The following is a 57,671-nucleotide window of genomic DNA, read 5'->3' on the forward strand; positions in this document are numbered from 1 at the left end:
ATGTAGAATTTGGCTCAGAAGACAAATGTGCCTTTAGCATTGATAATACTGGTGTGATTCCGCTACCAGCAGCAAAGAACAAGTAATTTTTAGATGATTCTGGCATTACCTCAACACCAAAATTTCCACTTGGTGCCATAACCTCTATATTATCACCCGAGTTTAACTCTTCATTGATATAGGTTGAAAATTTACCACCAGAAATTTGTTTAACAGCTACTTGCCATTGACCATCTGAAGGTCCAGAACATAATGAATAGGAACGCCTAACATCTTCATCATTAATATCAGCTTTTAAGGTTAAATGTTGACCTTGTCTAAACTTAAACTGTTCTTGCAAATTAGAAGGCACATCAAAAGTTACCACTGAAGTATCTTCGGTTTCTTTATAAATATCTGCAACTTTTAAGTTGTGAAATTCCGCCATATCGTTGTAAATATATTTCAACTAACAACTGTTAGTTTGTTTTACAAAGTTATTAAGTTTAATTCTAATTACAAAATAAAAACTAACAATTGTTAGTTTTTATTTTGTGTAGATTCCTTTTATTAAGATTTGATTCAATGTATTAGATAAATTTTCAAGCTCTAAATCTTCCTTTTTTGGTATCCAAATGTAAAGTGAGCGCAAAGTGGTTAAAATAGAAAACATCATTACATCAGGTTTAACATTTGTTATTTTTCCTGCTGCAATACCCTGTTTAAGGATAGCAATAAAATCGTTTTCATAATCGATACGCAGTTTTTGATAATAATCTAATTTTTCTAGAAGATGCATCCAGTCATTATTTAATGAAGCCATACCATATATGTTTTGGCTAGAAATTCTAACATGCAATTCTATAATTTGTTTAAGTTTACCAATACAATCTTCTTCTGATGATTGAATTAGTTTCATACCAGCAGTAAATTCTTCTGCCAAAGAAATTATAATCGTATTGAGAATAGCTTGCTTAGAATTTATATGATTATAAAGACTTGCCGCCTTAATTCCCATTTCTGCAGCTAAATCTCGCATAGTGACAGCACTATAGCCTTTTTCTTTAAAAAGCTTTGCCGCTACCCTAATAATTTCTTCTTTTCGAGTTTCTTGTTTCAAACAATCATACTGTTTATTATTTGTAAATTTAAGCAAAAAAGAAGCTATGGGATTTTTAGATTTTATTTTTGGAGCCGAGAAGCGACAAGTTGAACATTATATCAACAATGGAGCTGTTATTTTAGATGTGAGATCGCAACGTGAATGGGATGCTGGACATATTGAAGATTCTGTACATATTCCATTAAGTGAGTTAAATAATCGTATTGCCGAGGTGAAAAAACTTTATAAACCAGTCATTGCTTGTTGCGCTAGTGGAATACGATCTGCGAAAGCAGCAAAATTTTTAAACCTCAATAATATTGAAGCTACTAATGGTGGTGGTTGGGTAAACCTAAAAAAGAAGCTATAATTTTAAAGATTGTAAAACTTCTAAGGATTCAACTGGCTTTTGATTGTATTCCAATGTCCAACCTAGAGAATTTGTTAGAATAAATAATTTTGAAAGTTCACTGATTAGTCGATTTTGAGCGTTGGACTTTAAATCTGAAGCTTCAATCTTTTTCATTAGAGACGCATTAACGGTTTCTTTTATTTCGTTGTAATCTTTTGCTTCAAACTGATTTAAAAAATCTGCTTGAATATCGTAATATTCAAAATCGGGACTAATTTTTATTTCTTCTTCTGGAATACTTTTTATGCGAAGTGTTTTTGTTAACTCATCGACTTCATATTCAATTTTACTTAAATCGTACCCAATAGTTACATCTGCATTAACAATAACAACAGCTTTCTTTTCTGCTTCTAATAAATCCCCATAAACAGCTTTGGAATTTTTATATGTAAACACTTCACTAAAATGACCTTCAGTGACAACTAACTTACCCACGTTATTAACTTGTTCTTGGATTAAAGCAGAGTTTTCTTGAAGCGTAATTTTTTCTTCATGTTTATCTCCACAATATTTAAATGTGAATAGAACAATTAAGGTAATAATGACACCGAACAGTATTTTTCGCATAGACGAATTTAATAAAAATACGACGTATTACTTAAGAAACAAGTGTATATAAATCCTGTTTTTTTGCCTTACATCGTTATCCATAGTCTATTATCCAAGAAAAATGCAACATATCCTAAATATTTAAAAATCAAAAAACTAGCCTATAACTTAGCTATAGTTAAGAATGTATTGAATTATAAACATTGCATTTTTAATCGCCTCAAACCTAAAACTGTATATATTATGATTAAGAAAATATACACCCTACTCATCCTATGTTCTACCGTATTCGGTTATGGTCAACATATTACATTATTGAAAAATTATAATCCAAAAGCTCAAGAATTAAAACATTCTTTAAACCACTCTAGAGATAGTTTGTTAATGGAATGTGAAAGCACTATTCTTAAGATAGAGATTTTTAACGAAGACTATGAGAAAACAACCATAGTAGATGCTCCTGAAATTAAAATATCGCTCATCGATCTTCCAGCTGGAAAATTTGTTATTGAAGCTAAATTAGTGGACAAAAGCATCATTATGGATTTAATAAAGTATGATTTTGAATATAAAAAATCTACTCAAAGTAAAGAAGTCGCTGAAGGAAAAGGTATGATGTTAGACGAAAATCTAAAATTGATAAAGAGTACACCTAAACGAAGTATAGAATCACTTCTAACAAGAGGAAAAAGAAAAAAAATCACAGATAGGAAGCAAAAATATTATTGGGTTATTAATGAAGTTAACAATGACCTAGGTGCTCGTAAAACTATGAAGTTAGTAAATCAGGAATCTGCAGATAAAATGATAAAAAGAAATAGACTAGAAAATAATAGTGTGGTTGGTAAATTAAACGAACTTACAGTTTGGGAAGTTTACAACACACAGCAATTTATGAAACGTCAAATCTCTAACCCTGATTTTGTTTACTCATCTTCATCAGATTTTTTCAATGTTGACCCATATTATTCTAAAGAAACCAGTATCCAAAATCCATAATAGAACTAATTAGTAGAATACAAAAAACATGTATTTCCTAACATTTAAAGGCCCATCAAATGTTTTACTTAATTCATAACATCATAAAGCTAACTGTTTAAACCCAGTATTTTATTATCAAAAAATTACTGAAGCTTTATTTTATATCGAATATTTTGGAGCATGAACTCAAGGAATAAATAGATTCATTTCATGGTGTCTTTTGCACTTTACATCGTTTACAAGTGCAAATCATCTAAAAAAAAGCCAAACATCTTTGATATAAAATTTAAACAACACTAGTTGATACATTTACTATTGTAAACACAGTTTTTAGTGAATACATTGTTTCCCAAAAACAAAAACCTACTTATAATGAAGATTATATTTTCAATAGCAATATTGCTATCTACAGCTTTGACTTATGGTCAAAAATCTACTTTAATACAAAATATTAATGTTAGAGCCAAAGAATTAAAACATAGTATAAATTCAACTGGTGACAGCTTAATTCTTGAAGGGAAAAATTCTATTGATAAAGTTGCAATCTTTAACAGTGACTTTGAAAAAACGTTCATAGTCAATAAAAACAAAGCGAAAATCCCATTACTTAATATTCCAATTGGTCGTTTTGTCACAGAAGTTAAGCTCAATAATAAACTTATTGTTATTACACTACTTGGACACGAAAACCTGAAACCATTAGAGCAATTTTCTAAACATAAAGGGATAAAACAAACAGACACTGAAGCTATTTTTATTTCACAAAATATAGCAAAACATAAAGACTTAGTCTCAGCACCAAAAATATTACAAAAACCCACTAAAGCTGTTAGGTTTTATTAGATTGTAAACAAAATTTATAAGGGTTATAGTTCTAGAAAAATAATGAAAATTGGTGATCGTGAAACAGTCTCTAAAATAATCAAACAAAATAAAATTGATCATAAAACTAAATCAGGAAAGTATAATGAACTTACTATTTGGGAAGTTTATGACACTACAAAATTCATGAGGTTTAAAAGACAAAATCCAGATTATGCTAACGCTGAAAATGCGGATTGTTTTAATGTAATTCCATTTTTTCAAGCTCTCGTTACAATAAGTAACGAATAATTTATTTCTTTTTTAAGTCTAATTTTTCTGCAAAATAATCGCAAAAATCCTTCATGGTTGCTGTCATTTTTTCATCTTGTGTGGCACGTAAAAACGTATCACTCATTGTAACCAATGTTTGATGAAAAAACAGCTTCATTTCGTCTACAGGCATATCTTTTGTCCACAGATCAATCTTCAAAGTTTCTTGTGATTTGCTATCCCAAACTGACAGCATTACTGCTTTAGCCTCTTCATTATTTACTCCACCATCTTGTGCAGACCAATTGAGTTTCTCTGGTACTCGATTCTCATCAAGTTCAACATTTAGTACTATTTTAGATTTAATAATCTTAGACATTACTTTTTGGGTTTAAATTTAGATTTTCTAAAAATTTCTTCAGGTTCAGTTTCTAATATTCTCATAACATTTTCACCTGTACTATCTGCATAAGCCTTTACAATTTGCCAACCTATATATTGACCTAATCGTCCTGGTGATTCATTGTCAAACTCCATATAAAATTTAGAAAAAGGAGCATCAGCAATAAAACGATTTGGTAATTTATTATCTGTACTATATAATAATTCTTTCTCAATAAAATAACTCCAAATTGGACTTTCATTAGCTTTAGCCCATTTTATCTGTTCTTCAGTATAACCGATTTTCTCAGCATTAGTTTTAAACGGAATCATTATATCCTTGAAGTAAAGTAACTTTCCGGAATAAATCATTTCGTCTAGTAATGTTTTTCTATTTGTTTGATAAGCATACTTCTGAGCAAAACCATTGGCAACATCTACTACAATTTGTTCCTTTTTAAAGTTTTTTGCTAAATATGCAGGAATATTACCATTAACATAAAACTTATGGTGTTCTCCTAAATAATTATCTAATGATAGAAGTAAGATACTGTCGTTAACAATCACTTTATCTCTATATTGAACATAGTTTGTTAAAGTCACTACTCTAGGTATTGAAAAGACTTTATCATAATATTTAATGTGCTGAAACATACTCCTCAATTCTTCTTTTATAGCCTTAAAATCTTCGAAAGTGGCATTCACCTCATTCAGAATTTCATTCTGTAAGGTATCATTTAGTCTATTCACCCATATTGAATCTGGTGTATGTTTTGAAAAGAAAAATGGAAAGGCTCGTTTTAACTTTGGCAAGTCATTTGGTGTTGCATTCAATTCTGCTTTATCAAACCGTTCAACTACAAATTTAGCTTCTATCTTAGCAATGTCAGATTCGAGTTTAGAATCTTTATTACAAGACACTAAAAACAATACTAATATTAAAATTATGTAAATTCTTAACTGCATTGGGTAAAACATTTTTAATCCTAGCACGATTGCTTTATTTTTGTTATGCAAAGGTACACTTCTTTGCATTAAATTTTAAACATTATGCAAACAGAAAAAGTTATTGATTATATCGTAGATTGGTTAAAAGATTATGCGACAAATGCCAGAGTAAAGGGGTTTGTTATAGGTATTTCGGGAGGAATAGATTCTGCAGTAACCTCAACGCTTTGTGCAAAAACAGGTTTAGAGCTTTTATGTATTGAAATGCCTATTCACCAAGCTGCTAGCCATGTCAGCAGAGCACAAGAACACATTGCTCAATTAAAAAAGCGTTTTCCTAATGTTAGCGACACAAGAACAGATTTAACTCCTGTTTTTGAAGAATTTAAAACAGAAGTAAGTCTTGAAGGAAAACAGGTAACAGTAGATATGGCCTTAGCCAATACCAGAGCAAGATTAAGAATGACCACTTTATATTATCATGCAGGTTTACTTGGACTTTTAGTTGCAGGTACTGGCAATAAGGTTGAAGATTTTGGTGTAGGTTTTTATACTAAATATGGTGATGGTGGAGTAGACTTAAGTCCCATTGCCGATTTATTAAAGTCTGAAGTCTATAAAATTGGAAATTATTTAAATGTACCAGAATCAATTATGAAAGCTGCGCCTAGCGATGGCTTATTTGGAGATGCTAGAAGTGATGAAGATCAGATTGGTGCCACTTATCCAGAATTAGAATGGGCTATGCAAATGCTAGACGAAGGAAAAACTGTAAACGACTTTGAAGGTAGACAACGTGATGCTTTTGAAATTTTTATGTGTTACAATACATCAAACAAACATAAGATGATTCCTATTCCAATTTGCGAAATTCCTAAAAATTTGAAATAATTCTTGCAGTTTATCGAATAAATTAGGCAATCTGTTTAATTTTTAACTATTTTTGTTTAACGAATCTCCGCTATTTACTTGACTGAGCTTTTGCTATTGTTATTATAACCCTAACCAAAACCAAAATCAATTTGTTATGATACAAATTCTGATTGTTGACAGCCATCCTATTGTAAGAACTGGTCTAGAATTGTTCTTAAATAGTAAACCCGATTTTAAAGTTATAGGAAGTTTAAGTAGTGGAATTGAAATATTCGAATTCGTTAGACGTCATGATGTTGACGTTATTATATCCGAAGTTGATCTACCAGAACTTAATGGTATTACTGCGCTTAGAGCCATTAAAAAAGAAAACAAATCTGTTAATGTTTTGATGTTTAGTCATCAACCTGAAGAGATCTATGCCATTAGTACATTAAAAGCTGGAGCCTCTGGATACCTCAATAAAACTGCTAGTACTGAGGAAGTTGAAACAGCTGTAAGAAAAATTCATTCTGGTGAAGTTTCTCTTAGTGAAAAAATGGATAAACATTTGCGCTATGAAGATACTCGTAAAAGCAGAAGTCGTTTATTCAAAAAACTATCAACTAGAGAGGTTGAAGTATTAAAGTTACTTTCTATTGGTAGAAAGAATAAAGAGATTGCTGAAGAATTAGATATTAACGAGAAAACTGTTAGTACTTATAAGGCAAGGCTTTTTAAGAAGCTAAATGTAACAAATATTGTAGATTTAATTCACCAAGCAAAACACCACAATCTGGCTTAACCAATTACTTTACCAAGTTTACGGGATAATAACATTTTAAGACCTACGTAGTCTTTCACATCTTCTATGATGGATCGTGAATCTGAATCTTCTTTTAAAGTCTCATTTTTATACTCTGCTACTTTTTGGTCTATTAAATAGCAGCGTAAACTTAATATGGTTTGACTCACTAATTGTGGTACTGAATGTTCCTTTTCTTTTGGTATTATTTGATTACGTTCCCAATCGTGTAAATTATATTTTTCATCTTCCATTAAGATACTGGTTATTGTACCTGCTGATTCTTGATCTAATTGATTAACAAAATTTCTTGTAGAGAAATCTTCATCTTGATTAAGCTTATCAATAATAGAATAATACAACACTTTAAATTGCTCATTTGAAAACATCATCTCATCCTCCTGTAGATCTAAATATATTTTTTCAAACACACGTGCTTCTTGCATTGTAGGTTCTAAAACCAATTCACCCGTTACTTCGTCTTCCTTTAATATCAAATCTTCAAACTGCTCTGTTCGGTCTCCATAGAGCATTAAAATTTCGATGATTTTTCGCTCTAACTCATATTGAACATTTATCTTTTGTTTGGGTTGTTCAACATTTTTAACCACTTCAAAAGCTTTCTGCTCTTGCTTATATTTTTTATTAGCTTCATGAAAGTCTTTTTTGCTAATTTGTGCTAACGTACTGAATAAGACATTCTCGCTAATATCCATAATGCGTGCACATTCTTGTATATAAACTTCACGCTTTATAGAATCTGGTATTTTAGAAATGCTATTTACAATATCTCTTATGGTTTCTGCCTTTTTAATCGGATCATTATTAGCTTCTTTTACCAATAAAGATGCCTTAAACTGAATGAAATCTTTAGCATTTTCGTTAAGATAAGCCGTTAACTCTTCTAAAGTATTTGATTTTGCAAAACTATCTGGATCTTCACCATCCGGAAATGTACAGACCTTAACGTTCATTCCTTGTTCTAGGATTAAATCAATACCGCGAATTGAAGCTCTAATACCAGCAGCATCACCATCAAAAAGTACAGTTATATTATTGGTCAATCTATTAATTAAACGAATCTGATCTGGTGTGAGTGCTGTACCAGAAGACGACACTACATTCTTAACTCCTGTTTGGTAGAACTGAATTACATCTGTATATCCTTCGACCAAAAAACAATTATCTTCTTTAGCAATGGTTTGCTTTGCGTAATACAAACCATAAAGCACTTTACTTTTATGATAGATTTCGCTTTCCGGAGAATTGAGGTACTTTGCCGCTTTTTTATCGTTAGTTAGAATACGTCCACCAAAACCTAAAATACGACCGCTCATACTGTGGATAGGAAACATAACTCTACCTTTAAACCTATCGAATCGTTTCTCATCCTTTACAATGGTAAGACCTGTACCAGATAGAAAATCTATATTATAACCTTTACCCAAAGCATCATCTGTAAAGGCTTGCCATTCATCTAAAGAATAGCCTAATTGAAATTTTTTAATAGTCTCTTCTGAAAAGCCTCGTTCCTTAAAATAGCTTAAACCTATGGCTTTGCCTTGATCCGTTTGGTGTAGTATTTTTTGAAAATATGTGTTTGCATATTCACTGACTAAATACAGACTTTCTCTTGTATCTGCTTGTGCCTTTTCTTCATCTGTACGTTCAGTTTCTTCAATTTCTATATTATACTTCTTGGCTAAATATTTAATGGCCTCAGGATATGTAAAATGTTCGTGCTCCATTAAAAAGCTTACGGCATTACCACCTTTACCTGTTGAGAAATCTTTCCAAATTTGTTTTACAGGAGATACCATAAAACTTGGTGTACGTTCTTCACTAAAAGGACTTAAGCCTTTAAAACTACTTCCCGATTTTTTTAGTTGAACAAAATCACCAATGACCTCCTCAACGCGAGCGGTTTCAAATACTTGTGCTATGGTGTTTTGTGAAATCAAAAATTAGGGGTTTAGCAAGTTTGTAAATTTAAGATAAACAATTTGTTTTAAAAATTTAAAATCTATATTAACTAGACTTTCTTGGATGTGGTTAATAAAAAAAGCCTTCATCTGAAATAAAAGAAGACTTTAACACTTAAAAAATTATTGATTTAGTCTAAGTCCCATCGAAGACCAAGAGAAATATTATTTTGCTCAAACGCCTGATCTTTAAATAAGGGACTTAAGTCGTATTTAGCATATATAGATAAATCACCAAAGCCAATATAACCACTCAATCCATAAACAAAGTTAGATGTATTGAAATTTCGTTTTTCTTTATTCTTAACTCGGTTACCGTCCTCATCTTCGTATAATAGTTTCTGCTGTGTACCTAATCTTACTCCACCAAAACCACCAAGTCCTATTTTAAAATGGTTATCAGTTGTATATCTTAATCTATCTTTAAAATCCCTTTTTTTAGATGGACCAAACTCAAAATGTACTGGCAGAACTAAATTGGTTACTCTCAACTTTGCTTTTTTAAGATCTAATGGAAACTCTTGTAATGTTGTTTCATCACCGTCTTGCACAAAGTATTGATTATTCTTTATATTTAATTTATTCCATTGAAACGAAAATCCATAGTTTAATCTAGCAAAATTAGAGTCTTTAAACAATCTTGTTTCCCATACCCAACCTAATTCTACAAAACCTGAACCACCTTTTTTGTAAGGTGAGTCATCTAAGCTTTGTCCATCTCCTATGGTATTGTTAAATCCTATAGCAAATAATAATTTATTTGATGTACGTATATCGTATTTAGGTTTTTGTTTTTTATTTGGTCCTAAATTTATATAAACTCCATTACTTCCAACACTCAAAGAAATTTGTTCATCTTCAGACGAGGTAGAATCATATCCATTGCGCTTTATTAATTCAATTTTACTATTAATAATTGCTGTTCTATCTTCTATATTTAAAGCTGCTTTTTGGGCTGCTGCTTTCTTTAATTCTTCAGCATTAGCAGCTGTAATTTCATCATTATCGAGTTGCTTATTAATTGCTTCAATTCTTAATTTTAAAGCTGCTTTTTCTGATTCTCTTATCTTTTCTTTCTGCTGCGTTAAAATTTTAATTCTGTATTCAGTTGTTTGTCTTTGAATTGAATCATTTTCCTTGTTTTGACTTTGTACAGTAGCAAAAGTTAATGAGATAACTAAGTAAACTACTAATCGTGTAATTGTATTCATAACTGTTCGTTTTTTGATTTATTGATGTTAATTTGATTCTTGTTTTAATTATTGCGCTCTGCAACTTTTGTTTTCACTGTTTCATAACTTTCTTTAAGTGCTTCAAACACTTTAGTTCTAAAGGATTGCCCCATATCTTCTTGTACACTTAGTAATAAAGCGTCAGCATCAACTGTCTTAGAAGATTCCTTTTGTAGTTTGTTTTTAAAAAGTTCTTTACTTGCTACTTTTAATAGTGAATCTATTTCTCTATCCGTTACAGAATTATCATCTGATTTCAACTGTTTAATCGCAGTTGCCACAGCATCTTCTATGATTAATTTACCCGAATTAACTGACAAATCTTCTTTCAACAAATCTTCCTTATTTGGTATAGCTGTTTTAATTGTTGATTTATTATTTTCTGCAATCTGTATCATAGACTTAGGTCTCTTTTCTGTTACTTTTTTATACTCAATAATCCGTGGTTTATTGATAATTGGCGCGTCGTCCTTTAAATGCTCATTACTTTCATCTTCTATTGCTAATTCAGTAGTTTCTTTAATATTGATATTTTGAGTTTCCTTTTCTTTTTGAAATTCTCTTTGTACTTCTTCAACAACTTGTTGAATAATTTCTTCACTACCTTCATTATTAAAAAACTGAACAGAAACCGCAATCATAATAATTAAACCGGCAGCAATACTTAGCCACCAATAAATCAGGTTTCTAGACTTCTTTTGATCTGCATCTAAACGTTCAGACAACTTAGACCAACCTTCTGCTGATGGAGATAACGAGCGTTTCTCGAGCTTATCTTTTAAATGTTCTTCAAATTTAATTGGTGCCATAACTGTTGTTATTTAATTCTTTAATTTTTTTCTGAAGCATTTGCCTTGCTTTAAACAATTGCGACTTTGATGTGCCTTGAGATATATTCAATAATTCTGCAATCTCACTATGCTTATAACCTTCTATTGCATACATCACAAATACCATTTTATATCCTTCTGGCAAACTATCTATGAGTTGTTGTATCTCTGCAACTTCAATATTTGTTTTTATGTTGTTAGAATAATCGTGTTCTAAATAATCATCTTCTGTAGCAAACTCAATATTTTTTTTCTGTCTTAAATATGATATCGCTTCCCTTACCATAATGCGTCTCATCCAACCCTCAAAACTACCTTCTCCTTTAAATGTTTTTAAGTACTTAAATACTTTAAAAAAACCATTAAGCATTACTTCTTCTGCCTGATGAACATCTTTAATGTAATACCTACAGATACTTAACATCTTTGGCGCAAGCAATTCATACAATACATTTTGGGCTTCACGATTCTGCTTCGTTGCTCTTTGTATGAGTTTAGTTTCGTTTTTATGAAGTTGAATAACTTTCATTCTGTTTTTACGATTGCGCTTCTATTTACAAAGACGCAATTTTGTTGCCAAGGGTTGTCTGGAAAGTGAAAAATAGTTTAATTAATCAACAACTTACTGGTTGTCAGTGCTTTATTTTTATTTTTTTCTGTCAATAACGTAATCAACCATGAGCTTTAAAGACGCTCTATATTCTGATTGAGGATAAGTATGTAATAAAACCAACGCTTCTTTTTGAAATTCCTTCATTCTTGTAATGGCGTATTCTAATCCCCCTTTAATTTTTACAAAAGCAATGACTTCCTTAACACGTTTTTTGTCTTTATTATGACTTTTTACTGAATTAATAAGCCAAGACTTTTCCTTTTTAGAGCAGTTGTTAAGCACATATATTAGAGGTAAGGTCATCTTTTGTTCCTTAATATCTATGCCTGTTGGTTTACCAATAGCTTCTTCACCATAATCAAATAAATCATCTTTTATTTGAAATGCCATACCTATGAGTTCACCAAACTTTCGCATAGTTTCTACATCTGGCGAATTAGGTTTTACAGAAGCTGCACCAAGACTACAACAAGCCGCTATTAAAGTAGCCGTTTTTTGCCTGATAATATCATAATAAACTTCTTCAGTTATATCAAGTTGCCTTGCCTTTTCTATTTGAAGTAACTCTCCTTCACTCATCTCCCGTACAGCAACTGAAATGATTTTAAGTAAATCAAAATCATTATTATCGATAGAGAGTAATAATCCTTTTGATAATAAATAATCACCTATGAGAACTGCAATTTTATTTTTCCATAGTGCATTAATCGAGAAAAAACCACGTCTACGGTTGCTATCATCTACAACATCATCATGAACTAAAGTCGCAGTATGTATTAACTCAATAACCGAAGCTCCTCTATAGGTACGCTCTCTCACTTCGCCATTATTCATCATTTTAGCTACCAAAAACACAAACATAGGTCGCATTTGCTTGCCTTTTCTATTAACAATATAGTGGGTAATTCGATTTAACAACGCCACCTTACTAGCCATAGAAAGTTGAAACTTTTGCTCGAAAAGTTCCATCTCATAGGCGATTGGTTGTTTTATTTGTTCGGTTATTTTCATTAATAGCTTAAATCATTGTAAAATTACGAATTCTGAGCCCTTTTTATTCTTAAAATCGAAATTATGAATAATTAACATGACGCTGTAACATTTATTTGTAACTTCCTTCCTATTAATCCAAAAACTAAACTTTATGAAAAAAATTACTTTATTAATTTTAATACTAAGCATTTGTTTTACAAGCTACGCTCAGTTGCCTGAAACTTTTGACAGTGAAATCCCTGCAACATGGGCAATATTTCCAGGAGAAAATGGATTGGGAGCAGCTCAAACTTGGGGACATAATGCAGGTGGATTTCCATTAATTATATGGGAAGACGTAGCTGGTGGTTTAGCTGAAGATTGGCTAGTAACTCCGCAGGTTAGTATTACTGCCGCTACAAATTTACTTAACGTTGATCTTACAGATTTAAATGCTGGTAATTTTAATTCTAACATAAGCATTAGAGTTTCAGATGGGTTAAGTCAAACTACCATTGCAGATTTTTCGGCACCTCTATTAACTGTAGCTGAAACAGACATAGCAACAGCTCAAACCTTTCAGACATTCACGGTAGATTTAAGTGCTTATATTGGTTCTAGTGTTTATATTGCTTTTATAATGACCAATGATGATGGAGATGGTTGGATATTAGACAATGTTGATTTAACTGGCGGTTGTGCAAACCCTACTGTTACATTTGACGATTTCACTCAAACGACAGCTGATATATCTATGGCGACATCAGGGAATTATGATGTAGAATGGGGGATTTTCCCATATACGCAAGGTTCTGGAGGTAGTACTGCAACCGTTACAGGTGGAGATACATATCAATTAACAGGTTTAACTTCTGGAATTTCCTATAATGTTTTTGTAAGACAAGACTGTGGTGGTGGTGAATTCTCAAACTATACAGAAACAATTGTTGGAACAAGCCCATCTAATTTGAACACTTTGCCATATACTGAGGATGTTGAACCAGATGCAAACCAGGCCTTATTATTAAATTTTGGTTTTAGTTTCGCAGGAACAGGTAGTTGGAACTTTAATCTTGATGATAATACTGATGGTGATACTACCAATGATTTCTCCAATGATGGTCTTGCTTCGTTATTTGCAAACAATACTACGACGACAACTGATGCTGATGCTTGGCTTTATATTGGGCCTTTCAATTTAACAACAGATAATGAATATACTTTTTCATTTTTTCAGAGAAACCTAGCAGTTGCATCTGCAACTAGACCTAATAAGGATATTGAAATTGCTGTTTCTACCACTAATGATGGCACAGGAGATACAATATTACTAACATTGGATGACTTAGACAATATCGGTTATCTTGAAAGAATGGTTACCTACACGCCTACAGTATCTGGTGATTTTTATTTCGGTATTCATGATAAATCTAGTTTTCTAGCTTCGGCTACGGCTGGAAATTCAGTTTTTGTAGATACATTTAGTGTAACAAGTCAACCACTAAGTATAGATGAATTTGATCAAAACACATTTACACATAGTTATAGCAAAACTCAGAAAATGCTTAATTTAGAATCGTCTAATATGGCTATGACTGGTTTAAATATTTATTCCATTTTAGGTCAAAAAGTTGCTTCTAGAACTTTAGCTGGTAATAATGCATCTATTGATGTATCATCTTTAACGGATGGTATTTACTTAGCTAAAGTGAATATTGGCGGGAATTCTAAAACGATTAAATTTGTTAAAAATTAACAGATAGTTATATGATTTAAAAAAGCGGCAATTGCCGCTTTTTTTATGTCTTAACTTTTATTAGCCAACTGTCCACAAGCAGCATCAATATCCTTTCCTCTGCTTCGTCTTACAGTTACTGTAATATTATTGGCTTCAAGAATTTTAACATACATATCTATAGCTTTTGAATTAGCTTGCTGAAACTCACCATCATCTATTGGATTGTATTCTATAATATTAACTTTACTTGGTGCAAATTTGCAAAATTCAACCAATGCATCTACGTCTTTTCGCTGGTCATTTATTCCATTCCAAACCACATATTCATAGGTAATTCTATTCTTAGTTTTCGCATACCAATATTGAAGAGCCTCTCTTAAATCATTTAAAGGAAATGTAGCATTAAAAGGCATAATAGACGTTCTTACTTCGTCTATTGCAGAATGTAAAGAAACAGCAAGTTTAAACTTAACATCATCGTCTGCCATTTTCTTAATCATCTTTGGGACACCTGAAGTAGACACTACAATTCTTTTAGGAGACATTCCTAAACCTTCTGGTGATGTTATTTTATCTATAGCCTTCAGTACATTATTATAGTTCATGAGTGGTTCACCCATTCCCATAAATACGATATTACTCAAAGGTCTGTTATGATATAATCTACTTTCGTTATCTATAGCAACTACTTGATCGTATATTTCATCTGGATTAAGGTTACGCATACGCTTTAATCTTGCTGTAGCACAAAATTTACAATCTAAACTACATCCAACTTGTGAGGATACACAAGCAGTTGTTCTTGAAGCTGTAGGAATTAAAACAGATTCTACTATTAAGTCATCATGAAGTCGAACAGCATTCTTTATTGTTCCGTCAGAACTGCGTTGCATTTGATCTACTTTGATGTGATTAATCACAAAGTTATCTTTAAGTATCTGACGTGTTTCTAAAGAAATATTTGTCATATCCTCAAAACTATGTACTGACTTTTGCCATAACCATTCATAGACCTGATTTCCTCTAAAGGCTTTGTCACCATTGCTCACAAAGAACTCTCGGAGTTGTTCTTTAGTTAAGGCACGTATGTCTTTCTTTTTTATTTCCATTTGATGCAAAAGTAATTAAATGAAATGGGTTTTTGCTAAAACAAAAAAGCCTCAATTAAGAGGCTTTCTAATTCATATCTATTTATAATATTAGATGATGAGCATGGCATCACCATAAGAATAAAATTTATATTTTTCTTTCACGGCTTCTTCATAAGCTTTCTTCATAAAATCATGACCTGCAAAAGCAGATGTCATCATTAATAATGTTGACTTTGGTGTATGAAAGTTAGTAATCATACAATTAGCTATACTAAAATCATAAGGTGGAAAAATAAATTTATTAGTCCATCCTTCATAATCATTTAATCTTCCGTTAGATGATACTGAACTTTCGATAGTACGCATTGATGTTGTACCTACAGCACAAACACGTCTTTTGTTGTTAATCCCTTTATTAATTTTATCGGCAGCTTGCTCAGTAATAACAATCTCTTCACTATCCATTTTGTGCTTAGACAAATCTTCTACTTCAACTGGATTAAAGGTTCCTAAACCTACATGTAAAGTTACTTCTGCCATTTCAACACCTTTTATTTCTAAACGTTTTAATAAATGTTTAGAAAAGTGCAAACCTGCAGTTGGTGCAGCAACAGCTCCTTCATTCTTTGCGAAAATTGTTTGGTAACGCTCTTCATCTTCTGGTTCAACGTCTCTATTAATGTATTTAGGTAAAGGCGTTTCTCCAAGTTGAGTTAATTTCCTTCTAAAATCTGTATAAGATCCATCATAAAGAAAACGCAATGTTCTTCCTCTTGACGTTGTATTGTCTATAACCTCAGCGACTAAAGTTTCGTCATCACCAAAGTATAATTTATTACCGATTCTAATTTTACGTGCAGGATCTACTAAAACATCCCAAAGACGTTGATCCTGGTTTAATTCGCGTAATAAAAATACTTCGATACGGGCTCCTGTTTTTTCTTTATTACCATAAAGTCTAGCCGGAAATACTTTTGTGTTATTCAAAATCATCACATCACCTTCATCAAAGTAATCGATAACATCTTTGAACATTTTATGCTCAATAGTTTGTTTTTCTCTGTTAAGGACCATTAACCTAGATTCATCTCTGTGTTCTGCAGGATGTTCTGCTAATAATTCTTCTGGAAGGTCAAAACTAAAGTGTGATAATTTCATGTATACGTTTTATTTTTTAAACAAGATGCAAATATACAATCTCAACATAGGCCTTGTCAAGTAAATGCGTGATTATTTTAAATTGAAACCAATCCCCTTAAAATCTTCCCAAAATTGAGGATAAGATTTGCTAACAACATCTGCTTTTTCAATTATAATTGAAGTTTTTAACCCGAGTGGTGCAAATGCCATTGCCATACGATGATCTTTGTATGTTACTATTGAAACATTTGGATTAATTGTATTTGAAGATTTTAAACTTAGAGATTCGTCAGTAATACTAACGTCAGCTCCCAACTTTTCTAATTCAGTTTTAAGTGCTACTAATCTATCTGTTTCTTTGATTTTAAGGGTATGTAAACCTGTCATCTCACAAGCTTTACCTAAACCATAAGCTGTAACTGCAATCGTCTGTGCAATATCTGGCGCATCACTTAAATGAAAATTTAAATCTTTTGCTAATGTGTCATTTACTTTAACTAAACGAACAGAATTTTCGTTATAATGAGTTTCTACATCAAAACTTTGATAGATTTCTGCTAAAACTGAATCCCCTTGTAAACTTTGTATCTTGTATGATGAAATAGTGATTTCTGAGCCAACATCGCTCAATGCAATAAGGCTATAAAAATAAGAAGCTGAAGACCAATCTGATTCTACAGTTAACACCTTAGGTTTTAAATTTGAAGCGTTTGATTTTACTTTAATCGTATTTTCTATAAAACTAGTTTCTATACCAACCTCATTTAAAAGACTTAGCGTCATTTTAATGTATGGTACTGAAGTGATTTTCCCTTCTAAATTTAATTCAAGTCCATTTTCTAATCTAGAAGCAATTAACAATAATGCAGAAATATATTGACTACTTACATTTGCTTTTAAAGCTACTCTGCTCTTTGTGAGTTTTTTTCCTGTAATCTTTATTGGTGGATAACCATCATTTTCTAAATACTGAATATCTGCTCCTAACGCCCTCAATGCATCGACTAATATTTTTATAGGTCGTTCTTTCATACGAGAAGAACCTGTTAAAATTACTTCTCTATCGTTTTGAATAGAAAAATATGCTGTAAGAAATCGCATAGCAGTACCAGCATGATGGATATCTACAATTTCGTTATTTGTTGTCAATGCTTTTTGCATTAACACAGAATCATCTGAATTAGATAAATTCTCTATTGAAATTTCAGGGTAAAGTGCTTGTAGTAATAGTAACCGATTAGATTCACTTTTGGATCCAGTGATTTTAATATTCTGATGATTAAGAAGCTTAGATTTTTGGATTCTGATGTCCATAAGGAAACTCTAAATAAATTGAAGCTACAAATCTACTTTAATTTCTCATTATTATGATGTCTATCGTGATCTCGTTTTGTTTTTTTATCCATTTTTTTATCAAACGCATCTTGTAAATCAATTCCTGTTTGGTTTGCTAAACATAAAACCACAAACATAACATCCGCTAATTCTTCTCCTAAGTCTTTATCCTTATCACTTTCTTTTTCACTTTGCTCACCATAACGTCTAGCAATTATGCGTGCTACTTCTCCAACTTCCTCTGTGAGTTGGGCCATATTAGTAAGCTCATTAAAGTAACGTACTCCATGTTCTTTAATCCAATCGTCGACTTCTTTTTGTGAATTTTTAATATTCATAACTAGGCTTTAGTTAAAACTATTTGTTCTGCTTGTTTTTCTACAACTTTGCTAAAAAAAGACTTAAAATCCTGATAATCTAATGATTGTACTATAGGATTATTAATTTCTAATTTCATACTTAATTGTAAATACTTACCGCTTTCTTTAAATATATACTCAAATTTTACAGCACCATCTTTAAATGCTAGAGCTTCACTTTTTGGTAAAGACTCAACCTTATAACCTTCTGGCATGAGGATATTAACTAAAAATTTATCTTGGTATGGCAAGACAAAATCAATAGGATATATGCGCTCTTCTAATTTAAAAGGATTCTCTTTGGTTGCCAAAAATAATAATGGTGAAAAATAAAGTTTATCTCCCACTTCGTCTATACCATCAGACAATTCATAATCATAAGTTATTTTAACAGGTTTACTTATATCCTTATCGTTTTCAAAACTTAATTCGCTAATTTCTATATCTCCTTTATTGGCTTCTATAGATTTAATATGGTCATCTTTACTTAGGTTAGTATATCTATTTCTATATGACATTGCCAAATACGACGTGTAGCTTTTCCTCACTTTACCATTTGCTGAGAAATCATCATTAACAGTCACATTCAACATTGTAGATTCGGTAGATTTTTTATTCGGTTTTATATTTATCCATCTCGACCTGCCTCCTTCTAAAATAACACGTCCTTGCCAATTTAAAACACGCTCTGGCAATACATTATTACCACTAAATCTTTCTGTAGCATCAATTAATAAATAACTATTACCGCTTTGAACTACACAAATCACATAATTAAAACCTTCTCTCGTTGGGAATAATGGAACACCATTGTTTCTAGTACTTATTAATACAGGATTTGCATTTACACCCAAAGATCTCAGCATTGAAGTCACCAATAGATTTAGGTCCGCAACATTACCTTCACCATCTTTATAAGCAGATCGAATTCCTTTTTGAGCATATTTTCCATAATTACCATTCCATTTAACTTTTGACTTCACTAAACTTTCAACTAAAAATGCTTTCTGAAAATCATTATCAATGCCTTGAGTTATGGTACTTAGATCATCTTTATAAAAACTAAATTTTTCAATTTGACCTCCAAAGCTATTACTCTCATATATGTTTTTAGCAACTCTATCCCAACTTGAAGCAAATGATTTTTCTACAACACCATCCAAATTTAATCTCGCCTCTAATTCTAAACTTAATTTTGCTTTGTAGTTATTAATATTTCCTGAGTAAGATTCTGCCTTTAATGAAGGAATGTTTTCTTCTGAAAGCATCACTACATTATCGAAATATCTTGTTTCACTACTCTTACGAGAAACGCCTGAACCTACATAACTACCATTTTCAACTTTTCTGCTGGTACTTAAAATTTTATCTTTTCTGGTTGTTGTATAATTTACATTATAGAAAGCCTTCGGATTCAAGCGAACATTGTATCTATAGAATTGAGGAGTAGCTACACTAACATCTATTTTTTTGACAGGAATAGCATACTGTACATTAATATCATCTAACTGAACAAAGGGAGATGATATTGTATATTTATATTCTATTACAGATCCAACCTTTACGTTTCGCAGTGTAAATGAAGTTGCCTCGTAAATCTCAGATGCTTCTTCCTTAAAAATTCCGTCACTTTTTAATTTTTCCTTCTTAATCTTACCACCTTCTAAATTATATGTCGTTCCTTTTAATCCTTTTATATTTTCATTATTTCCTCCACTCCCTTTGTAGAGATATACCTTTTTATTGGCCCAATCAAAACCTTCCTTATTATATATTTTTATACGCATTTCAACCTCTTTTTGCTGCGTAAACCCGTTATTTTGATTAAAAGTGAATATAATATTTTCGCTTCTATATAGAATTGCAGCGCTTGCACTAGAATCTGTTGGGTAATATTTTTCTTGCAATTCGCTTTTTGAGACTTTACCAAAATCATAGTTTTGACCATTGATTTGATTTAGAGAAAAAACGAATGTATAAATGAGTAATAAATTTTTCATGTGATAAGATGGTATTAATAGCTAATTTAATGTTGAGTAATGATTTTAAGCTTTAATTAAAACGACTTTAGTTTTGTCGTTTTTAACGATTTGTTTTCTAAAATCTCTGAAGGCTTTATAATCTTCTTTTTCGTAATTACCTTTATTTAAAATATAGGTTCTAGCATATTTAATTTTGTTACCCTCTAAAGCTTCTAGTTTAAAGTTATAGGTACCAAATTTTGTATTCAATTCTTTGCCTTCAGTCATGGCTTCAATTTTTAACCCCTCCGGAATTTGTATCACAAATTCGTCTACATCTTTAAAGGCACGATCAATTTTAAACTCAAGTCTTCGCTCAGAATATCGTGGAGGAATATTTGTTACCTTATTAAACATATTAGGCTGAAATATGAGTCTCACACCACTTTTTGAGGCATAATTTGTTGAAGATAATTTTATATCCTCTTTATAAATTATATTCTTCTTGTCATTCTCAATTACTATATCATTAATAGTTAAACCATTGATATTATCCCAATAATCTTTATAATGTAATTGTTGATCTCTTTCTGTTTCTGTTTCAATACCTTCATGAATATTATACTGAAATCCTGTAGTAGTTATATTAACTTCTGCAGTAAAACTACCTGTATCATCTAAATTAATTCTTGCTACTGTTTTTTGAATACTATCATCAGCTTCATACACTTTAGTATGCACAATTTCACCTCCTTCAGGCTTAACCAATAAAACATCTCTATCATCAGTAAAACCTGCTGTAAAACCAAAAGGATTGGTTTGGCTCGTACATTCTAAAAATATATTTTCATCTTCATTGGGCACACAGAGAATCACATGATTACCTTCTATTTGAGAAAACTCATCATCAATATTTCTAATACTATTACCACCATAAACAACGGTGTAATATGATGGTACATCCACAGCTTCTAATAGAGCTTTAGTATAATTAGTTAAGCCTTTACAGTCTGCATAACCTAACTTATCTACATCATTAGCTAACATAGGTTTCCATCCACCTATACCAACTTGTATACTTATATAGCGTGTTTTGTCTTGCATGTATTTATATATCATTTTTGCACGCTCTATTTTATCGGTAACTCCAGCGGTTAGGTTTTGAACTTCAGTAATTCGTTGTTCCGGAATTTGATCTGTGCCAGTTAATAAACGGTCGTACATCCATTTACCAAAGTCATTCCAATCATTATTTACACCTTCTACACCAATCATACTAAATGATTTCAAAGCCACTTTGTAATTAGGAAGTATACTTTTTAAGTTGGGAGTATAAGCTTCATATTTTACCCCTTTTATATTATTTGCTTTAAAATGGTGCTCAGCAACCTCTTCTATATTATAATTATTAAAATTCTCCTTTTTTACTTTTAAATCAACACCAGCTGTATTGACAATTTTGTATTCAGCATGTTGTACACTCAGATAAAAATCATCTATAGGTTGCCAATTTGGAAAAAACGCAGTGCTTTTATATTTAACTTCTGAAGTATACTCTACAGTATAAGGATATTTAACAGGAATATATTTTAGGTATTTAACACGGTCATCTTCATAGATTGATATTTGACTCACAGCACTCGCATCCACAAAATCCCGTTCTTTTATCTTTTTAATTTCTTCACCAGAGGCATCGTAAATACGAGCTTCTATGTCTTTTATTTCCCTATGAGAATCATACCCTTCACCTGCATTAATATGTCTATTACCATATTTATTAAACACAGTAGTAATGCGCTTTTTAGTCACCTTTATCTCTTCTACACTAATAATCTCAACTATTTTTTGCTCATACCTAACGACAGCATTTACTTTAGTTTTCAATTCATCTGGTACCAATAAAGCACTGTAGGCATCTTCTGTTTGTGAAAAGCTGTAAAATGAAATAAATAATAAAAAGAGGGATAGAATAGATTTTATTCTAGGCATAGATTGATGTAATTGAGTTAGGTTATACAATATAAAAAGTAAATCCTTTACAACAAACGATTTATATCATATATTTCCTACGTTTATCAATTATTCGTTAATCTGCTCTTTTTTTAGATTTCTGATAATAATTGCGTGATTCTCTCGCTATAAACATAACAGCCAAAACTATAAAACATGGTATACCAATATATTTTAGCTCGCTCAATAGAACGTTAACTCCCCATTCTGAAAAAAAACGCTCAACACCAATAGGAGATACTTTTATTTCTCTAAACGGAAAAAAATATCTCGAATTTTCAAACGGTATAAAAAAACCAACTCCTTTTCCTCCAGATGTCATTGCGTCTAAAGCGCCATGAGATAATGTAGAGAGAAACAAAACAATTGAAAATATAAGTTTTCTAGATTTTCCAAATAAAAATTAGAGTAAAACACTCTATAGCAACGCAAATAATAAAGAATGTGTAAAGCCTCTGTGACCAAAAGGATGTGAATATGAAATTCCGAAATTAAAAGTTAAAACATCTAAATCTGGTAAAATTGAAGAACAAATGGCTAAAAACAAAAGCAATTTACTCGATTTAGAATCTATAAGTTTTGATGTGGTAAAAGCGACTAATCCATGACCAAAGAGTGATGCCATTAGATTTTGTCTTTAGAGTCTATGATTATTGTCACTGGTCCGTCATTCACTAAATGGACTTTCATGTCTGCCCCAAATTCTCCTGTTTGAATAGGTTTCCCTGATTCAGTTTTAAGTGTTTTTACAAAAGCTTCATAAAGCGGAATTGCAACATCTGGTTTAGCGGCTTTAATATAACTTGGACGATTCCCTTTTTTTGTACTTGCATGAAGTGTAAACTGACTTACTACAATTATATTTCCTTCAGCATCTAACAATGAGGTATTCATCACATTATTTGTATCTGGGAAGATACGTAGATTCAAAATCTTGTTACAAAGCCAATTGATATCATCTTGACTATCTTCACTAACAATTCCTAGAAGAATTAATAGCCCCTTTTTAATTGATGCAACTTCAGAGTTATTAATTATAACTGAAGCTTCTGAAACTCTTTGTATCACTACTTTCATTCGTTATCCCAATTATCAGTTCTATAATGTTCATTTTCTCCTTCTAGTATCTGAAGATAACTTCTGTATCTAGAATATGAAACCTCATCATTATCTAGCGCAGCTTTTACAGCACATTTAGGCTCTTTTAAATGCAAGCAATTATTGAATTTACAATCTTGTTTTAAAGCAAAAAATTCAGGAAAATAATCACCAACTTCTTCGCGTTCCATATCCACAACTCCAAAGCCTTTTATACCTGGAGTATCTATAATTTTAGCATCAAAACTTAAATCGAACATCTCTGCAAAAGTTGTTGTATGCTGACCTTGCATATGTTGCTCAGAAATAGCCTTAGTTTTTAAATCTAATAAAGGTTCAATAGCATTTACTAAAGTAGATTTACCAACACCTGAATGACCTGCAAACATACTGACTTTATCAATCATCAAATCTTTTACCTTTTCAATGTTTTCAGATGTTTTAGCAGAAATTTCTATACACTCATATCCAATTTGCCTATAAACACTTGCCAAATATTTCACCTCAAGCAAGGTCTCTTCTTCATAAGTATCAATCTTATTGAATAATAAAACAGTTTTTACAGAATAGGCTTCTGCTGTTACTAAAAAACGATCAATAAAACTGGTAAATGTCGTTGGATTATCAATAGTTACTAATAGAAATACTTGATCTATATTAGAAGCAATAATGTGTGTTTGCTTAGAGAGATTAACAGACTTTCTTACGATATAGTTTTTACGTTCTTCAATACGATTAATAACTCCTGTTTGGGTATTGTTTTTTGTTTCAAGCTCAAACTCTACTATATCTCCTACCGCAATAGGATTAGTGCTTTTAATACCCTCTAACCTAAAACGCCCTTTAATTCTACATTCATAGAATTTACCGTTTATAGTTTTTACAGTGTACCAACTACCTGTAGATTTATATACTGTTCCTGTCATTCATATTAATTAGACAATAGCAAAGGAAACAATTTTATAATAAAAATCATTATTTTAGAGTCCTAATACTAAAACACTTATCATGAAAAAAAATTCCTTATTTATCGCAGCGATTGCTGTTGGCCTTGTTTCTTTTTCTTTTATCAATAAAGAAAATACTAATGAAGAAAAATCAATGGCTCAGGTTGAGTACAAAGTTGTAACTGTAATTGAATCTGTTGTACCTAATGGACTTGGTAGATCTCGTATGATTTCTGCAAATGAAGTTAAAGATTACCAAGAGTATACAACGACAAGATCTGGTGATAAGGATAAAGATGAAAAAAACAAATCTAAAAGAGGAGACATCCGTATTAAAGATTATGAAGAAACTAAATTATTAAACTTCTATAATTTAGGTGGTATTCGTTTCCAAAATATTGCGGCAAATGATGCTATAATGACGTCAAAGATTAATGCAATGATTGCTGAAGGTTGGGAAATCGCTTTTATAAATACTGGTGTTGAAAGTGTAGGAGGAAAAGGAGATAACAAAGGTATTTTTATTACTAGATATACTTTTAAAAGAAGTTTATAACTTGTTAATTCTAACTAAGGAAAAGGTTTGCAAATTAGCAAGCCTTTTCCTTATTCTTATCTTTCTTCAATACTATAACGCACCAAATCTAAAAACTTTAATTCATCTACACGATATAAAAACAGATCTTATTGTTTAAGTTATTTATTAAAAAACGAATTAAAAAACGAATTAAATAACTTAAAACATTAAACAAAATTGAAATAGCACTTAAATTATTGGTTCATAAACAAATATGAACTACTTTTATTATTTATACCAACTTAAACACCTAACCAATGCGTCATTTCCCCAGTATTTTTATTGCTTTATGCATTACTGCGTTTTCTTTTGGCCAAACAAAAACATACAAAATAGGTTATCTACTGGATAAAAATTCTACTGAAATAGAAGGGCTTTTAAAAGAATTGTCTAATGAAATATCTGCTGTTGTAGGTGAAGATGCAATTATAGAATTTCCTCAAAATAATATGTTGGTTAACAACTTTGATACAACTATAGCATTAAACAACTACAATACTCTTGTACAAAACGACACCAATATCATTATTGCATTTGGAATAGTTAATAATGCCGTTATTTCTAAGATTGGCACTTATGAAAAACCAACTATCGTTTTTGGCGCATTGAGCGAAGAGTTACTGAAAGATCAGACCTTAGTTTCAAATATAAAAAACTACACATCGATTGTAACATCTCAATCTTATACTGAAGATATAAAGCTCTTGCAAAAGTTGTCTAATCCTAAAAAAATTGGAGTGATAGTAGAAAAAGCTTTCACTGACAATTTACCAATCGCTAAAACATTTGATGATATTGGCAGAGCATTAGATCTTGAAATGCGACTTATTACTTTTGAGAATTATTCTGATATAATAGCAAGCTTAGAGGATATTGATGCAGTATATCTAGCAGGTGGCTTTTACTTATCTGATAGTGAAATGCAGCAATTGGCAAATGTATTGATAGAAAAAAAATTACCATCATTTACGTCTAATCCCGTTAAAGACGTAATGAATGGTATTCTTGCAACCAATCATGACCAATCTGAATTAAACCAATTTTTTAGAAGAATAGCTTTAACAGTAGAGTCTGTTGTAAATGGTGATGATTTATCAACATTAAGCACAAAGTTAGAATCAAAAAGCACCTTAACAGTTAACTATAATACTGCTGAAAAAATTGGTTTACCCCTCAAGTACAGTTTAATTGCATCAACCAGCTTTGTAGGTAACCCCAAAGAAATTGTAGCTGATAAGACTTATACATTAGTAAGCGTAATGCAAGAAGTAATTGCCAAAAACTTGGAGTTGCAGACCATTGAAAAAGACATTAGTCTTACACAAAAAGATTTACAACTCGCTAAGAGTGACTACTTACCAGATATTTCTGCCGGTGCGACCGGAACATATGTAGATCCAGAGTTAGCAGAAGTTAGTAATGGTCAGAATCCTGAAGTTTCAACTTCTGGCAATGTAACATTACAGCAAACCATATTCTCTGAAGCTGCAAATGCTAACATAAGTATACAGAAGTCATTGAGAGATGCACAGCAAGAAAAGTATAATAGTGAAGTTCTAAACACTGTTTTTAATACAGCTACAGCTTATTTTACGGCTTTAATCCTAAAAGCAAATTTATCTATTCAGAATCAAAATTTAGAATTAACAAAGTATAACTTAAAAATTGCTACAGAAAATTACGAAGCTGGGCAGGCTGGGAAATCTGATGTTTTAAGATTTAAATCTGAAATGGCGCAGAATACGCAACAAATGGTTGAGGCGATTAATCAATTGGAGCAAGGTTATTATACATTAAATCAATTATTAAATAATCCAATAGATACAAAAATTGATGTTGAGGAAGCTGAATTGCAAAAAGGAATATTCAGTAATTATAATTACGAACAATTAGGACAATTTTTAGACGACCCAACGCTTAGAATCCCTTTTGTAAAGTTCTTAGTACAAGAAGCTATTGCTAATGCTCCAGAGTTAAAGGCTTTAGATTATAATCTAAAAGCTACTGAGCGAAGCGAACGGTTGTTTGGAGCTGGACGTTTTTTACCAACATTGGCATTACAAGGTCAGTATAATTACGAATTTTCACGATCTGGAGCTGGAGCTAATTTCCCACAAACGTTTCCTGCATTACCAGATGGCTATTACACCGTTGGTCTAAATGTATCTATACCTATTTTTAATCAGAATAAGCAAAATATAAACAAACAGATAGCTTCAATTCAAAAGGAACAAATTGAAATTTCCAAGGATAATGTTACTCTTAATATCGAAAAGAATATCAATGATGCTGTCCTAGAATTAATTAATCAAGTTTCAAATATTCAGTTATCAAAAGTATTTGAAGAAACAGCAAAAGAAGCCTTAGATTTAACGCAAACATCTTATGCCAATGGCGCTGTAAATATTGTTCAGTTATTAGATGCTCAAAATAATTATTTACAAGCTCAGCTTGCAAGTGCAAATGCAACATACAATTATTTACAAGGATCCATGCAACTAGAACGCTCTTTAGGTTTGTTTTTCTTATTACAAGATGAAAGTGAACGCCAAGCCTTTATTCAACGCTTTTTAGAATTTACTCAAAATAACGATTAACACAAAACACAATATGATAATGCTATCTAATCGAATCTTTAAAATAAGTAGTTTACTTATAGTACTCCTTTTAATGAGTTGTGGAGAAAAAGAAGTTAAAGAAGAAGTTATTTTACGACCTGTAAAATATGGTGAAGTCACCTATTTGGGTGGAGAAAAAGCTCGTCAATTTAGTGGTACTGCCAAGACAGAAAAAATTGTTAATCTCAGTTTTAGAAGTAATGGGATTATTACTAAACTAGACATGAAGTTAGGTCAAAAAGTTAAAAAAGGTCAGCTATTAGGAACACTCGATAACGTTAGTGCTAGATTAAATTATGAGTCTTCTATTTCATCCAAAAACAGCTCGGAATCTCAAATGAATACTGCCAAACTATCATTAAACCGAGTGCGAACTTTATACGAAAAAGGTAGTGCTTCGTTAAGTGACTATGAAGCTGCAAAAAACTCATACAGAACAGCAGTCGCGAGTTTTGAATCTTCAAAACGTAGTGTTGCGATTCAACAAGATCAGATTCGATTTGGTTATTTATATGCTCCTGAAGATGGAGTTATTGCTTCTGTCGCTGCTGAAGTAGATGAAAACGTTACGCCAGGTCAAGTGGTTGGTGTTTTGAATGCGGGAACAGCAATTGAAATTGGTTTAGGCTTGCCAGAATCTGTTATTAATACCGTAAAGAAAGACATGAAAGTAAAAGTGACCTTTACTGCTATTGAAGGTGAAACATTCAGTGCTATAATTACTGAGGTTGCTCCAGCTCTAGATACTAACACATCTACATACCCAATTACAGTTATGGTAACGGATTCTGACGAACGCATTAAAAGTGGCATGGCTGCTAATGTGCTTTTTGAATTTGTTGATGAAGACCTAGGAAAAGATATGCTCGTTGTTCCAGCCAGTGCTGTAGGTGAAGATGGAGATGGACGATTTGTCTTCTTAATAGAAGGTGAAAAAGATAAAGCAACTGTAAAGCGGCAAACAGTTACAATAGGTGAGCTTACTCCTGAAGGTTTTGAGATTAAAACAGGCCTAAATGCTGGTCAAAAAATTGCAACAGCTGGCTTACAGACATTATTAGATGGACAAGACGTAAAACTAAACTAAGCTTAGATGAACTTAACAGCATTTTCCATCAATAGAAACCGAATTACATTTACAGTTCTTACCACAATTTTAATTATGGGTATGGTATTCTATCAATCGTTATCTCGAGATAGTATGCCTCCTTATACGGTTAGAGTTGCTACGGTAGTTTCGTCCTTCCCTGGTTCAAGTCCTGAGCGTGTAGAACAATTAGTAACTGATAAAGTTGAAAAAATAGTACAAGAATTACCTGAATTAAAAAAGGTAACAAGTACATCTAGGTCAGGTCTTTCAGTAGTAACAGTAGAATTAAAAGACCAGGTAAAACCTGAAGATTTACAATCAGTTTGGGACAGACTAAGACGTAAGCTCTCTCAATTACAAGGTTTACCCTCTGGAGTTAATCCAAATCTTAATGATGATGGTTTAGGTGAAGTTTTTGGCATTGCTGTAGGTTTAGTAATTGATGGCTATTCCTATGCTGAGGCTAAAGACTATGTGGATGATATAAAAGATGATCTTATAAAATTAGACTTAGCAGCAAAAGTTGAAGTTGGTGGAGTACAAGATGAACGCATATTTATAGAATTTGACAATACAAGATTAAAAGAATATGGCTTATCTGCTTCTAAATTACAAAGTATTATAGGATCAACTAATATTCTAAGTTCTGGTGGACAAGTTAATTTAGGTAACGAACGTATTATACTAGAACCCACTGGTAATTTTAATTCAATTGAAGATATTAAGCAAACGTTGATTCCTGTGGGAGATGGTACTCAATTAGTATATTTAGGTGACATTACCACTGTAAAACAAGATTATATAGATCCTCCTAAACAATTAGTCACTGTAAATGGTCAAGAAGCTATTTCAATGCATGTCAGTCTCAAAGAAGGGGCAAATGTAATTCAACTTGGATCTGATCTCGACCTTGTAATAAAGGAATGGAAAAATAAGCTTCCTGTTGGCCTTGAGCTAAAACGTTTGTCCTCTTTGGATACTTATATTGATAATAAGATTAGTGATTTTATTGTCAACTTAATTCAGTCTATATCTATTGTATTAATTGTAATGTTAGTTTTCTTAGGTGTAAGAACTGGAGGTATCATTGCAAGTTTAATACCAATGGTAACTATAATGACCTTAATGCTTATGGGAATTATAGATATGGGATTAAATCAGGTAACTCTTGCGGCTCTTATTATGGCATTAGGTATGATGGTAGATAATGCCATTGTTGTTGCGGAAACTATTTTGGTAAAGATGGAGAATGGTGTAGAAGCTAAAAAAGCTGCTATTGATGCTTGTAGAGAACTATTTACACCACTGCTCATTTCTACCTTAACAACATCTGCTGCATTCTTGGCTTTTTATATGGCAGAATCTACAATGGGAGATATTGTAGGCCCAATATTCGTAGTAATTTCATTAGCATTATTATCATCTTGGATTTTGGCATTAACCGTAATCACCTTATTATGTTTTATGTTCCTTAAAGTGACACCAAAAGCTGAGAAAAAGGAATCTTTTATTGATAAAATCATCAATAAACTTAAACTCTATTATAAAAATTTAATACTCATAGCTCTCTCATATAAGCGCTTTGTACTGTTTGGAATTATTGCTGCATTCTTTTTGTCACTTTTAGGTTTTGGAAAAATCCCATTTGTATTCTTTCCAGATAGTGATCGTAACATGGTAACTATAGACATTAATTTACCCCAAGGTTCACGCATTGAAGCAACACAAGAAGTCATAAAAGATATTGAAGCGTTCATTGTATCTGATTTATTAGTAAATGATACTAGAGCTAATGGTATTTCAGATTGGTCTGCTTACATTGGCGAAGGCCCTTCTTCTTATGATCTAGGTTATTCTACTGATGAGCCAGATGCAAGTTATGCTCATATCTTAATTAATACCTCAGACTTTATTTACAATAATGAAATTGTAGAAAAATTAGACAGCTATTGTTTTAATAATTTTCCTAATGCTGACATTAAAGTCGGACTCTTAGCTTCTGGTGGTGGTGGTACACCGATCGAGATTAAAATTTCAGGAGATAATCCAGATATTTTAGCAAAACTTTCAGAACAGACTAAACAAAAACTAAAAACGGTTTCTGGTACTAAAAATATTAAAGATGATTGGGGACCAAAAACAAAAAAGTTTGCTGTTAATATTGATCAGAACAAAGCACAAATGGCTGGTGTTACTAGTGCTGATATAGCTACATCACTTCAAACTGTTTTAGATGGTTTTCAAACTGGTGAATATCGTGAAAACGACAAGTCAATTCCTATCTTAATGCGCAGTAATGAAAGTCAACAACAAACCTTAGCATCTATAGAAACATTGAATATTTACGCACAGAATTCTGGCAAAAGTGTTCCCTTACTCCAAGTGGCCAGTATTGAGCCAAAGTGGCAATATGCTAAAATAAAGCGACTAGATATTGATAGAACAATTAATGTAGGTTCAGAATTAAATGCCAATGGAAATGCTTCTGCAATAATGAAAATAATTACTCCTTATATGGAAGAAGTTTCTAAAGACTGGCCTGAGGGTTATACCTATAAGTTTGGTGGTGATGCTGAAAATACAGCAGAGAATATGGGTGCAGTTATAAGTTATTTACCACTTTCTGGTTTTATAATACTTCTCCTTTTAATTATTCAGTTTAATTCAGTTAGAAAAACAATAATGGTAGCCTCTACTATACCATTAGGAATTATTGGCGTTGTAATTGGCTTATTAATATTTCAAGAACCTTTTGGTTTTATGCCTTTCTTAGGTGTTATTTCCTTAGCAGGAATAGTTATTAATAATGCAATCGTTTTAATAGACAGAATTCAAATAGAAGAAAGTGAAATAAAACGACCTATTGAAGATGCCATTATTGCTGCGTGTTTGCAACGATTTAGACCTATACTTCTAGCGACCTTCACAACAGTTTTAGGCTTAATTCCATTATATTTAAGTGGAGGAGAAATGTGGGAAGGTATGGCAGTAAGTATTATGATTGGTTTACTCTTCGGAACAGTAATCACATTGCTTTTTATTCCTTCATTCTACAGTATTTTATTTAAAGTAAACTACAAGGGCTATAAATTTGATGAATCTATAATGGACGATTAGTATAACTTTAGTGATAGACAGATTATATACATATCGTTTTGAACTGTTTCTAATTACTCAGTTGTTTATACTATTTGGATCTTTATTTATTCCAATTCAGCTATTTGAAAATTGGATAATGCCTATTTTTCTTTTGTTCAATATAGTATCAGGAGTGTTATTAGTATGTAAAAACCGAAAATCATCTTTTTTTATTTTAGTTTTTATAGGGTTATTTATTACTGGGTTAATAGCTAACATTTTGAATTCAGGTGACAACGACAGCTTCAACTATATTAAATTAGCCTCTTACTTTATATTTTATGGATTAGTTACCATTGAAATAATTATACAAGTCTGGAAAGCTAAACTTGTAGGTAAAAATGTCATTTTAGGTTTAATAAGCGGTTACATTTCATTAGGGCTTTTATCTTTTTTTATGTGTCTAAGCATTGAAATTATTTATCCTAATTCATTTTCTGGATTGATGCTTGATAATGGAGAAATGACAGAATCACTAATGTATTATAGCTATATTACTTTAATGACAATCGGATATGGTGACATTTTACCAATAACACCGATAGCTCAAAAAGCATCAGTATTTATTGGATTAATAGGTCAATTCTATTTGGTTATTTTAACTGCTATAGTTGTTGGAAAGTATATAAATCAAAAAAATAGAACTTAGATAATAAATTTATAAAACAAAACTATGATGAAAACAATTAAACTAATTTTTATATTAATTTTTGTACTAACATTTTCTTTTGCGATTGGTCAATCCCAAAAGGAATTGGATAGAGAAAAAAATAAAGTTGAAATATTGACCGTTGAAGAAAGAGCAAATCTGCAAATGCTTTTTTATAACAAAATGAAAAAAATGAAGCTCACAGACGAGGTTGAAGAAGAGTATTATAGATATTTATTACATTATGTCTATGACATGCAACGTCTTAATGATAAAGATAAAGATTACACAGATGAGGAAATGAAAGAAGAGCTTGGGAAGCTAGTTACCAAAATGGATACCCGAATAGAACCTATCTTAACAGAAGAGCAATTTAAAATGCACAAAAAGAATTGGAATGATATTATGAAAGTTGTCTATTTTAAAAATGGTTGGAAATGGAATGAAGAATAACATAAAAGGCTCACAAATTGTGAGCCTTTTTTTATTTATATATGAATCTTAATGGTTAATGACCTTCTCTTGATGGTTAATCGATTCTTGATGAATCGCCTTAAACATTCGTAAAATAAACTCTTCACTCAGTCCTCTTTCCTCACCTTCTAAGACCATTTTGCCTAAAATTTCGTTCCAACGTTTAGATTGTAAAACAGCAACATTCTTTTGTTTTTTAAGTTTCCCAATACCGTCAGCAACTTTCATTCGCTTCCCTAAAAGGTCTATGATTTGATTATCTACAACATCAATCTGAGCCCTTAAGTTATTAAGTTCTGAGTTGTACTCAGCTTCAGGATCTGACTCTTTTCTAATCTTTAAATCTTTCATCATTTGAACCAAGGTATTTGGTGTAACTTGCTGTGCAGCATCACTCCAAGCATTATCAGGATCTGTATGCGTTTCGATCATTAAGCCATCAAAATTAAGATCTAAGGCAGTTTGAGACACATCAAAAACCATATCTCTCTTACCTGTAATATGTGATGGGTCGTTAATTAGTGGTAAATCTGGAAACTTATTCTGAAACTCAATTGCCAATTGCCACTCTGGTATATTTCTATATTTAGACTTTTCATAAGTTGAAAATCCTCTATGAATTGCACCTAAATTTTTAATACCTGCAGTATATAATCTTTCAATACCTCCTAACCATAGAGCTAAATCTGGGTTTACTGGATTCTTAACTAATACTATCTTATCAGTACCAGCTAAAGCATCTGCTAATTCTTGCATTATAAAAGGACTCACTGTAGAACGTGCACCAATCCATAACAAATCTACATCGTGTTCTAATGCTAATTCTACATGATTTCTATTAGCAACTTCAGTACAAGTTTTCATTCCTGTTTCTGATTTTACTTTTTGCAACCATTTTAAACCTAATGCTCCAACCCCTTCAAAATTTCCTGGACGCGTTCTTGGTTTCCAAATACCAGCTCTATAGTAGTTAACATCAGTATCTTTTAGCTCGTGAGCTATTTTTAACACTTGTTCTTCAGTCTCTGCGCTACATGGTCCTGCTATAACTAGTGGATGATTTAATTTCATATCATCCAACCATGTTCTCATTTCTTTTTTATTTTCCATTTTGCTTATTAATCTTCTTTTATAAGTTTTATTTAATTCCGTTTAATATGTCTGTTATATGATTCGTTGTTTCCATTTCTTTATAAACTGCTTCAAAATCCCCATCTTCCATCAGTTTTTTAAAATGCTTAAGGTTATTTATATATTCATCTAAAGTTTCGATAACGTTAGTCTTATTTTGCTCAAAAATTGGTGTCCACATTGCTGGCGAACTTTTGGCTAAACGCACAGTACTTTCAAATCCACTACCCGCCATATCAAAAATATCGCGCTCATTTTTCTCTTTATCAATTACTGTTTTACCTAGCATAAATGAACTAATATGAGATAAATGAGATACATAGGCAATATGTTTGTCATGCGCTTTAGGATTCATATAACGAATTCGCATTCCTAATTCTGAAAATAACTTTAATGCTTTTTCTTGAAGCTTAAAAGCAGTTTCTTCTACCTCACAAATAATATTAGTTTTATTCTTATATAGGCCATAAATCGCTGCACTTGGGCCCGAATATTCTGTACCTGCTATTGGATGTGCTGCTAAATAATTTCTGCGTTTTGGATGGTCTTTAACCTTAGTACAAATATCTTCCTTAGTCGATCCAGCATCAAAAACAATTGCATGGTCTGAAACATTATCTAAAACTTTTGGCAATACTTTTAAAGTCGCATCAACCGGAATCGCAACGACAACTAAATCTGCTTTATCTAAATCTTCGAGTTTTGATTTTTTATCAATAACACCTAATTCAATGGCTTCATTTAAATGTGCATCATCCTTATCAATTCCATAGATTGTACATTCTGAATTTTGCTTTTTTATATCCAAAGCAAAACTGCCTCCAATTAAACCAACTCCTATGATAAAAATATGTTTCATTTCTTATACCCTTGCTATTGCTTCTTTAATTACTTCTTCTGATGCACATAATGAAAAACGCACATATCCTTCTCCATTAGTCCCAAAAACTGTTCCTGGCGTTATAAATATGGAATGCTCTTTTAAAACTATATCTGTAAACGCTTCAGATTTTAAATTTGACGGCAATTTTGCCCAAACAAATAAACCTGTTGCATCTTTATCGTAAGTACAATTGAGACTTTCTGCGAGTTTCCAAATCAATTCTCTCCTTAGTTGATAAACACTATTTAAACTTGCAAACCACATGTCAGAACATTTCAAAGCTTCAATAGATCCTTTTTGAATGCCATAAAACATACCCGAATCCATATTACTCTTAACTCTTAAAACAGCATTAATATGGTCGTAACTTCCAACCAACATGCCTACTCTCCAACCAGCCATATTAAAGGTTTTGCTTAGAGAATTTAACTCTAAACAAACATCTTTTGCATTATTGTAACGCATAATGCTTATTGGCCTTTCATTCAACACAAAACTGTATGGATTATCGTTTACAATAAGAATATTATGGCGTTTAGCGAAAGCAATAACCTCATCATAAAACTTATTTGTGGCATTTGCACCTGTTGGCATATGCGGATAATTTATCCACATAATTTTCACTTTGCTAAGGTCTAAACGTTCTAAAGCGATAAAATCTGGCAGCCAATTATTATCTTCATTTAAATCGTAATAGATAGGATTTGCTTCTAATAATTTTGTAACCGCACCATAAGTTGGATAACCTGGATTTGGTACTAAGGCTTCATCTCCAGGGTTTAAAAAAGCCATAGAAATGTGCATTATACCTTCCTTACTACCTAATAATGGTAATACTTCAGTCTTAGCGCTTAAGTTAACTCTATAACGCTTATTATAAAAATTTGCAATTTCTTCTCGCAGTTCTGGTAATCCTTGATAACCCTGATATTTGTTTGCACCTTCATCATCTAAACTATCTCTTAACAACATCGTTGCCTTAAAAGGTGGTTCTAAGTCAGGACTTCCTATTCCTAAGTTTATAATTGGTTTTCCTTGCGATTTTAAAAACGCAACTTCTCTCAACTTTTTAGAAAAGTAGTATTCTTCTACATGCTTTAAACGGTTAGCAACTTCAATCATAATCTCGCATTTTTATATTCTCCCAACACTTTAAAATTCTCTGCCATTAATTGCATAATTGAACTGGCTTTTTCGTAGTCTTTATAATCTTCAAAAGTAACATCTACAAAAAAAGCATACTTCCATGGAGTCTCAATTTTTGGCAATGATTGAATTTTAGTTAGGTTTAGTTTACAATCACTCATTACATTGAGTATTGTAGCTAAACTACCACGTTTATGATCTAATTCAAATTTTAGAGAGGCCTTATTAAGTTCTTTTCGTTCAGTTATTTGAATTTCACGTTTAACAATAACAAATCGTGTTTCATTATGTTTAATCGTCTGAATACTTTCTTCCAGCACATCAAGTTCATATATTTTAGCTGCATTTTTACTTGCTATGGCTGCAATACCTTTTAGGTTTTGGTCAGAAATTTGCTTTGCTACATCTGCAGTATCCTGTGCTTCAACCAATTTTATATGTGAATATTTCTTAAAAAACACTTTACATTGTAATAAAGCCATTGGGTGTGAATGCACCTCCTTAATTTCAGTTATCGACTGCCCATTTAAGGCTAGCAAATTATGCTGAATATCTAAGTAATGCTCTCCTACAATACTTAAGTTATGTGTATCAATAAGCGCATAGTTAGGAATAATAGAACCCGCTATTGAATTCTCAAGTGCCATTACGATATGGTCTGTATCTCCATTTAGTAAATGATTTACAGTACCATCAAAAGACATACACTCAACTATTTCTGCTTTATCGCTAAAGTACACCTGTGCAACTTCGTGATGAAACGACCCTTTAATTCCTTGTATTGCTATTGGTTTTGTCATAATAAAAAAGTCCCGATTTAAAATCGAGACTTAATAATTTATATTTTAATTAAAACATACTCGGTCTCGTTCTTTTAGCTAAAAAAGAAATAAAACCAGTTATAATATGTTTTAGATATATTCATTGTTGTATATAAGTGGCTAATGTAACTAATATTTTTATAAATCAGAATGTGAGGATTGCTTTTTTAAACTTATTATAAAAGTTTTAAAGAATTAGCAATAAACCTTATACAATATTATATAATACTTATTTTTGAATAAACTTTTTCTAACATGTCGATTGAAGTTCAAAACATAACAAAACTATACAAAGAGCAAAAGGCACTAAATAATGTTTCTTTTAAAGTGAATAATGCTGAAATTGTTGGTTTTCTTGGTCCTAATGGTGCAGGAAAATCTACAATGATGAAAATTTTGACCACATACATTGAAGCTTCTGAAGGTTCTGCTAATGTCAATGGGTTTGATGTTAATACGGATAAGAAAAGTGTACAAAGTTCTGTTGGCTATTTGCCAGAGCATAACCCACTTTATACAGACTTATATGTTAAAGAGTATCTAAATTTTAATGCCAATGTTTACGGTACTTCTAAATCTAGAATTGAAGAGGTCATTGAATTAACTGGTTTGTCACCCGAAGCTCATAAGAAAATTGGTCAGCTTTCTAAAGGTTATAGGCAGCGTGTTGGCCTGGCAAATGCCTTATTACATAATCCTGATGTTTTAATTTTAGACGAACCCACTACAGGATTAGACCCTAACCAATTGGTAGATATTAGAAACCTAATTAAAACTATAGGTAAAGAAAAAACAGTTTTCCTCTCCACACATATAATGCAAGAAGTTGAAGCCATGTGTGACCGCGTAATTATTATCAATAGAGGAGAAGTTGTAGCTGATAAGTATTTAAAAGATTTACGTGAAGGACAAGAGCAAATTGTTATTGTTGAGTTTGATTACAGAGTCGAGGATGCTTTTTTATTAAAATTACCTAAAGTATCTTCTGTAAAAAACACCCATGGTTTTATTTACGAAATTACATTTTCAACCAAAGAAGATATGCGATCTCATGTTTTTGATTTTGCACACGATAAGGACTTAAAAATTCTTCAACTCAATCAGAAAAATGCAAGTTTAGAGAGCCTATTTAGGGAAATGACTAGTTAAAAAATAATTGCCCAGTATAATATCTTTCTATATCTACAAGAATAGGCTCATTTACAGAAATTAGGTTCCCTGTACCTTTAAGTTCACCTGTGAGTGATTGAATAGGGTTTACGACCATATCATTACTGCTTCTATGAAATACATTTATATTTTGAGCTACTAAATTACTACCTTCAAATCTACTCGAACCAGCAAAAAAGCCAACTACTAGATTTTCAACGTTACCATCAATATAAAAGAATGACAGATTATTAGATGCAATATTTAAACTTAGAGAGTTCACAGATAAACGAAAATCCCCAACAGTAAACTCACTTTCATCTATTACATCCTCTGAAAAAAGACTCAGTGCTTCATAATCTAAAATACCATCTGAAGAAATATCGTATTGTGTCGATGTTCTTATTTCTGTAAGATTTGGAGCTTCAACATAAATCTTTGTGATGCCAAATTCTCTAACATAGTTGCAGCTATTATTATCATTTAATACTAATTGATTACCAATGATCTCAACCTTGACATCATTAATTAAATTTTCTCCTGTCTCTACAGTTACCTTATATTCTGAAGCGTCTTTTATAATAAGTTCAATATCTCTATTAACCAATATGCTTTCAAAATTTGATACAGTAATCTCTTTTTGAATTACACTGCCTGAAGTTTGAAAACAATCATTAGCATCTTTACTGTTACAAGTAAAGAGAAGTAAAACCAATATATAAAATACCTTTTTCATGTAATCATTTTATTATGCCAGTATATTTTCGTTGAAATATTTCATAATCTCACACCAATTCCAAATTCAACAGCTTCTGCTTTTGCACCATGTGATTTTAAGGTTATAGCACCAAAAAACTTGTTTCCAAAATACCGTTTTAGGCCTATTCTTATATAAGTTTGTCCTTCAAAATCAAAAGGATAATAGACATAATAACCCAATTGAGTTTCAATAGACGTTTTATGAATAAACAATTCATGGCCTAGAAAAAGTCCAACGCGCTTATAATCTTCATCACCACTTACATTTTCTTCCGGAAATGAAACCGATCGATAGTAAATTAATTCTTTTAAAAAGTTTGAAAAAAACACATCTGCACCAAACTGAATTGCACTAGTATGACTCAGTCGTTTATCGGCATATGCCGATAAAATGTAAAATGGAAATTGTCCACTTCCAATTATATCACTTTGGTTTAAACCCGATCTAAATGCTATATTATACTTTATAGGTTCAGTATATTTCTCATCACTTGGTTTATCAATATATTCAAGGTTTTCATCTCCAAGATTATAAGTTAACCCTACATTTAAAGCCATTGTATTAATGCTTGTATTTGGCGCTTTTACATTCGCATTAGAATAATGAATAAAAGACAAGCCTGCTTGTAATCCTAAATAATCAAAAATACGCTCCTTTTTGTAATTCAACATTAGATATGTAGAACTTAAAAGATGTGTTCCAAAAGCTATATTTTTTGGATTTTTAATCTTGTCATATGGATTTGTGGTGTAAGCTAATCCTTGGGCAATTCTAAGCATCACATTTCGTTTAAAAAAATAAAGATTGTAATGTGCGTAGAGGCCAAAATTATGTCCTAGTTTCTCATTTTTAAAATCTTGATAAATAAAGGATGCCCCATAATCTGGGTAATTAAAACGTTGTTCCCAAGCTTCATTACCAAATGTTTTCTTATTCCAACTAAAAATAAAACCTTCAGGATGACCTGTTATCAAATGCAGAATATCATTGTTATGAAGTGCTATATTACCTGAGAAATAATTCAGGTCAAAATAAGAATTAGATGATTCTTCTTCTTGACAAAAAGACAATAATCCAATTAAGGTAATTAAACTCGTAAGCCAGTATTTCATTTACAAATGGTTACTGACAAATGTAAAACAATAAACGTAAAATTAAACTTCTAGTGCCGATTCTATTTCACAAAAAAAGTAGCGATCAAGGAAATAGCTGTTAACACTAATATTTGTATTATAAATCTAAATACTGATTGATTCTTTTTTATTCGTTTCATTTTTTGGAGCTTAAATTTCAATACAAATATCTTACTTAAAAAAAACTCTATTGTTAATTAAAATCGAATAAATAGTTATCCTTTTGTTTGAAAATTAAACCTCTGGAGCTAGTTCTATTTCTAACTCATTTAAAGTGTCTGAAATAGGAATTTGACAACTTAATCTACTATTATTTTTCACATTAAAAGCTTCGGCTAAAATAGCATCTTCTTCATCTTCCATACTACTCAATTGATGCTTAGAGTTGATATAACATTGACAAGATGCGCACATCGCCATACCTCCACAGATTCCAATTGTACCCTCTGGTGCTAACTCATAAGAACGTGCAACTTCCATTAAATTCATTGCCATATCGGTTGGTGCCGAAACGCTGTGTTTTTTTCCTTCTCTATCTGTGATATGTATGGTGACATCTTGCATTATACTATAGCTTTTACAACGGCTTTTGGTGATTCTTTTCTTGTACCATCAAACCCATTAATTCCACTTACTGTGGTATATTTTAGAACAAATTTCTTACCCGGATTTAATCGTTTGTATGCTGATTGACACATTAAAGTTGCTTCATGAAAACCACAAAGAATCAGTTTCAGTTTGCCTTCGTAGGTATTCACATCACCAATGGCATAAATACCTAGAATATTAGTCTGGTAATCTATAGTATCAACTTTTATAGCGTTCTTTTCAATCTCAAGTCCCCAATCACCAATTGGGCCTAATTTTGGTGATAAGCCAAAAAGTGGAATAAAAGCATCTGCATCTAAAACTTGTGTTGCACCATTTTTAGTAACCGAAACTCCTTCAATTTGAGTTTCGCCATGCAAAGCTGTAATCTCTGCTTGAGTAATTAGATTTATTTTGTTGAGCAATTTTAATTCTTGAACCTGCTCAACAGAATCTAAAGCGCCTCTAAATTCGTTTCGTCTATGCACCAAAGTGACTTCTGAAGCAACATCGGCAAGAAAAATACTCCAATCTAATGCTGAATCTCCACCACCAGCAATCACTACTTTCTTATTGCGATATACTTCTGGATCCTTAATAAAATAAGCGACACCTTTGTCTTCGTAGTTTTCAATGCCTTGTAATTTAGGTTTTCTAGGTTCAAAACTTCCTAAACCACCAGCAATAGCGATAATTGGTGCATGGTGCTGAGTCCCTTTATTGGTCGTAACAATAAAGCTTCCATCTTCTTGCTTTTCTATAGTCTCAGCACGTTCTCCTAAGGTAAAACCTGGTTGAAATTGTTTCCCTTGCTCTAATAAATTAGACGTTAAATCACCAGCCAATATTTCTGGAAAACCTGGAATATCATAAATCGGTTTTTTAGGATATAATTCGGAACATTGACCACCAGGTTGAGGCAGTGCATCTATTAAATGGCACTTTAATTTCAGTAATCCTGCCTCAAACACGGTAAATAATCCTGTTGGTCCTGCTCCTATAATGAGTATATCTGTTTTAATCATTTTTCTATATTTTTTCCACTAATCCTTTAGTGAATTCGTTTAATTTTTCGACTTTCTGTTCAAAGTCTCCTTTAATTGTTTTTCTATATATATTGAGATTCTTTACCAAATCATCTATGTTTTCTGGTATTACATCTTCAAAAAATTGCCGTAATCGCTTTGCTGTTGTAGGTGATTTGCCGTTAGTAGAAATAGCCACCTTAACGTTACCTTTAGTTACGATTCCTCCCATGTAAAAGTCACAATATGGTGGGTTATCCGCTACATTTGCTAACTTATTTTGTGCTCTACAATCCTCATATATTTTGATATTCACTTCTGGTAAATCAGTTGTTGCAATAACAATATGATGCCCTTTTAAATAACCATTCTTGTAGGTATCTTCGATACGTTTTACGTTTCCTGAATTGGCAATTTTAATAGTTCCATCTCTATACATAGGTGACACCATAGTCACATTAGCATCTGGACTAGACTTTAATAAAAATGTCAATTTTTCCTCTGCAACATAACCCCCACCAACAATTAAAACATTTAGATTTTTTACTTTTAGGAAGATTGGATATAGATTATTTCTTTCCATTATTAAGCAATGTATTTTCTTGAATTCTTCATTGCCAAATCCGCTTTAGCATAAATATCTGTGAGGTCTACACGTTGATTTACAACCTCTCCAATAATGATAATTGCTGGATTAGATAATTGTTTTTCTTCTACAATAGATTCGATATTCGAAATTATTCCGATTCCAACATTATGATCTATTCTTGTACCATTTTGAATAATGGCCACAGCAGTTTTAGACTTTCCTTCTTTAGAAAAAATTTGAACAATTTCTGATAGCTTACTCATTCCCATTAAAATCACAACAGTTGCAGTTGATTTCACTGCTAATGCAACATCACTAGAGATTTTATGAGATTTGGTTGTACCTGTAATAACCCAAAAGCTTTCTGAAGCATTACGTTTAGTTAAAGGAATACCTTGATAAGCTGGCACAGCAGCACATGACGAAATCCCTGGTACTACAGCTACTTCAATAGCATAGTCTTTAGCATATTCCAACTCCTCGGCTCCACGCCCAAATATAAATGGATCTCCCCCTTTAAGTCGTACTACATGTCCGCATCTTAATGCACGTTCTACAATTAAATCATTGATTTGACTTTGCTGATACGCATAGCAACCTTTACGTTTACCAACAAATATTTTTTCTGCTTTTGGTGATGCATACTGCAATAATTCTTCGTTTGTTAGCGCATCAAATAAAATAACATCTGCAGATGCTATAGCCTTGATTGCCTTTAAGGTGATTAAATCTGCATCACCTGGACCTGCTCCTACTACTGTTAATCTTGGTGTCATATTTTTTTTAGCTTTTTATAGCAACTTGTAATTCTCTATATGCCCTTAAGTGCTTTAAAAATTGCATTGCTACATTTATATAATTATTGGCAAAATCTTTTGAAGGTGGATATACTTTAATTTGATAGATAACATCAGAAAATGACGTTCCTAAATCAATTTTTTTGTTCTCCACAAAAAGTTCATCGAATTGTTTAATGATACTAGCCTGAGTGTTGGTCTTTATATTTTCTGAAAGTAAAATAGCTTTAGCTGAATTTACCATTGAGCGATACGCTTCATAAATGGCACCTGAATAGACTTTATTATTAAAAGCTTCTTTTGCTTCAGCAATTTTCTCATCACTTTCTAAAAAAAGTGTTGCTATTAAATCGATAACAACTCCTGCACACTCACCTATTCCTATAGCTTTTACATATTGCTCTTCTGTTCCCCAATCAATAAAATCTTCTTGAGTAAGATTGTCAATACTAGATAGATCTGTGAGTAACTGATAGAAATACTTTTCACCTTTTTCCTTATAGTAATCGACAAATAATTTTCCTTTTGAATTGGATTCAAAATCATTTAAAATTCTACGTAAAGCTTCTGGTCCTCTTCGACTCGGAATTTTAACCACTTTATCAGCGAAATAAGCACTTCCATTTCCTAAGTTACCTCCACCTAAAAGCACTTGTAATGCTGGCAAAACTAATTTATCTTTAGTACGAATAGACATCCCTTGAAAACCAATATTTGCCATATTGTGTTGTCCACAAGCATTCATACATCCACTAATTTTAATTACTAGATCTTGATTGCTTAAATATTGAGGATACTCCGCCTTAATCACGCGTTCTAGTTCTTCAGCGATCCCAGTACTGCTCGCTATCCCCAAATTACAAGTATCAGTACCAGGACATGCTGTGATATCTACGGCTTTGTTATAGCCTGCTTCTACAAAACCTAACTTTTCTAATTCTGTATAGAAAAAGGGAAGTAAATCTTCCTTAACAAAAGGGATTAAAATATTTTGACGCAAACTCAGTCTAATTTCACCTGCTGCGTAATTCTCTACTAAATCTGCCAATAAACGTGCTTTATCCGTATAGAAATCGCCTAATAGAACTTTGATTCCGATAGCGAAGTAACCTTTTTGTTTTTGGGCAATAAGGTTTGTAGACTTCCACAAATGGTAAGCTTCTTTATTCTGAATTTCTACTTTTGGATTTTCTACTAAAACTGGTGTTGAAGCTGTATAATTTGCTTCATCTATGGTTACAGTTTTGTATTCAATTGCATTTTGCTCTTCTTCTACTAAAACTTTAAAAGCGTCTAATCCAATATCTTTTAATAAGAATTTAAGTCGGGCTTTAGCTCTACTTTTTCTTTCGCCATAGCGATCAAAAACTCTTAATACACCTTCCATCAATGGAATTATTTTATCAGATGGTAAAAACTCGTAAAACAAATCTGCATGTCTTGGCTGAGAACCTAAGCCACCACCTAACATTACTTTAAAACCTTTTACTCCATTTTTAATTTTAGCAATAAAACCTAAATCGTGCATATACGACAAACCGGTGTCTTCGTCTGTTCCTGAAAAGGATACTTTAAATTTTCTACCCATTTCTTGACAGATAGGGTTTCTTAAAAAGAATTTAAATAATGCATCTGCGTAAGAAGAAACATCAAATGGCTCATTGACATCAATACCTGCAGTTTCACTTGCAGTAACATTTCTTACTGTATTTCCACAAGCCTCTCTTAGCGTGACATTATCGCGTTCTAACTCAGCCCACAATTCTGGAGTTCTATTTAAATCCACATAATGAATTTGAATATCTTGACGCGTTGTAATATGCAAACGGCTTCTTGAATATTCATCTGAAACCTCAGAAATACGGTGCAATTGATGACTCAATACTTTACCATAAGGCAATTTAATTCTGATCATCTGTACTCCTTCTTGGCGTTGACCATAAACTCCTCTTGCTAAACGAAGACTTCTAAATTTTTCTTCATCTATTTTTCCATTACGAAAAAGCTCAATTTTATTAGCTAATTCAAGGATATCCTTTTCTACTATTGGACTTTCTAATTCTGTTCTAAAACTTTGCATTATATTATATTATTCCTATAGATTTAATAGATTTTATAAAAAAACAATTTATTTACTAATGATTATTATTTAAGTATTACTGAAGATGGATACCACACTCTCTATTAAGTAAGGCTTTTATAGAATCGAAATAATAGCTATTTTTCTCCAATTGATTTTCCTCTATATACCTGTCTAATTCAGCATCACTCCAATAGTAAAATGGACTCACTTTAAGAATACCATCTTTACTATAACTTAAAATATCTTTCTTGTCTCTATATTCTGTCTGCCTCACCCTAATATTTGTAAACCATATATCTGGATCCTGTTCTTTTAATGCTCGTCTAAAAGGTTCTAATTTTACGGCCTCTGAAAAAATGGCATGATTATCATCTTCTAAACTTGGTAATCCAATTGAAGCGTCAATTTCTTCTTTACTATATAAAGATTGGTATTTAAGAATATTGAGATTGTATTTCTTTATTAATTTTGAAGCATGCTCATATGTGCTTGGTTGATTATATAAAGTATCACACCAAACGACTCTTATTCCCTTGTCTATCTTAGACATTGTACTCAATAATACTGAAGAGTAAATACCAAAACTTGTTGTTACAATTCTATTATCAGATAAACTTAATGCCCACTCAGCAATTTCATTAGGTTTTTTATCTCTAAGCTTTTTGTTCCAAAAATCTATATCTATCATTTTCCCCATTTAATATTATTCCACGCGCGTTCGTGAAAGAAATAAAGCGCCATTTTAGAAACTAATTCTATGCCTCCTATAGAGAAAGCCAAAGCCATTGTACCTGTAATGATATACGAAATAGTCACTGTAGCCAAGGTACCGACAACACGCCAACTAATTGTTTTCACTATACTCCTCTTAATATTCTCTTGAGTTGCTAAAGAATCCTTTTCTTCTTTTTCAACACTTAAATCTGACTGAATTACACTATCCATAATTATGTTGTCATTTTTTAATCTTTTATTCCTATCGACTTAGTAGGAATATGCAAACATAAATATTATTTTAGAATAAGAAAGTATTTATTTCGAAAAAATTAACATAAGAAATTGAGAATATGCTAATTAGATAAATCAGCCAAAGTAGTATTGCGAAATATATCTAATGTATTATCACGTACTTGAAGCATTAAATTATGCACTGCGCAAACATTTTCATCAGGACAGTCGTCACACTTTTCATAGAAATTCAAGCTCACACAAGGTACCATAGCTATTGGTCCTTCTAAAAGTCGCATTACAGTTGTCATAGGAATATCTTTTGGTTCTTTCAATAAATAATAACCGCCTCCTTTACCTTTTTTTGATCCTAAAACACCATTTTTTCTTAAAGTTAATAAGATACTTTCTAAAAACTTACGTGAAATATTTTCAGACTTGGATATTGAAGAAATCTGTATAGGGTTTCTATCTTTCTGTTTTGCTAAATAGACTAAAGCCTTTATACCGTATTTTGTTTTTTTTGATAGCATTACTCTATTATTAAATGTTTCAAATATTATATATTAATTTGTATGTGTTTTATCTAAAGCGTAAAACGTCACTTGAGCATAATCATCTCCTGTGTTATTTAAGTGATATAATCCAGCTTTAAAATACATATACTGACCACCAACATTGAAACCACTATTAAACATGTTAACCGTTTGAACAACATCATCTTTTCCTTCTCTTAGTATTGTACAAGTTAAAATATCACCAATAACTTTAATCGTATAGCTAAATTTTTCATTGAGCGCTCTTCCATCTGAAGGATTATCAGCACTATTACTCCTAGAGCCTATCATTTCGCACCATTGTTCATCACCATTTCCATCTGTTGGTTCGTGAGCAAAATATATAGAACCTAATGAATTATTAGGTAATTTTCTGTAATATATACGAATTGGCTCGTCGCTATTAGCATGTATTTGTCAAATTACTAAACGTCCAACATGACTATTACTTCCTGTTGTTGTTACATGATTAACTACAAGAGTAGCATTCATTTCACCGTCATAACCAGCAGCAGCATTTATATCTGAGGCTGGAGCCGAACCAAAAACCCCATTATTTCCATTAACCCCTTGTGTACTAATACTCGTATTTGTTCCTCTAAACATTTCACGTAACTCTACTCTAGTATATACTGTATTTGCAGACGTTGTAAAGCCATCTATAGGACATTTAAAAACCATTCCTCCATCATCCCCTAAAAAAAATAATTGCTATTTTCATAACCAGCATTGATTTCAGAAACAGATATAGTTTTAGAAAAACCACTTCCATTATTCTCTGGTGTTTTTAATTTCCATGTAGATAAATCAAAATTTTGTGATGGTGTTTTATTTGGGTCTAACTCACCTGAATTTTCTTCGCCTGCTGCTTGTGTAATTGTTAAGGTTTTTGAAATACTACAACCTGTAACAGTTATTGTTCCATCATTTGTTCCATAAGTTGGTGAAAGCGTAATCCAAGTATTAGTATTACTGACATACCAATATAAATTCGCAGTTACTGAAACTGTTTGTGATTCTTGGTTTGCAGAAAATTCTGTAATTGAAGATAGACTTAAGCTATCTTGTTGCCCTCCTTCATTGGAATCGTCAGAACTACAACTAAATAGAACTATAAAAACTAAAAACGTAAAAACAATGTTTAATAATTTCATATGTCTATAAATTCTTTTTTTACAAAAATAACAAAAATCGAGTATGAAAATATAAGTAGAAATCAAAAGCCAGAAACTGTTGTTTTATAGTATATAAATATATTAATTTTCTAATGCTTGTTTTAAATCCCCAATAATATCATCTATATGTTCTAAACCAACCGAAACTCTAATAAGTCCACTAGTAATTCCTGTAATTAAACGATCTTCTTCAGATAATTTTGCATGTGTCGTAGATGCTGGATGTGTTACGATACTTCTTGTATCACCTAAATTAGCAGATAAAGACAATAGTTTAATTGTATTTAAAAAATTTCTTCCGGCATCAATACCACCTTTAATTTCAAAAGCCACAATATTACCGCCTAATTTCATTTGCTTTTTAGCCAGTTTATATTGAGGGTGAGATTTTAAAAATGGGTATTTCACAAAATTCACATGATCATTTGATTCTAAAAATTCCGCCACATTTAATGCATTATCACAATGCATATTTATTCTAGCTGGCAAAGTTTCTAAACTCTTAGACAAGACCCAAGCATTAAAGGGTGACAAAGCCGGACCTGTATTTCTAGAAAATAAATAAATCTTTTGAATTAAATCTGAATTTCCAACGGTTACACCTCCAAGAACTCTACCTTGTCCATCTATTAATTTTGTAGCTGAATGAATAACTAGATCAGCACCAAACTTTATAGGTTGTTGGAGATAAGGTGTCGCGAAACAATTATCAACTAGGAAAATAAGGTTATGCTTCTTAGCAATACTACCCAGTAGCTCTAAATCTAAAATATCTACAGCCGGATTTGTTGGGCTTTCCGTATACAATATTTTCGTATTGGGCTGTATTAAACTTTCAATTTTGTCTATTTCATCTATCTTAAAAGAGCTTGTTGAAATATTCCATTTTGGTAAAATGTTATTAAACATAGTCTGGGTAGAACCAAAAATACTCCGCGAAAACACAATATGATCTCCTGAGTTGAGTAAAGCTGCAAAAGTTGAAAACACAGCAGACATACCAGATGCAAAGGCATAACCTTGTTCGGCACCTTCCATCTTACAGATCTTATCTATAAACTCTGATGTATTGGGATTAGAATAGCGACTATAAATGTTACGCACTTTCTCATCGGCAAACGATGCTCTCATATCTTCAGCATCTTCAAATACATAACTTGATGTAAGATATAAGGGGTTAGAATGTTCTAAAAATTGAGAACGTTCAATTTGTGTTCGGATGGCTTGTGTTTCTATGTGTTTAGAACTCATTTTTCTTGTATTTATTATAAAGTCAATTCAACCTCAATTATAGGTTTATTCATTAGAAAAATGTCATTGCAAAAACGTAATCAGAGTGATTTTGATTCGTTTAGTTATCTATCTAGTTTTAAATAAATGAATAAAAAACTATGTAGAATTTAGCACCTTCTCAGTAAATCTAAGGGTTGCTAAGGTTTCAAAGGGTCTAATCCCTCCACCTTTCTTGATAACATTTTAGTAAGTGTTTGAACTTTGTGGTTACAAATATTGTATCAGAATATTTTAAAAACAAATTAAATCATAAAAAAAGTAAAATAAATTTACGTTCCATTTAATTTATCTACTTTTGTACAATCAATATTTAGAGGAAGAATTTGATCTGATTGCAACCTCTTAAAAAAATGCTAAAGCAATAAGTTATATACTTCTCTAGCGACTAGGCAATCAATTAAATTTTAGTAAAACAATTATAACCTAAAAAATAGGATTTATGCCATATTTATTTACTTCAGAAAGTGTTTCTGAAGGCCATCCAGATAAAGTAGCTGATCAAATTAGTGACGCTTTAATTGACAATTTTTTAGCTTTTGACCCAGAATCTAAAGTAGCTTGTGAGACATTAGTTACCACTGGTCAAGTTATTCTTGCTGGTGAAGTTAAATCTAACACTTATTTAGATGTTCAGAAAATAGCAAGAGACACTATAAATAAAATAGGATATACAAAAAGCGAATATATGTTCGATGGAAATTCCTGTGGTGTTTTATCTGCCATACATGAACAATCTGAAGATATTAATCGTGGTGTAGATCGTGCTTCTAAAGAAGAACAAGGAGCAGGTGACCAAGGAATGATGTTTGGTTATGCCACAAACGAAACTGATAACTATATGCCATTGGCTTTAGATTTATCGCACAGAATTTTAAAGGAATTAGCTGAATTACGTCGCGAGAATAAATATATTACCTATTTACGACCAGATTCTAAAAGCCAAGTTACTATAGAATATAGCGATGATAATACACCTCAACGTATTGATGCTATTGTTGTTTCTACTCAACACGATGATTTTGGTACTGATGATGTAATGTTAACAAAAATCAGAAAAGATATTGTTGACATCTTAATTCCAAGAGTTGTTGCTAAAGTTCCAGACCATATTAAACCTTTATTTAATAGTGATATTAAATATCATATTAACCCAACAGGGAAATTCGTAATCGGAGGACCTCATGGTGATACAGGTTTAACAGGTCGTAAAATTATTGTAGATACTTATGGCGGAAAAGGAGCACATGGTGGTGGAGCATTTTCTGGTAAAGATCCGAGTAAAGTGGACCGAAGTGCAGCTTACGCAACAAGACATATTGCTAAAAACCTAGTTGCTGCTGGTTTATGTGATGAAGTTTTGGTACAGGTATCTTATGCTATTGGAGTTGTAGAACCTATGGGTATTTTTATAGATACTTATGGTACTTGTGATTTTAATTTAACAGATGGTGAAATCGCTAAAAAAGTAGAAGCCATTTTTGATATGAGACCTTCTGCAATTGAAAGTCGTTTAAAACTACGCCAACCAATTTATAGTGAAACCGCAGCATATGGACATATGGGAAGAAACAATGAAGTAGTTTCTAAAACTTTTGTCCAACCACTTGGTGAATCAATTTCTATGGATGTTGAATTATTTACATGGGAAAAATTAGATTACGTAGACAAAGTTAAAGCAGCATTTGACCTTTAAGAAACCAAATATTGAATACTTAAAAACCTCGTAATTAAGTTTATGAGGTTTTTTTATTTTTTAAATTTCCTAAGGCTATTAGGTAGGATATTAAGCATTTAAACTGTTTAATCATTGAGTAACAACTCTAACAAATAAAATCTCAATTAAATCAACACTTATGAAAAACATTAAAAAATTCCCCAATCTTATTTTAGTGCTTTTATTTTCTACGCTTATAGTTACATCTTGTCAACAAGACGATGTCAATTCCAGTGGAGGTGAGCAACAAAACAGTATCCCAGATACATTCTCTGAATATTTTGGAAATACGGTTTCTAGAAATTTTCTTGGTAATGTTATAGACATAAATAAAAATCCTATTGAAGGAGTTACAATTACTGTTGGAAACGAAACTGCGACAACGGATAGTAACGGTATTTTTGTTATTAATAATGCCAATGTGAAAGAACGTTTTGGTTTTGTAAAAGCGCAAAAGGCTGGTTATATCCATGGATCTCGATCTGTTGTACCTTCAAACGGAACAAATAAGGTTACAATTATGCTACTCGAAGCTACAGTTGTGAGTACAATAGCTAGTGATTCTCCTGAAACAGTTACAATAGGTAATGGAAGTTCTGTGAGTTTTGATGGTAACTTTATTAAAGAAGATGGCTCAGAATATTCTGGCTCTATCGATGTAATAATGCATCATTTAGATCCTGCTGATGAAGATATGTCAATGCAAATGCCAGGTATGTTGTACGCAGAAAATGAAGCAGGTGCAGAACGTATGCTACAAACCCTAGGCATGTTGGCTGTTGAATTAAGAGGAACAAATGGTGAAGACTTAAATTTACCTGAAGGTTCAACTTCTGAAATTAAAATTCCTCTAGATCCAAGTTTAATGGGAATAGCACCTGCAAGTATTCCACTTTGGTATTTTGATGAAGCCAATGGCTACTGGAAAGAAGAAGGGCAAGCTATTTTGCAAGGAAACATGTATGTAGGTACGGTAACTCATTTCTCATTTTGGAATTGCGATATACCAGCTGAAGCTATTACACTTTGTATTACTGCAGCGGATGATGAGACTAATTCTCTTGGGAATTTATGGGTGAGTATTACTAGTGGAACCTTCGGAACTACATATGGATATACAAATGAAAATGGGGAAGTTTGTGGTTTTGTACCAAGTAATGAAACCTTAGAACTTAATGTTTACAGCTATGATTTTTGTGGTGAAACTCCCTTACTTACTGAGTCTATTGGACCTTTTACAATGGATTCAAATATTTCTATAATTGTTCATGATAATACAGATGTAATTGCAGAAACTATAATTGGTAATTTAAATACTTGTGCTGGTGACGCGGTTACGGATGGCTATGTACAATTAGCTTACGAAAATCAGACCTTTACTAATATGGTAAGTGATGGTACATTCGAAATTAATATGCTACGTTGTGAAGGAGATAATACCTTTCAGATTAAAGGTAGTGATTATGTCAACTTACAAACTACGGATAGTATAAGCTACACATTTACAACTCCGCTAACTGATATAGGAACTATTAGTGCTTGTAATACAGTAACCGAATTTATTCAATACACCATTGATGATGATGAATCCGTACTTATTTTCGAAAATATTAATGCGAATTTTTATTTAAGCGGTGATGCAACAGGAAACTTCAATGGGCCTACTATAGATATTTTCGCAGGTAATAATAGCCAAGACACTTGTTTTTATATGTATGGTGTTTTAAATGAAACTGTTTATGAAGGTACTTATGATAATTACGATTGGAATAGTGCTGACGACATAGGTTTCTTTATAGGTGAATGTTTAAGTGTATCTAACGAGAACAATGAAATTACATATAACTTAACTTCTATAGGAGAAGTTAGTGATTATATTGATATTAACTTTACTGGTGCTTATGAAGATTATAATGGAGATCCTCATACTATAACGGGAGTAGTTCATGTATATAGAGACAATTAAAACCTAATAAAATTCATAAAAAAGCCTTAGATTCTTAGTGTAAAAAATCGAAGGCTTTTTTTATTTACCAGAATTTTAATGCAACCCTTTTACAGTTGCTGTATCTTGTAAATAGAAACTATCATCAATCATCAATCAAAAAATGAAGTCAGTTATTCCTATATGGAAGCTCTTAGCTATCTGTATTATTTTCACAATTGCATGTGAAAATAAAAGTGAGCCTACTAATAACAACAAACCTATAGTTAAGCCTAAATTCTTTACAGATTACTTAGGAGATAAAGTCACTGGAGATTTTAAAGGTATTGTTATCGATGAGAATAAAATTCCTATTAAAGACGTCATCATTACTATTGGTAACAAAACGACAACAACTGATTCTAACGGAAATTTTAAAATCAAGAAGGCTAATGTAAATGTTCTTTTTACATATGTAAAGTTTAAAAAAAATGGTTATATAAACACCTCCAAAAGTATGATTCCAAAAGATTCAATTAATGAAATTATAAAGATTTTACGCAAAGAAATCGAACCTAGTTTATTTAGGTTTTCCAAAAATAATTATAACCTACCCTTATCCGATAATTAAGTAATTCACAGTTATTTAACGCAACCTTTTTACACTTTCTGTATCTTACTAATAGAAATCAATCCATTATGAAAAAAACTACCCTCTCATTCGTTTTATTATTTTTTGTTTTATCATTCACTTACGCTCAGAATACCTGTGCTGATGCTACATAATTATGTGGGTCTTTTGGTTCTGAATTCTCTAGTACTTCAGGAACAAGTTCTGCGGAACTAGGACCTGACTACGGCTGTCTAGGAAGTCAACCAAGACCAACTTGATTTTATATTCCTATTATAACAACCGGAAATATTAGTTTTCAGATTTCTCAATTTTCAGGACCGAATGGAACTGGTAATGGTAATGATGTAGATTATATAGTTTGGGGACCATTTGATGACGTTGCATGTAGCCCTGAAGAATTATCTAGCGAAAACGAAGTTGATTGTAGTTTTAGTGCCTCTAATATTGAACAAGTTTTTATCCCTAACGTGCAACCTGGTGAAGTCTATATGTTGTTAGTTACAAATTACAGTACATCAGAAGGCTTTATACAAATGACAGAAGTTGATGGAGGTAATTTCTTCGATACTGTAGATTGTACAGGTTTTACATTAAATACATTTGTTGACACCAATGGTAATGATATTAGGGATGAAGACGAAGCTCTTTTTCCTTATGGAGATTTAAATTATTCTGTTAATAGTGGTAATGAAGTTGCATTAAATAATGATTCTGGTAGCTATTATATCTTCGATGAAAATGAAAATAATAGCTATGATTTTGAATATATTCTAGATGATACATTTATAGATTACTTTTCGCTTGAAACTCCTAGTATTCAGAATCAATTTATAACTCAAGGAGAGATTACTAATTTTGATATCCCTATTGATATTATTACTCCACTTACCAATGTTTCAATACATATTACACCTGTTAACTCACCTAATCCAGGATTTGATACTGAGCAACTCATTACATTAAAAAACTTAGGAACATCTCAAATAGATAATGGAACAATCACTTATACTTTTGATCCTTTAACAACATTTGTAAGTTCTACAGACCCAAGTACAACACAATTAGATAATACATTAACTATACCTTTTACAGACTTAGCTCCTTTTGAAACTAGATATATAAACATTGTGTTAAATACCAATGCACCACCAGAGGTAAATATTGATAATGTTTTAACGTTTTCGGCTTCTATTAGCGCAGGAGATATAAATGATATTTATTTAGATGATAATACTTCTGAAATAGATGTTGTTGTCATTGGTTCTTTTGATCCTAATGATAAATTAGAAAGTCATGGCGGAACAATTGCTTATGAAAGCTTTACAACGGACGATTTTCTTTTTTATACCATAAGGTTTCAGAATACAGGAACAGCAAGTGCACAGAATGTGGAGATTAAAGATTTTTTAACTGACGAACACGATGCTAGCTCTATTGTTATGATAAGTGCTAGTCATAACTACCAACTAAAAATAGATGACCAAGATTTAGAATGGGATTTTAGAAATATTAATTTACCAGATAGTACTAATGACGAGCCAAATAGCCATGGCTTTGTTTCGTTTAAAATAAAATCTACTGCTGGTTATAACATTAATACTGTGTTTGAAAATACTGCCGAAATTTATTTCGATTTCAACCTACCTATTATAACTAATACGGTTGTGACATCATTAGCTAGTGGACTAAGTATTGAAGAATTAGAAAACGCAATAGTAAGATTTCATCCTAATCCTACAAATGGCATTGTTAATATAACATCTAAGTCTGTATTAAAACATATAGAAGTTACAAATATATTAGGACAAATACTTTTATCACAATCCTTAAATACATTAGAAACAAAAATAGATTTACAATCTTTTGTCGCTGGTAATTATTTTATTTCTCTTCAAACGGATAATGGAAGTATTATAAAACGGGTTATTAAAAATTAAAAATATAAAGCCTTCTCAATTGAGAAGGCTTTTTTTATTTACTATTTATAACATTCTATAATGTATACGTCAACCTAAACGTAATAAATCTTGGTTGTATAAATGTTTCTGAACTAAATACAGAAATATTACCAGCACCATTACTAATATTAGAGTCAATATCTAATAAGTTAGAGGCTCTTAACGAATATTCCCATTTGGCATCTCTATCTTTTCTGTAACGCAATGATGCATTCCATGTTTTAAAAGCCACTTTTTCACCATTACTTTCTTGCTCATTATATGTAAAATCAGTTACAAAAGTCACAGCGTCTAATATATAAGCATCAAACTCTACAGATGGTGCTCTTGTAATAAATTTAGTAGTATTAGTACCTTGATCGTTATCTCTTACAGTATATCGATATCTTAATCTTACATTAGGCGCTTCTCGAAAGTTAGTTCTTATTTCTGGGGTGTAAGTCTGTGTAAAACTCTCATTTAGAGATTGTCTTCCTTGGACAAATTGATTGTTCTTACTGTAGTTAAAATTTGTTCTTAAACTAGCTCTAAATTTTCCAAAAGTACGCTGTACACGTCCAAATACCGAAGCGCTCTCATCTGCAAACTGCGAATTAAAGAATGAGCTTGTTCTAATTACACTTTCAAAATTTGTTAAGGATCTAATCTGATCTATATTCTTACTATAGTTTGCACCTGCAAATACATTTGTATAATTAAAAAGATTAAAGCTACTATAAAACAATCTTACATTATGAGAAAGGGCATTTTGCAACTCAGGGTTACCAAACTGAATACTATTAAAATTATTTAATACTAAACCTTCAGCGATGTTAGTCACATCTGTAAATGTATTTGTCATATTATAGTTTAACTGGAGACTCTCACTCTTTTTAAACTGAATACGAGCTTCAAAGTCTGGTAATACATTAAAAAAATTATCTTCAAATGTTGTACCTGCTTGTGTATTTTGGTTGCCATAAGCATGGAAGGATACACCTGGTGTAAAGGTGAATTTACCAGTTTTAAATCGGTAATGCACACCTAAATAAAGATCTCTAAAACGATACTCTACATCATCATTAGTAGCTGATAATAAATTACCATCTAAATCAGTAGTTGTTGGAGTAGGATCTAATCGTGTACCATCATCTAAAAATTGAAATATATTTGAATTAAATTTCTGATTACTTAAAATAGTTCCTAAGGTTAAATTAATATTACTCTTGGCGTTTAAGATATTATAGTAATCTAATTTTGCATCTAATTGATTAGACTTAACTCGCTGTTCTTGATTAATATTATAACCAAACTGATCTCTATCAAAACCTAAACCTTCTGCTGTACTATCAAAAGCATCCTCATCTGGCGAGTCATTATTTGTAGGATCGTTTGTTAATAACGCATTGTAGAATGGATCTTCGTCTTTTAATAAATGTTGTGCTTCAAAAGCGAAAATATTATTTTCATTTAGCGTATAATAATAATTTACATTTTGGTTAAAACTATATGGTTTTGCTTCATCTACCTGATCTGTGTTACCAACTACAGAGGAGAATAAATCCTGCTTTTCTTGATCATCTGAAAAACGTCCTAAAATATCATAATCTAATTGATTATTAACGTTAGGTTTATAAGATGCACTCAATTTAGCTATAGCTTGGTTAGATGCTTCTCTACCTCTTGAAATTGTCGCTTCATCTGGTGGAAGACTAGCCGACTCATCTTCTGGTGTGCTTGGATCATCTTCGATTTCTATATAATCTATAAAACTATCTTCTCTAGTTCTTAATCGACTACTATTATAGATAAGAAAACCACTTAAATCCAAAGCCTTATTAGGTGAGTAACTAAAATTAGCTGTAGCTAATTTTGTAACGACTTCTTGCGAATTTTGAACATTGGTTAAACCACCAAGTCCATTATTACCTAAATTAATACTCGTACCACTAGTTCTACTTGGCAATCTAAATCCTCCGCCAAAGCCTCTTAAATCTCTATTTGTTAAAGCCACTTCACCTATATTATTCATATCTCCAATAAGATTTATACTATACTTAGGACTGTAATAAAATAATTTTGGTTGTACTAAATATAATTCGTCATTTGGTGAAGGTGCTGTACCTGCACCTGCTGTGATATCACCAAACCAGAAGTTTTCTTTACCTTCTTTTAACTTAATATTTATGGCAACATTATCTTGATTATTTTGAACACCTCTTAACTGACCTACCTCAGCATAATTTCTTAACACTTGTACTTTATCTACAGCATTAGACGGAATATTTTTAGTTGCTAGTTTAGTATCACCATCAAAAAAGTCTTTTCCATTTACCATTAACTTACTAACCTCTTTTCCTTCGACTTCAATATTTCCATCATCATTAATCTCAACACCTGGTAGTTTTTTAAGGACATCCTCTAACTTCCTTTCAGAACCATTTTTA

At 31.7% G+C, this 57,671-nt stretch carries 53 protein-coding genes, 2 pseudogenes and 1 riboswitch (2 of these 56 running past the window's edge); of the genes and pseudogenes, 18 read left to right on the plus strand and 37 right to left on the minus strand.

The genetic code is table 11. The annotated features are described in order from the left end of the window. Positions 1 to 427, minus strand: partial view of an FAD-binding oxidoreductase gene (locus tag WPG_RS03385; RefSeq protein ID WP_045469362.1) — the 5' portion only. Its footprint begins 647 nt before the window's first position; only the first 427 of its 1,074 coding nucleotides appear in the window; it begins with the start codon at positions 425 to 427; its stop codon lies off the left edge, out of view. Positions 428 to 526: 99 nt separating this feature from the next. Beyond that, on the minus strand, positions 527 to 1,099 hold the full coding sequence (locus WPG_RS03390; protein ID WP_045469365.1) for a TetR/AcrR family transcriptional regulator: 573 nt from the start codon (positions 1,097 to 1,099) through the stop codon (positions 527 to 529). A 46-nt stretch (positions 1,100 to 1,145) separates the two neighbouring features. Between WPG_RS03390 and WPG_RS03395 the strand changes: the two genes are divergently transcribed. After that, a complete protein-coding gene (locus WPG_RS03395) occupies positions 1,146 to 1,451 on the plus strand; it encodes a rhodanese-like domain-containing protein (protein WP_045469368.1) in 306 nt (101 codons plus the stop codon). Here the strand turns inward: WPG_RS03395 and WPG_RS03400 are convergent. After that, positions 1,446 to 2,060 carry a DUF4230 domain-containing protein gene (locus tag WPG_RS03400; protein ID WP_045469371.1) on the minus strand — a complete coding sequence of 205 codons (615 nt, stop codon included), beginning with the start codon at positions 2,058 to 2,060 and terminating at the stop codon, positions 1,446 to 1,448. The two genes, WPG_RS03395 and WPG_RS03400, sit on opposite strands and share 6 nt — an antisense overlap. 225 nt (positions 2,061 to 2,285) lie before the next feature. On the opposite strand from WPG_RS03400, the gene WPG_RS03405 reads away from it, so the two are divergent. From WPG_RS03405 to WPG_RS03415, 3 genes are all read left to right on the plus strand, one after another. Continuing rightward, positions 2,286 to 3,041, plus strand: a complete 756-nt coding sequence (locus WPG_RS03405; RefSeq protein ID WP_144374409.1) for a hypothetical protein — start codon at positions 2,286 to 2,288, stop codon at positions 3,039 to 3,041. Positions 3,042 to 3,395: 354 nt separating this feature from the next. After that, complete coding sequence (locus WPG_RS03410) at positions 3,396 to 3,866, plus strand: hypothetical protein (protein ID WP_045469375.1); 471 nt, start codon at positions 3,396 to 3,398, stop codon at positions 3,864 to 3,866. A 42-nt stretch (positions 3,867 to 3,908) separates the two neighbouring features. Further along, the gene (locus WPG_RS03415; protein WP_045469378.1) at positions 3,909 to 4,136 is read left to right on the plus strand and encodes a hypothetical protein; all 228 of its coding nucleotides are present in this window, start codon (positions 3,909 to 3,911) and stop codon (positions 4,134 to 4,136) included. 1 nt (position 4,137) lies between these two features. Here the strand turns inward: WPG_RS03415 and gldC are convergent, their stop codons facing one another. Further along, complete coding sequence (gldC, locus tag WPG_RS03420; RefSeq protein WP_045469380.1) at positions 4,138 to 4,476, minus strand: gliding motility protein GldC; 339 nt, start codon at positions 4,474 to 4,476, stop codon at positions 4,138 to 4,140. Then, positions 4,476 to 5,444 (minus strand): gliding motility lipoprotein GldB, encoded by a 969-nt coding sequence (gene gldB, locus WPG_RS03425; RefSeq protein WP_052471327.1) that lies wholly within the window; start codon positions 5,442 to 5,444, stop codon positions 4,476 to 4,478. The genes gldC and gldB overlap by 1 nt, the downstream gene beginning before the upstream one ends. An 84-nt stretch (positions 5,445 to 5,528) precedes the next feature. Here gldB and nadE point away from each other — a divergent pair, with 84 nt between their 5' ends. Together nadE and WPG_RS03435 are read left to right on the plus strand one after the other, a co-directional pair. Further along, positions 5,529 to 6,317, plus strand: coding sequence for an NAD(+) synthase (gene nadE / locus WPG_RS03430; RefSeq protein ID WP_045469382.1), 789 nt, complete (start codon positions 5,529 to 5,531; stop codon positions 6,315 to 6,317). 136 nt (positions 6,318 to 6,453) lie between these two features. Next, complete coding sequence (locus WPG_RS03435) at positions 6,454 to 7,083, plus strand: response regulator transcription factor (RefSeq protein WP_045469385.1); 630 nt, start codon at positions 6,454 to 6,456, stop codon at positions 7,081 to 7,083. On the opposite strand, the gene dnaG is transcribed toward WPG_RS03435, so the two are convergent. From dnaG to WPG_RS03460, 5 genes are all read right to left on the minus strand, one after another. Further along, positions 7,080 to 9,044 carry a DNA primase gene (gene dnaG / locus WPG_RS03440; protein ID WP_045469389.1) on the minus strand — a complete coding sequence of 655 codons (1,965 nt, stop codon included), beginning with the start codon at positions 9,042 to 9,044 and terminating at the stop codon, positions 7,080 to 7,082. The genes WPG_RS03435 and dnaG overlap by 4 nt on opposite strands. A gap of 152 nt (positions 9,045 to 9,196) precedes the next feature. Continuing rightward, positions 9,197 to 10,276: a hypothetical protein gene (locus WPG_RS03445; protein ID WP_045469393.1), complete on the minus strand. Its 1,080-nt coding sequence runs from the start codon at positions 10,274 to 10,276 to the stop codon at positions 9,197 to 9,199. A 44-nt stretch (positions 10,277 to 10,320) separates the two neighbouring features. Then, a complete protein-coding gene (locus WPG_RS03450; RefSeq protein ID WP_045469396.1) occupies positions 10,321 to 11,106 on the minus strand; it encodes a hypothetical protein in 786 nt (261 codons plus the stop codon). Continuing rightward, positions 11,093 to 11,656, minus strand: a complete 564-nt coding sequence (locus WPG_RS03455; protein WP_045469399.1) for an RNA polymerase sigma factor — start codon at positions 11,654 to 11,656, stop codon at positions 11,093 to 11,095. The genes WPG_RS03450 and WPG_RS03455 overlap by 14 nt, the downstream gene beginning before the upstream one ends. 117 nt (positions 11,657 to 11,773) lie before the next feature. Further along, positions 11,774 to 12,751: a polyprenyl synthetase family protein gene (locus WPG_RS03460; RefSeq protein ID WP_045469402.1), complete on the minus strand. Its 978-nt coding sequence runs from the start codon at positions 12,749 to 12,751 to the stop codon at positions 11,774 to 11,776. 133 nt (positions 12,752 to 12,884) lie between these two features. Between WPG_RS03460 and WPG_RS03465 the strand changes: the two genes are divergently transcribed. Further along, positions 12,885 to 14,468 (plus strand): T9SS-dependent choice-of-anchor J family protein, encoded by a 1,584-nt coding sequence (locus tag WPG_RS03465; protein ID WP_045469405.1) that lies wholly within the window; start codon positions 12,885 to 12,887, stop codon positions 14,466 to 14,468. A gap of 50 nt (positions 14,469 to 14,518) precedes the next feature. Here the strand turns inward: WPG_RS03465 and rlmN are convergent, their stop codons facing one another. From rlmN to rsgA, 9 genes and pseudogenes are all read right to left on the minus strand, one after another. After that, positions 14,519 to 15,559: a 23S rRNA (adenine(2503)-C(2))-methyltransferase RlmN gene (rlmN, locus tag WPG_RS03470; protein ID WP_045469408.1), complete on the minus strand. Its 1,041-nt coding sequence runs from the start codon at positions 15,557 to 15,559 to the stop codon at positions 14,519 to 14,521. Between the two features lie 90 nt (positions 15,560 to 15,649). After that, positions 15,650 to 16,699, minus strand: a complete 1,050-nt coding sequence (gene queA / locus WPG_RS03475) for a tRNA preQ1(34) S-adenosylmethionine ribosyltransferase-isomerase QueA (protein ID WP_045469411.1) — start codon at positions 16,697 to 16,699, stop codon at positions 15,650 to 15,652. Between the two features lie 72 nt (positions 16,700 to 16,771). Continuing rightward, entirely contained in the window at positions 16,772 to 17,995 is a 1,224-nt protein-coding gene (locus WPG_RS03480) for a 3-phosphoshikimate 1-carboxyvinyltransferase (RefSeq protein ID WP_045469414.1), read from the minus strand. Between the two features lie 32 nt (positions 17,996 to 18,027). Beyond that, the gene (locus WPG_RS03485; RefSeq protein ID WP_045469416.1) at positions 18,028 to 18,354 is read right to left on the minus strand and encodes a nucleotide pyrophosphohydrolase; all 327 of its coding nucleotides are present in this window, start codon (positions 18,352 to 18,354) and stop codon (positions 18,028 to 18,030) included. Positions 18,355 to 18,356: 2 nt separating this feature from the next. Next, the gene (locus WPG_RS03490; RefSeq protein WP_045469418.1) at positions 18,357 to 20,375 is read right to left on the minus strand and encodes a DUF3857 domain-containing protein; all 2,019 of its coding nucleotides are present in this window, start codon (positions 20,373 to 20,375) and stop codon (positions 18,357 to 18,359) included. A 45-nt stretch (positions 20,376 to 20,420) separates the two neighbouring features. Next, complete coding sequence (locus WPG_RS03495; protein ID WP_045469420.1) at positions 20,421 to 22,325, minus strand: DUF3857 domain-containing protein; 1,905 nt, start codon at positions 22,323 to 22,325, stop codon at positions 20,421 to 20,423. Positions 22,326 to 22,422: 97 nt separating this feature from the next. After that, positions 22,423 to 22,971 (minus strand): annotated as a pseudogene (locus WPG_RS03500) (metal-dependent hydrolase). Continuing rightward, complete coding sequence (gene dtd / locus WPG_RS03505; RefSeq protein WP_045469422.1) at positions 22,971 to 23,423, minus strand: D-aminoacyl-tRNA deacylase; 453 nt, start codon at positions 23,421 to 23,423, stop codon at positions 22,971 to 22,973. Before dtd ends, WPG_RS03500 begins: the two are co-directional and overlap by 1 nt. Beyond that, positions 23,420 to 24,370, minus strand: coding sequence for a ribosome small subunit-dependent GTPase A (rsgA, locus tag WPG_RS03510; protein ID WP_045469424.1), 951 nt, complete (start codon positions 24,368 to 24,370; stop codon positions 23,420 to 23,422). The genes dtd and rsgA overlap by 4 nt, the downstream gene beginning before the upstream one ends. 175 nt (positions 24,371 to 24,545) lie before the next feature. On the opposite strand from rsgA, the gene WPG_RS03515 reads away from it, so the two are divergent. The 6 genes from WPG_RS03515 to WPG_RS03540 all read left to right on the plus strand — a co-directional run bounded on the left by WPG_RS03515 (position 24,546) and on the right by WPG_RS03540 (position 32,916). After that, entirely contained in the window at positions 24,546 to 24,947 is a 402-nt protein-coding gene (locus WPG_RS03515; protein WP_045475126.1) for a hypothetical protein, read from the plus strand. Between the two features lie 278 nt (positions 24,948 to 25,225). Then, on the plus strand, positions 25,226 to 27,565 hold the full coding sequence (locus WPG_RS03520; RefSeq protein WP_045469427.1) for a TolC family protein: 2,340 nt from the start codon (positions 25,226 to 25,228) through the stop codon (positions 27,563 to 27,565). Positions 27,566 to 27,584: 19 nt separating this feature from the next. After that, positions 27,585 to 28,673, plus strand: a complete 1,089-nt coding sequence (locus WPG_RS03525) for an efflux RND transporter periplasmic adaptor subunit (RefSeq protein WP_045475128.1) — start codon at positions 27,585 to 27,587, stop codon at positions 28,671 to 28,673. Positions 28,674 to 28,679: 6 nt separating this feature from the next. Continuing rightward, positions 28,680 to 31,793, plus strand: a complete 3,114-nt coding sequence (locus tag WPG_RS03530; RefSeq protein ID WP_045469429.1) for an efflux RND transporter permease subunit — start codon at positions 28,680 to 28,682, stop codon at positions 31,791 to 31,793. Between the two features lie 10 nt (positions 31,794 to 31,803). Beyond that, positions 31,804 to 32,463: an ion channel gene (locus WPG_RS03535; RefSeq protein ID WP_144374410.1), complete on the plus strand. Its 660-nt coding sequence runs from the start codon at positions 31,804 to 31,806 to the stop codon at positions 32,461 to 32,463. Positions 32,464 to 32,487: 24 nt separating this feature from the next. Then, entirely contained in the window at positions 32,488 to 32,916 is a 429-nt protein-coding gene (locus WPG_RS03540; RefSeq protein WP_045469433.1) for a hypothetical protein, read from the plus strand. Between the two features lie 48 nt (positions 32,917 to 32,964). On the opposite strand, the gene WPG_RS03545 is transcribed toward WPG_RS03540, so the two are convergent. Genes WPG_RS03545 through WPG_RS03560 form a run of 4 tightly spaced genes read right to left on the minus strand, consistent with a single transcriptional unit; the run spans position 32,965 to position 36,897 of the window. Beyond that, positions 32,965 to 34,047, minus strand: coding sequence for a bifunctional 3-deoxy-7-phosphoheptulonate synthase/chorismate mutase type II (locus tag WPG_RS03545; RefSeq protein WP_045469434.1), 1,083 nt, complete (start codon positions 34,045 to 34,047; stop codon positions 32,965 to 32,967). A gap of 28 nt (positions 34,048 to 34,075) precedes the next feature. Next, positions 34,076 to 34,927, minus strand: coding sequence for a prephenate dehydrogenase (locus tag WPG_RS03550; protein ID WP_045469436.1), 852 nt, complete (start codon positions 34,925 to 34,927; stop codon positions 34,076 to 34,078). A gap of 3 nt (positions 34,928 to 34,930) precedes the next feature. Continuing rightward, the gene (locus tag WPG_RS03555) at positions 34,931 to 36,073 is read right to left on the minus strand and encodes a pyridoxal phosphate-dependent aminotransferase (protein ID WP_045469438.1); all 1,143 of its coding nucleotides are present in this window, start codon (positions 36,071 to 36,073) and stop codon (positions 34,931 to 34,933) included. Beyond that, on the minus strand, positions 36,070 to 36,897 hold the full coding sequence (locus WPG_RS03560; RefSeq protein ID WP_045469441.1) for a prephenate dehydratase: 828 nt from the start codon (positions 36,895 to 36,897) through the stop codon (positions 36,070 to 36,072). Before WPG_RS03560 ends, WPG_RS03555 begins: the two co-directional genes overlap by 4 nt. 276 nt (positions 36,898 to 37,173) lie before the next feature. Between WPG_RS03560 and gldA the strand changes: the two genes are divergently transcribed. Next, positions 37,174 to 38,067 carry a gliding motility-associated ABC transporter ATP-binding subunit GldA gene (gldA, locus tag WPG_RS03565; RefSeq protein ID WP_045469445.1) on the plus strand — a complete coding sequence of 298 codons (894 nt, stop codon included), beginning with the start codon at positions 37,174 to 37,176 and terminating at the stop codon, positions 38,065 to 38,067. On the opposite strand, the gene WPG_RS03570 is transcribed toward gldA, so the two are convergent. The 13 genes and pseudogenes from WPG_RS03570 to WPG_RS03625 form a co-directional block, all read right to left on the minus strand. Further along, positions 38,060 to 38,803, minus strand: coding sequence for a head GIN domain-containing protein (locus tag WPG_RS03570; protein ID WP_045469448.1), 744 nt, complete (start codon positions 38,801 to 38,803; stop codon positions 38,060 to 38,062). The two genes, gldA and WPG_RS03570, sit on opposite strands and share 8 nt — an antisense overlap. A 41-nt stretch (positions 38,804 to 38,844) precedes the next feature. Then, on the minus strand, positions 38,845 to 39,939 hold the full coding sequence (locus tag WPG_RS03575) for an acyloxyacyl hydrolase (protein ID WP_045469449.1): 1,095 nt from the start codon (positions 39,937 to 39,939) through the stop codon (positions 38,845 to 38,847). A 255-nt stretch (positions 39,940 to 40,194) separates the two neighbouring features. Continuing rightward, positions 40,195 to 40,524, minus strand: coding sequence for a 2Fe-2S iron-sulfur cluster-binding protein (locus tag WPG_RS03580; RefSeq protein ID WP_045469451.1), 330 nt, complete (start codon positions 40,522 to 40,524; stop codon positions 40,195 to 40,197). Then, entirely contained in the window at positions 40,524 to 41,573 is a 1,050-nt protein-coding gene (locus WPG_RS03585) for an NAD(P)/FAD-dependent oxidoreductase (RefSeq protein ID WP_045469452.1), read from the minus strand. Before WPG_RS03585 ends, WPG_RS03580 begins: the two co-directional genes overlap by 1 nt. Positions 41,574 to 41,577: 4 nt before the next feature. Then, positions 41,578 to 42,156: a bifunctional precorrin-2 dehydrogenase/sirohydrochlorin ferrochelatase gene (locus WPG_RS03590; RefSeq protein ID WP_045469454.1), complete on the minus strand. Its 579-nt coding sequence runs from the start codon at positions 42,154 to 42,156 to the stop codon at positions 41,578 to 41,580. 2 nt (positions 42,157 to 42,158) lie between these two features. Next, on the minus strand, positions 42,159 to 42,938 hold the full coding sequence (gene cobA / locus WPG_RS03595) for a uroporphyrinogen-III C-methyltransferase (protein WP_045469456.1): 780 nt from the start codon (positions 42,936 to 42,938) through the stop codon (positions 42,159 to 42,161). Positions 42,939 to 42,945: 7 nt separating this feature from the next. Then, complete coding sequence (locus WPG_RS03600) at positions 42,946 to 45,039, minus strand: HEPN domain-containing protein (RefSeq protein ID WP_045469461.1); 2,094 nt, start codon at positions 45,037 to 45,039, stop codon at positions 42,946 to 42,948. A 76-nt stretch (positions 45,040 to 45,115) separates the two neighbouring features. Then, positions 45,116 to 45,730 (minus strand): phosphoadenosine phosphosulfate reductase family protein, encoded by a 615-nt coding sequence (locus WPG_RS03605; protein ID WP_052471328.1) that lies wholly within the window; start codon positions 45,728 to 45,730, stop codon positions 45,116 to 45,118. Further along, on the minus strand, positions 45,727 to 45,987 hold the full coding sequence (locus WPG_RS03610; RefSeq protein WP_045469467.1) for a DUF2061 domain-containing protein: 261 nt from the start codon (positions 45,985 to 45,987) through the stop codon (positions 45,727 to 45,729). Before WPG_RS03610 ends, WPG_RS03605 begins: the two co-directional genes overlap by 4 nt. A 125-nt stretch (positions 45,988 to 46,112) precedes the next feature. After that, on the minus strand, positions 46,113 to 46,523 hold the full coding sequence (locus tag WPG_RS03615) for an RrF2 family transcriptional regulator (protein WP_045469470.1): 411 nt from the start codon (positions 46,521 to 46,523) through the stop codon (positions 46,113 to 46,115). Positions 46,524 to 46,556: 33 nt separating this feature from the next. Beyond that, positions 46,557 to 47,228 (minus strand): annotated as a pseudogene (locus WPG_RS18515) (polysaccharide lyase family 7 protein). A gap of 14 nt (positions 47,229 to 47,242) precedes the next feature. Then, a complete protein-coding gene (locus WPG_RS18340) occupies positions 47,243 to 47,701 on the minus strand; it encodes a BACON domain-containing protein (protein WP_052471136.1) in 459 nt (152 codons plus the stop codon). A gap of 102 nt (positions 47,702 to 47,803) precedes the next feature. After that, on the minus strand, positions 47,804 to 48,973 hold the full coding sequence (locus WPG_RS03625) for a trans-sulfuration enzyme family protein (protein ID WP_045469471.1): 1,170 nt from the start codon (positions 48,971 to 48,973) through the stop codon (positions 47,804 to 47,806). A gap of 101 nt (positions 48,974 to 49,074) precedes the next feature. Then, positions 49,075 to 49,197: riboswitch (SAM riboswitch) on the minus strand. Between the two features lie 257 nt (positions 49,198 to 49,454). Between WPG_RS03625 and metK the strand changes: the two genes are divergently transcribed. The 4 genes from metK to WPG_RS03645 all read left to right on the plus strand — a co-directional run bounded on the left by metK (position 49,455) and on the right by WPG_RS03645 (position 55,224). Then, complete coding sequence (gene metK, locus WPG_RS03630; protein ID WP_045469473.1) at positions 49,455 to 50,708, plus strand: methionine adenosyltransferase; 1,254 nt, start codon at positions 49,455 to 49,457, stop codon at positions 50,706 to 50,708. A gap of 160 nt (positions 50,709 to 50,868) precedes the next feature. Continuing rightward, the gene (locus WPG_RS03635) at positions 50,869 to 52,695 is read left to right on the plus strand and encodes a hypothetical protein (RefSeq protein WP_045469475.1); all 1,827 of its coding nucleotides are present in this window, start codon (positions 50,869 to 50,871) and stop codon (positions 52,693 to 52,695) included. 142 nt (positions 52,696 to 52,837) lie between these two features. Further along, entirely contained in the window at positions 52,838 to 53,284 is a 447-nt protein-coding gene (locus WPG_RS03640; protein ID WP_045469477.1) for a carboxypeptidase-like regulatory domain-containing protein, read from the plus strand. 470 nt (positions 53,285 to 53,754) lie between these two features. Next, entirely contained in the window at positions 53,755 to 55,224 is a 1,470-nt protein-coding gene (locus tag WPG_RS03645; RefSeq protein WP_045469478.1) for a T9SS type A sorting domain-containing protein, read from the plus strand. A gap of 55 nt (positions 55,225 to 55,279) precedes the next feature. Here the strand turns inward: WPG_RS03645 and WPG_RS03650 are convergent, their stop codons facing one another. Next, positions 55,280 to 57,671: the 3' portion of a TonB-dependent receptor gene (locus WPG_RS03650; protein WP_045469480.1), read on the minus strand. Its footprint extends 392 nt past the window's final position; 2,392 of the gene's 2,784 nt are visible here — the last part of the coding sequence; its start codon lies off the right edge, out of view; its stop codon occupies positions 55,280 to 55,282.

It is taken from the genome of Winogradskyella sp. PG-2, assembly GCF_000828715.1.
Lineage (GTDB): Bacteria > Bacteroidota > Bacteroidia > Flavobacteriales > Flavobacteriaceae > Winogradskyella.

Bases quoted from the DNA above. Each gene is read 5' to 3' on its own strand.
- WPG_RS03395 (WP_045469368.1), top strand. From the start codon at position 1,146: ATGGGATTTTTAGATTTTATTTTTGGAGCCGAGAAGCGACAAGTTGAA.
- WPG_RS03400 (WP_045469371.1), bottom strand. From the start codon at position 2,060: ATGCGAAAAATACTGTTCGGTGTCATTATTACCTTAATTGTTCTATTC.
- WPG_RS03405 (WP_144374409.1), top strand. From the start codon at position 2,286: ATGATTAAGAAAATATACACCCTACTCATCCTATGTTCTACCGTATTC.
- WPG_RS03410 (WP_045469375.1), top strand. From the start codon at position 3,396: ATGAAGATTATATTTTCAATAGCAATATTGCTATCTACAGCTTTGACT.
- WPG_RS03415 (WP_045469378.1), top strand. From the start codon at position 3,909: ATGAAAATTGGTGATCGTGAAACAGTCTCTAAAATAATCAAACAAAAT.
- gldC (WP_045469380.1), bottom strand. From the start codon at position 4,476: ATGTCTAAGATTATTAAATCTAAAATAGTACTAAATGTTGAACTTGAT.
- gldB (WP_052471327.1), bottom strand. From the start codon at position 5,444: ATGCAGTTAAGAATTTACATAATTTTAATATTAGTATTGTTTTTAGTG.
- nadE (WP_045469382.1), top strand. From the start codon at position 5,529: ATGCAAACAGAAAAAGTTATTGATTATATCGTAGATTGGTTAAAAGAT.
- WPG_RS03435 (WP_045469385.1), top strand. From the start codon at position 6,454: ATGATACAAATTCTGATTGTTGACAGCCATCCTATTGTAAGAACTGGT.
- WPG_RS03445 (WP_045469393.1), bottom strand. From the start codon at position 10,276: ATGAATACAATTACACGATTAGTAGTTTACTTAGTTATCTCATTAACT.
- WPG_RS03450 (WP_045469396.1), bottom strand. From the start codon at position 11,106: ATGGCACCAATTAAATTTGAAGAACATTTAAAAGATAAGCTCGAGAAA.
- WPG_RS03455 (WP_045469399.1), bottom strand. From the start codon at position 11,656: ATGAAAGTTATTCAACTTCATAAAAACGAAACTAAACTCATACAAAGA.
- WPG_RS03460 (WP_045469402.1), bottom strand. From the start codon at position 12,751: ATGAAAATAACCGAACAAATAAAACAACCAATCGCCTATGAGATGGAA.
- WPG_RS03465 (WP_045469405.1), top strand. From the start codon at position 12,885: ATGAAAAAAATTACTTTATTAATTTTAATACTAAGCATTTGTTTTACA.
- rlmN (WP_045469408.1), bottom strand. From the start codon at position 15,559: ATGGAAATAAAAAAGAAAGACATACGTGCCTTAACTAAAGAACAACTC.
- queA (WP_045469411.1), bottom strand. From the start codon at position 16,699: ATGAAATTATCACACTTTAGTTTTGACCTTCCAGAAGAATTATTAGCA.
- WPG_RS03480 (WP_045469414.1), bottom strand. From the start codon at position 17,995: ATGGACATCAGAATCCAAAAATCTAAGCTTCTTAATCATCAGAATATT.
- WPG_RS03485 (WP_045469416.1), bottom strand. From the start codon at position 18,354: ATGAATATTAAAAATTCACAAAAAGAAGTCGACGATTGGATTAAAGAA.
- WPG_RS03490 (WP_045469418.1), bottom strand. From the start codon at position 20,375: ATGAAAAATTTATTACTCATTTATACATTCGTTTTTTCTCTAAATCAA.
- WPG_RS03495 (WP_045469420.1), bottom strand. From the start codon at position 22,325: ATGCCTAGAATAAAATCTATTCTATCCCTCTTTTTATTATTTATTTCA.
- dtd (WP_045469422.1), bottom strand. From the start codon at position 23,423: ATGAAAGTAGTGATACAAAGAGTTTCAGAAGCTTCAGTTATAATTAAT.
- rsgA (WP_045469424.1), bottom strand. From the start codon at position 24,370: ATGACAGGAACAGTATATAAATCTACAGGTAGTTGGTACACTGTAAAA.
- WPG_RS03515 (WP_045475126.1), top strand. From the start codon at position 24,546: ATGGCTCAGGTTGAGTACAAAGTTGTAACTGTAATTGAATCTGTTGTA.
- WPG_RS03520 (WP_045469427.1), top strand. From the start codon at position 25,226: ATGCGTCATTTCCCCAGTATTTTTATTGCTTTATGCATTACTGCGTTT.
- WPG_RS03525 (WP_045475128.1), top strand. From the start codon at position 27,585: ATGCTATCTAATCGAATCTTTAAAATAAGTAGTTTACTTATAGTACTC.
- WPG_RS03530 (WP_045469429.1), top strand. From the start codon at position 28,680: ATGAACTTAACAGCATTTTCCATCAATAGAAACCGAATTACATTTACA.
- WPG_RS03540 (WP_045469433.1), top strand. From the start codon at position 32,488: ATGATGAAAACAATTAAACTAATTTTTATATTAATTTTTGTACTAACA.
- WPG_RS03545 (WP_045469434.1), bottom strand. From the start codon at position 34,047: ATGGAAAATAAAAAAGAAATGAGAACATGGTTGGATGATATGAAATTA.
- WPG_RS03550 (WP_045469436.1), bottom strand. From the start codon at position 34,927: ATGAAACATATTTTTATCATAGGAGTTGGTTTAATTGGAGGCAGTTTT.
- WPG_RS03555 (WP_045469438.1), bottom strand. From the start codon at position 36,073: ATGATTGAAGTTGCTAACCGTTTAAAGCATGTAGAAGAATACTACTTT.
- WPG_RS03560 (WP_045469441.1), bottom strand. From the start codon at position 36,897: ATGACAAAACCAATAGCAATACAAGGAATTAAAGGGTCGTTTCATCAC.
- gldA (WP_045469445.1), top strand. From the start codon at position 37,174: ATGTCGATTGAAGTTCAAAACATAACAAAACTATACAAAGAGCAAAAG.
- WPG_RS03570 (WP_045469448.1), bottom strand. From the start codon at position 38,803: ATGAAAAAGGTATTTTATATATTGGTTTTACTTCTCTTTACTTGTAAC.
- WPG_RS03575 (WP_045469449.1), bottom strand. From the start codon at position 39,939: ATGAAATACTGGCTTACGAGTTTAATTACCTTAATTGGATTATTGTCT.
- WPG_RS03580 (WP_045469451.1), bottom strand. From the start codon at position 40,524: ATGCAAGATGTCACCATACATATCACAGATAGAGAAGGAAAAAAACAC.
- WPG_RS03585 (WP_045469452.1), bottom strand. From the start codon at position 41,573: ATGATTAAAACAGATATACTCATTATAGGAGCAGGACCAACAGGATTA.
- WPG_RS03590 (WP_045469454.1), bottom strand. From the start codon at position 42,156: ATGGAAAGAAATAATCTATATCCAATCTTCCTAAAAGTAAAAAATCTA.
- cobA (WP_045469456.1), bottom strand. From the start codon at position 42,938: ATGACACCAAGATTAACAGTAGTAGGAGCAGGTCCAGGTGATGCAGAT.
- WPG_RS03600 (WP_045469461.1), bottom strand. From the start codon at position 45,039: ATGCAAAGTTTTAGAACAGAATTAGAAAGTCCAATAGTAGAAAAGGAT.
- WPG_RS03605 (WP_052471328.1), bottom strand. From the start codon at position 45,730: ATGATAGATATAGATTTTTGGAACAAAAAGCTTAGAGATAAAAAACCT.
- WPG_RS03610 (WP_045469467.1), bottom strand. From the start codon at position 45,987: ATGGATAGTGTAATTCAGTCAGATTTAAGTGTTGAAAAAGAAGAAAAG.
- WPG_RS03615 (WP_045469470.1), bottom strand. From the start codon at position 46,523: ATGCTATCAAAAAAAACAAAATACGGTATAAAGGCTTTAGTCTATTTA.
- WPG_RS18340 (WP_052471136.1), bottom strand. From the start codon at position 47,701: ATGAAATTATTAAACATTGTTTTTACGTTTTTAGTTTTTATAGTTCTA.
- WPG_RS03625 (WP_045469471.1), bottom strand. From the start codon at position 48,973: ATGAGTTCTAAACACATAGAAACACAAGCCATCCGAACACAAATTGAA.
- metK (WP_045469473.1), top strand. From the start codon at position 49,455: ATGCCATATTTATTTACTTCAGAAAGTGTTTCTGAAGGCCATCCAGAT.
- WPG_RS03635 (WP_045469475.1), top strand. From the start codon at position 50,869: ATGAAAAACATTAAAAAATTCCCCAATCTTATTTTAGTGCTTTTATTT.
- WPG_RS03640 (WP_045469477.1), top strand. From the start codon at position 52,838: ATGAAGTCAGTTATTCCTATATGGAAGCTCTTAGCTATCTGTATTATT.